Origin of the sequence: Nocardia sp. NPDC051981, assembly GCF_040680715.1 — a bacterium.
GTDB lineage: Bacteria > Actinomycetota > Actinomycetes > Mycobacteriales > Mycobacteriaceae > Nocardia.
Map to the genome: position 1 here is coordinate 399,945 of NZ_JBFAXK010000003.1, position 56,410 is coordinate 456,354.

Here is a 56,410-nt window from a genome sequence, read left to right on the forward strand (position 1 = left end):
CGATGCGCCGGCACACCGCGTGCGCCACCTCGGGCACCAGCCGGTTGCCGCGCGTCATCACCTTGGCCACCTTGGATTCGGTGAAGGTGACGCAGCCCTGGCCCTCGCCGGGCTCCCAGTACTTGCGTTCGCCGTTGGTGCTGAACTCCATGTCGCCCGCGAACTCCGGATAGGTGCGGCACTCGATATCGAGGATCGGCGCGGAGCTGTTCTTCACGAGCAGCCCGACCCCGCACCCGTCTCCGGGGACGGGGGCCTGCGCGAGCCCGCGGATATCGGGCTGGGTGAACACCGGGCCCGCGCAGTTCTGGGTGCATGCGATGAGCGCGGTGCGCGCGTCGGTCGTCTGCAGGATCATGCGGGCCATCCACATCATGTGGACGAAGGCCGCGCACCCGCCGTTGTGGATGTCGAACACCCAGCGCGGCTTCATATTCAGCCGGCGCGCCACCTCCGGCCCGGCGCCCAGCACCGGATTGTCGGGCAGCTGGGTGTGGGTGAGCAGGATGTCGACATTCGAGATCTCCTGTGCCCCATGGCGTTCGATCAGGGGTGCGACGGCTCGCTCCACCATGTCCACGGCGGTCTCGTCGCGGCCGATGTGATGGCGGCGCCTGGGGGCCCGGAACATGACGTTCCTGGCCATCCGGTCCGAGCGGGAGAACTGGGTGAAGTACTCGGTGCCGACCGGGTCACCGGGCAGGTAACCGGCGACATCGACCAGGCTGACGGGCGGCGCCGTCCGGAGGGCGGGGTCGGTGAAGTCCATGGCGCTCAGCTCACTTCTCTTCCGAGGGATTCAGCATCCAGTCGGGCTTGATGGGCAGCCCGTGCGAGGCGCGGTATTCCGCGATGGCCTTGAGGTTGTCGAGCTCCAATTGGTGCCCGGCGGAGAACATCTCCCAGAAATCGCCCACCCACACCTTGCGTTTGTCCGGCGCGGTGTCCTGGTAAGGGTTCCTGTCATAGAACGGGTGGTGGCAGTTCGTCCACAGCACCACCGAACCGGGCTTGTCGAACACCACCTGGGCGTCGACCACCCGCATCAGGTAGACCATCCACAGGTGGTCGCTCTGGTCCCAGGCGCAGTGATAGTCCACCGTCATGGCGTCCGGATTGGCGACGGTGCGGGTGTAGATCTTGGTGCTGTCGCCCAGCCGATCGTGCGACACCCACAGCCCGGGCTCCTCGGTCTCGGTGAATCCGCGCAGGCTGTAGGTCCATTCCTCCAGGCACCGGGTGTCGGCGAGGTACTCGTACAGCTCCCGCGGCGGGGCCGCGATGAACCCCTGGACCGGGCAGAAGTCGCCGAAGATCTGGTCGTGCGGATACACCGATCGCAGCATGTCCAGGATGATCGGGGTGGTGGCCTCGCGATCGGAATTCTCGATGCGCAGCAGGCCGGGCAGGACGGCTTCCGGAATGTCACTGAGGGCGGGCAGGGCGCTGGTGGTCACGGGTTACCTCCCGGGTGGCGTCAGGAACGGTGTGAACGGCGGTATTTCGTCGGGATCGCAGTCGATCGCGACGAACGACGGTCCCGGGCGGTCGGCGCAGTGCCGCAGTGCCGCGGCGAGCTCGGCCCGGTTCTCCGGTGCGTGGGTGCACAGATCCGGGAACATGGCGGCCATCCCCGCGCCCGGATACGCGGGACGAAACCTGTTGAAGCTGTAGCGATCCCCGTAGTACAGCTGCTCGCGCGTGACGCACATGGCGTGCGCGTTGTTGTTGAGGACGATGAAGGTGATCGGCAGCCGGTGTTCGACCGCGGTGTGAATCTCCATGCCGTGCATGAAGAACGCTCCGTCGCCCGCGATCACGTAGGTGCGCCGCTGCCCGCCGTCCGGGTGGCGGCGCCGGGCGAAGGCCGAGCCGATCCCGGCCCCGAAGGCATAGCCCATGCCGCCCATGCCGAGTGCCACCGTGAAGCGCCCGTGCCGCGGCAGCCGCAGGTGGTGCACCACGGCCGCACCGGTATTGCCGGCGTCGGCGAAGACGTCCGAACCGGCGGGCAGCGCGTCGTTGATGGTGTCCACCACCTCGCGATAGCGCAGCCCGGGACCGTCGGAGGGTGGCACGGGCAGCGGGGTCAGGGTGGGCTCGCCGGACGGGTGCGGGCGCAGCGGGGTGATCCGCGCCCCGGTTTCGCCGCCGCCGGAATCCAATTCGCCGATCAGCTCGGCGAGGGTCTCGGCCAGGTCGTCGCTGTGCGCGTGCCCGGCGGGCAGGAACGGCGGCAGCGCGCCGATGCTGGCCAGCGGCACCGCCGCGAGCGCGTCCTCCATCCCGGCCCGGGCGGTGACCGGCATGCGGGTCCCGATCAGCAGGCACAGCTCCGCGCCGCGCAGGGCGTCGAGCAGCTCGGGATTGCCCATGCTGCCCGCGACGCCGCAGCAGCCGGGGTCCGCGTGGTGGTAGACGTCCTTGGCGTCGGGCGCGACCCCGACGGCGGCGTCCACGGCGGCGGCGAGGGCGGCCAGCTCGCCGCGGGCGTCGTCGCGGGCCACCTGGTCCCCGGCGATGATCACGATCTTGCCGGCCGCCCGGGCGCCGCGCACGGTGTGCAGCACCCGCCACAGGTTCTCGATGTCGCGGCGGTAGGGGCGCGCGGGCGGCACGAAATCCGGGGCGACCAGGTCCGCCTGCTGAATGTCCTTGGGCAGCAACAGCACCGCGGGCCCGCCCCGGCGGGCAGCGGAGACCGCGCGGGCGAGGTGAGCGGGCAGGTCGGCGGGGGCCTCGACGCGGGCACAGTAGTGCGAGATCGGCGTGTAGAGCGCGACCGCGTCGAAGGCGCCGGCCTGCCCGCTCGTGTCCTGGAAGGCGCCCTTGCCCTCCAGGACGGTCGGGGGCTGCCCGATCAGCGCGAGCACCGGCACCCGGGAGGCGAACGATTCGGCCAGCCCGGCGACGAGGTTCACGGCGCCGCCGCCGGAGGTCGCGCACACGACACCGAGGCCGGAGGTCGAACGCGCGTACCCGTCGGCCATGGTGGCCGCACCGAACTCGTGCTTGGCCACCACGGCGGTGATCAGATCCCGACGATCGAAAGCCGCGTCGTAGAGGTCTTCGATGTTCGCGCCGTCGACGCCGAACAGGTGCCGTACCCCCAGCGCCGATACCGCCCTGACCAGCTGGTCAGCGACCCGTGTGCCGCTATGCATGGGCGCGTCCTTTCCGGCGGCAGCCACCGGTGCCCGAGTGCCTTCAACCGGGATACGGATGCGCGTCGTCAGCGGTTCAATCACCGCGTTTCGCGACAGGTCTTGCCGTGTATGTATACGTCTACGTATAGTTGGTGCATGCCGAACAAGACGATTTACGTATCCGATGATGACCTGAAGCTGTTTCAGCGAGCGCAGGAGCTGGTGGGGGGCAATCTGTCGGGCGCGATCGTGACGGCACTGCGGCGCTTCATCGAGCTCGAGGAGGGCCGGCAACAGGGCTACGACGAGGTGGTCCTGAAGGTGGGCAAGGACGGCACCCGGCAGGTTCGGTTCTCCGGCGCCCTGCTCACCCACTGGCACCAGATGGCCAACGAGCGCATCGAGGACATCCGGGTGTACCGCACCCGCAAAGGCGCGTATGCGGTGCACAGCCACTTCTCCAGCTGGTCGGAGTTTCCGACCGACACCAATTGGCGCCAGTGGCGTCGCTTCCTCGGTCTGGGCGAACAGGATTGGGGCGATTTCACCCTCGAGGTCTACGACACCATCCAGGATCTGGAGGGCAAGATTCCCGATCGCCTCTACGCCCGCGTCGTGGACGCCACCGAGCACTCGCAGGTCGAGGACCTCGATATCTGATCGAAAAACCCTGTAGCACAACTGAATAACCGACCCGGACAACTTTGATCGCAAGCCTCGGCGGTCACGGCCTGGATGACGTATGCATTCATGCCTATTTATTGATGAGAGGGGAGACATGTACAACGACCCTGCACCGGCAGCCATCGCGGTCACCGGCCTCTGCAAATCCTTCGGTGAGCACATCGTGCTCGACCGCATCGACTTCGCCGTCCCGGAGGGCAGCGTCTTCTCGCTGCTCGGCCCCAATGGCGCGGGCAAGACCACCACGGTCGAGATCCTGTCCACCCTGAAACGCGCCGATGGCGGCGCGATCAGTGTCGGCGGTTTCGATCCCGCCACCCAGCCCGACGGCGTGCGCTCGATCATCGGGGTCACCGGCCAGTTCTCGGCCGTGGACGAACTGCTCACCGGCCGCGAGAACCTCATACTCATGGGCGACCTGCACCACCTGCCGCGCACCGAAAGCCGCAGGCTGGCAGCGGAACTGCTGGAAATCTTCGATCTGGAGGAGGCCGCCGACAAGATCGCCTCGAGCTATTCCGGCGGCATGACCCGCCGCCTGGACCTGGCCATGACCCTGGTCGGCGATCCGCGCATCATCTTCCTCGACGAGCCCACCGTGGGCCTGGATCCGCGCAGCCGCCGCGGCATGTGGGACATCATCCGCGACCTCACCGCGCGGGGCGTCACCATCTTCCTCACCACCCAGTACCTGGAAGAGGCCGACCAGCTGGCCGACCGCATCGCCGTGCTGCACCAGGGGCAACTGGTCGCCCAGGGCACCGCCGATCAGCTCAAGCGCATGGTGCCCGGCGGCTACATCCGCCTGGACTTCGGCGACCGGGCCGAATTCGAATCCGCCGCACGGCTTTTCGGTGATGCCGCGCAGGTCAACGGTGACCTCACGCTGGCCATTCCGAGCGACGGCGCGGTGCGCTCGGTCCGCGAGGTGATCGACCGCCTCGACGCGGCCCGGGTGGAACCCGCGGGCCTGTCCGTGCACACCCCCGACCTCGACGACGTCTTCCTGGCCCTCACCGGCGGCCACGCTCCCGAGAAGGAGACCTCCAAATGAAGATTGCATCGCGTAGCGATTCCAACAGGGGCGGCGGTGGGGTGACGGGCGGGCCGACTCTGACCACGTCGTTCGCCGACTCGAAGACCATGCTGCGCCGGAACCTGGTGCACGCCAAGCGGTATCCGGGCATGACCTTCTCCCTGATCATCATGCCGGTGTTCCTGCTGCTGCTTTTCAACTACGTGTTCGGCGGTGCGCTGAAGTCGGCCACCGGCGGCCGGTACATCGACTACCTGACGCCCGGCATGATGCTCATCATCCCGGCGTACATGGTCGCTGGCGTCGCGGTCGGCATGGCCACCGATATGACCAAGGGCATCATCAATCGCTTTCGCACCATGCACTTCTCGCACGCCTCGGTGCTCACCGGGCAGGTGGTCGGCACCCTGATCCAGGGCATGCTGGGCGTGGTCGCCATGACGCTGATGGCCGTGGCCATCGGCTTCCGGCCGCATGCCGGCGTGGTGGAATGGCTGGCGGCCCTCGGACTCATCGGCCTGACCGTCTTCGCGCTGAACTGGCTCGGCGTCGGCTTCGGCCTGATCGCCCAGACCCCGGAGAGCGCGTCCAATATGCCCATGCCGATTCTGTTCCTGCCCTTCCTGGGCAGCGGCCTGGTGCCGACCGACACCATGCCGGCCGGGGTGAAGCAGTTCGCCGAGTATCAGCCCTTCACCCCGATCACCGAGACCCTGCGCGGGCTGCTCATGGGCGGGCCGATCGGGCACAACGGCATCCTGGCCATCGGCTGGTGCGTGGTGATCGGCGGGTTCGGATACTTCTGGTCCACCACGACTTTCCGGCGCAAGACCCGGTAGTCACGGTGCCGGACGGCGCGCTCCCCCGCGGGGCGCGCCGTTCGCGCATGGTCAGATGCCCGCTGCCAGCAGGATTTTCCCGGATCCGTTGCGAATCTCGACCGTCTTCAACTGTTCCGGCGACACCGAGGTGGTGCCGTCCGGAGTCAGCGTCTGGCCCGGCTTGACCGTCCACTCGGCGAGCTTGGACTGCACGCCGTCGTTGCGGGTCACCCACAGCGACAGCGTCCACACGTACTCCTCGTCCGAGGGCGGGTACTGGCACCACATGTCCACCCGGGTCTGGCCGTTGATCGACATCACCTTGAAGGTGGCCAGGATCGGGGTGTCGGTCTGCGGCTTCAGCGGACCCTGCGCCACCACCTGCTGCACGAAGGACGGGCCCTCGTGGTGGGCCACGGTAGCGGTCACCGGAATCGCGATGGTCACCGCGGCGGCCGCCGCCGCCACTGCTCCGCCGATCGCTTCCCATCGCCCCCGGCGCCGCCGTTTGGCGGTCCGCGCCGCCAGGGCCGGCAGCAACCGCTCGGGCGGCGGCGGCACGGTGGAGGGCGGATCGTCCTGCGCCGCAATCGACAACGCGGTCTCGGCATCCACCATGGCCAGCAGGCCGGGTAGACCGGCCAGTTTCGACACGGCCGCGCGGCAGGACTCACATCGGGTCAGATGCTCCTCGTACTCGCGGCGGTCGTCCCGGGCGAGAGCGCCGAGCACATACGCGCCGTCCCAGGTGGTGTAGCCATTGCACAGTTCACGGCCCTCGGTCATCTCGTCACCCCCATTTCCTGCAACACCAATCGCAATGCCCGCATGCCGTAGTGCATCCGGGACTTGACCGTGCCCTCCGGGATCTCCAGTTCCTCCGCGATCTGATGCGTGGACAGGCCCCGGTAGTAGGCACGGACGATTACGTCACGGTGATCGATGCTCAGCCGCGCCAGCGCATCCGCTACCAGCCACCCGTCCAGCGCCCGATCCGTCTTGTCCGGTTCGGGTACCTCCGGCGGGCGATCGGTGCGGAATTCGCGGCGGCTGCGCGCGCTGCGATGCTCGTCCACGGCCAGATTACGGGCGACCGTGAACAGCCAGGCCCGCGCCGAACTGGTGGACTGGTCCAGCACATTGGGCCGCTGCCAGGCGCGCAGCAGGGTCTCCTGCACGATGTCCTCGGCCCGGCCCGGATCTCCGACCAATCCGTAGGTGTACCGCCACAGCGCTGCCGCGTGCTCGTCGTACAGCGCGCGGAGCAGGGCCGCCTGGTCCTCCGGCATCGCGCTAACCCGCCTCTCCGCGCCTTTTGCCGACAGCCGGGTGTCGAACCGGTCGCGGACCGGACCGGTGGTATGGAGCTGGTCGAGTTCTGGGCGTACCCGATGAGTTACCCATATGTCACCAGTTCAGTTGTCACGTTCCGGAGGGCGTCTATACCCATACCGGATTCACGATCCTAGTTGCGTTCCAGTTCGATCGGGTGCGTGGCAAGCAGGGACAGCGGCAGTGGCTGGCGGCGCAGGACATGGGCCCAGAGGTCGACGCGGCCCGCCAGCGGGTCGGAGGGCAGGGCGGACAGGACGATCCAGTCGCCGCGATCCAGTTCGCCTTCCAGCTGCCCGAAGGTCCAGCCGGCGTAGCCCGCGAAGACCCGGATGCCCTCCACCAGACCCTCGATGCGGTCCGGATCGGAATCCAGGTCCACCAGGGCCACCCGGCCGTCCACCCGGCGCACGCCGGACAGCCCGGCGATGGACGCACCCACCTTGACGGTGGCCAGGCACAGCGCCGCATCGCGTTTCACCGGGCCCCCGATGTAGAGCGCACGCGGGCCGGCCGCCAGCTCCGCCCAGTTGGGGAGCACATCGTGCAGGGCGGTGTCACTGGGCTTGTTGAGGACCACGCCCCAGGTGCCGCCGTCATTGTGTTCGAGGATGTAGACCACAGACCGCCGGAACGACGGCTCGGTCAGATCGGTCGCGGACACCAGCAGGGTCCCTGGTCGAACCACCTGGTCCTCATGCCGGAATTCGCGTCGAGAACGGTCACCGTGTTCCTCTGCGCGTGCCACTCAGTCATCATCGCACTGAGACAGACCGATTGCGTTGCATAATTTGCCGCTTACTCATTTGTGCCGCTGTGAGCCGCGAAAAACATGTCCGGCATACCTTGCGGTTCGTAGCTAGGGTGGGCGCTATGGAACGCCCCGAAGTCGTCCTCGAGAACAGCGACGCGGTCTATGACTTCTATCGTGACCACCAGCAGAACCTGCTGAAGGCGCGGGCGGCCTACTGGCTGCTGGGTCGTCGCTATCATCCCCGGGTGACCTACGCGGCCGGGGCGCGGGACCGGCTGCGGGAGTTCGTCTCCCAGCGGCGACCGCTGCTCATCGCTGTGAACCACCTCTCCCAGCTGGATCCGTACACCGTCGCCGCCGCGGCCTGGCGCAGCGTGCTGCGGCCGGTCATCGGGCACACCCGGGTGCTGGCCAAGGACGAGCTGTTCACCGAGACCAAGCTGCGCGAGCGCATCGACATGATGGGCGGCATCCCGGTCTTCCGAGGCAAGGATCACGGCCTGCGCGCGGTGAACGCGGCCGGGCAGCGCATGATCGACATCTGCGCCGAGCGCATGGCGCGCGGTGACGGGGTGGCGGTGTTCCCGGAGGGCACCTGCAACGACGTGGACCCCAGCCAGGTGCAGACGGTCGGAACCGGCATCGGGCACATCGCCTTCCGGGCCAGGAAGCTCGGGGCGGAACCCGTGCTGGTGAGCCTGGGGCTGAGCTACGGCCCGCGGCTGGATCCCAGGGTGGAACCCACCAAGGAGGAGGCCCGCTCGGCCAGCTTCTATTTCGGCATGCCGGTGGCGGAGCTGCCCACCAAACCCGCCGAGATCACGCGGGTGGTGCGCGAAGAACTGCAGAACGCGCTGGACGGTGCAGTGAAGGCGTACTGACCGGCGGTGCCGTCGAGTAATACCGACCGGCGGTCACTGCTGGGGCAGGCCGAGCCTTTCCCGCGACCACTGCGGCACCAAAGCCAGGTACTCGGGCCGGGATTCGACGAAGTGGTGCACCATCGGGCACAGCGGCAGGATCCCGAACCCGTCGTCGCGGGTCTGGTCCAGCGCGCCCTGCACGATCTTGCGCCCGTACCCCAGGCCCTCGAACTGCGGGTAGACCTCGGTGTGCACGAAGGCCCGCTCGTTGGCGGTGTCCTGATAGGCCGCGACCCCGGCGAGGTATCCGTCGACGTACAACTCGAACCGATCCAGTGTGGCGTTCTTGCGGACCTCGACCGACTCACTCGACATGGGTGCGACGTTAGTTCTCTCGTGACGGCTATTCATCCCTTTGGCCGAACGGTGGCGTCCAGCGTGTCGCTTCCCACATCGGAGATCAAAATGTAGGGATGACGAACCCACCCCCGCGCCGGGTGCTGCTGGCCCCGGACAAGTTCAAGGGCTCCCTGAGCGCCACCCAGGTGGCGGACGCGCTGGCCGTGGGGATCACCCGCGCCGCCCCCGGCGCCGCGGTGCGCCGGACACCCGTCGCCGACGGCGGGGACGGAACGGTCGACGCCTTCGTGGCGGCGGGCTGGGAACGGGTGGAGGTCGAGAGTTACGGGCCGACGCTCGCGCCGGTGACCACCTCGTACGCGGTCCGGGGGCGGGTGGCCGTGGTGGAGCTGGCGGCGGTCAGCGGCCTCGCGAAACTCCCCGGCGGACAGCCCGATCCGCTGCACGCCAGTACCTACGGGGTGGGCGACGTGATCGGGGACGCGCTCGATCGGGGAGCGCGCGACATCGTGCTCGGGCTGGGCGGGAGCGCGTCGACCGACGGTGGGGCGGGCCTGCTGCAGGCGCTCGGACTGCGCATCCTCGACGCCGATGGGAACGAATTGCCCTGCGGCGGAGCGGCACTCGCGCGCGCGGTGCGGGTGGATCGCGACGATCTGCACCCCGGGCTGGCCGATGCGACGGTGACGCTGGCCAGCGATGTGGACAATCCGCTGCTCGGCGCGGACGGCGCGGCCGCGATCTACGCGCCGCAGAAGGGCGCGGATCCCGGGCAGGTCGCCACTCTCGAAGCGGCACTGAAGAATTGGGCCGCCGTGCTGGGCCCGGAATGGGCCGACGAACCGGGTGCGGGCGCGGCGGGCGGCACCGGTTTCGGGGCGCTGGCGGCGCTGGGCGCGCGGATGCGCTCGGGCATCGAGCTCGTTCTCGACCTGATCGATTTCCGGGCCCGGCTGGCGGACGCGGATCTGGTCGTCACCGGGGAAGGTTCGCTGGACACCCAGAGCCTGTCCGGCAAGGCTCCGATCGGGGTCTGTCGCGCGGCGCTGGCGGCGGGCGTCCCGGTGGTCGCGGTGGCGGGCCGGGTGCTGCTCACCGCGGAGCAGGTGCGAGAGGCCGGATTCGCCACCGCCTACGCGTTGTCCGAGCTGGAGCCCGATCCGGCCCGCAGCATGGCGAACGCCGCCGCCCTGCTGGAACGGATCGGAGAGCGGATCGCGGGGTCCTAGCCGGCCGGGGTGAGCGTGCGGCCGGGAATCCGGTTCCGATTGCGATCGCCCCACTCCTCCAGCGGCCGCAGCGCCGCGCTGAGTTCCCAGCCCAGCTCGGTGAGCGAATACTCCACGCGCGGAGGCACTTCCGGGTGGATCTCGCGGTGCACGATGCCGGTGGCCTCGAGCTGCCGCAGGTTCTCCGCGAGCACCTTCTCGCTGACACCGGTCAGCAGCCGCCGGATCTGCCCGAACCGCTGCGGTCCCTCGGCCAGCACCCACATCAGGTGCATCTTCCATTTGCCGCCGACCGCCTCGATGGCCACGGACATGCCGCACACCTCGTGATCCGCGTCACCGCCGGAACTCATCGCGCCCTCCTGACCAGATTTCGAACCTCGAGGTAAGCAACCCCACGCGCAGGTGCGGTCTTCCCGAGGCTACCGATCCCGGCCACCATCGATTCCGGCGCGCCACTCCCGAACAGCCGAAATCGAAGGGGATACACCATGTCTGATCTGCGTCGATCGGTCACCGTCATCGGTCTGGGCCCGATGGGGCGGGCCATGGTCGCAGCGTTTCTGAAGGCCGGAGTCGAGGTCACGGTCTGGAACCGCAGTCCGGAGAAGGCCGATGCCATGGTCGAGCTCGGGGCCCGGCGGGCCGCGACGGTCGCGGAGGCGCTCGATGCCAACGAGATGGCCGTGCTCAGCCTCACCCACTACGCCGCCATGTACGACGTGCTGGGTCCGGCCGCGGATCACCTGCGCGGCAAGGTGATCGCCAATCTCTCCTCGGATTCGCCCGAGCAGGCCCGCCGGGGAGCGGCGTGGTTGCGGCAGCGCGGCGCCGAATTCCTTTCCGGCGGCGTGATGTCGGCGGGCGACAATATCGAGCACCCGGCGTCCTACATCTTCTACAGCGGCCCGCGTGCGGTCTTCGACGCGCACGCCGAACTGCTGCGCCCGCTGAGCCCGCAGGAGTACCTGGGCCCGGATGACGGTCTGGCGCAGGTCTTCTACCAGGGCCTGCTCACCATCTTCCATCCCTGGCTGCTGGCCTTCGACCAGGCCACAGCCATGATCGCGCACTCCGGCCACGACATCGCGCAGTTCGTGCCGTTCGCGGTGCGCTCCAACGCCGCCTTCCCGTACTTCATGGAGCAGTTCTCGGTGGAGAACCAGAACGGCGGCTGGGCCGACGTGGCCGGACTGCGCATGATGGACGCGGGCGCGCAGCACATCATCGACGCCAGTGCGGAGGTCGGCGTCGACGCCACCCTCTCGCACACGGCGCAGGCGTTCTGGCGCCGGGCCGTCGCCGCCAGCGCGGCGGCGGGCCGGGCGGTGTCGACCTTCGAACTCATGGGCGCGGCCTCCGAGAACGCCTGAGCCGCAAGGGAATCAGGCGGTCTCGGAGCCGATGCGAGGGAAGGGCGCGGTGGAGAAGATGATCTCCACCGGCACCTCGAAGTACTGCGCGAGCCGCAGCGCCAGGTGCAGGCTCGGGCTGTATTCGCCGCGTTCCAGATAGCCGACGGTCTGATAGTGCACGCCCAGCGCCTCGGCCAGCTGCCGGCGCGAGATGCCGCGCTCGGCGCGCAGCATCGCGATCCGGTTGTAGATGACCTCGCTAGTAGGCACGCGCCATGGCCCTCTCGCGACGAGCCGCCACCGCGGCCCCGGATTCGCGACGGGCCATGCGGCGCAACACGATCGGCGCGATCAGGATGCCCCCCACCGCCCAGGCGCCCAGCACGGCCACAGTTTCCGGGTGCCGCCACGAGTGCGTCAGCTCCACCATGGCCGCGCCGTCGGGCAGCATGGCCGAACGCATGCCCAGGCCCATCCAGTAGATGGGGAACGCCTGGGCAATGGCCTGCAGCCAGCCCGGCAGGCCGGTGAGGGGATAGAAGATTCCGGAGATCGCCACCAGACCCATGATGGGGAACGAGATGAAGCCGATGCTGCGCGGGCTGTCGAACGCCGAGCCCACGATCGCGCCCAGCGGCAGACAGGCCAGCAGGCCGAGCGCCAGAATGCCGATCAGCGTGGCCCAGGCGCCGACGCTGTCCAGGCTCACCCCGCCGATGGTGAGCAGCCCGAACCCGAGGATCAGCGCCACCTGGACCACGGTGACGCCGGAGACCGCGACGATCTTGCCGATCAGGTAGCCCAGCATGCCGTTGGGGGTCGCCTTGGCGCGCAGCAGGGTTCCGTCCTCGCGATCCATGGCCAGGCCCTGGGCCACGCCGAACATGCCGGTGAACGCCACCAGCATGCCGAGCACGCTGGGCAGCGCCAGCGCGCCGAGGCCGACGCCGCTGTCCTGGAAGTCGCCGTGGCGCATGAAGAACACCGCGATCATGGTGGCCACGGGCCAGAAGAACTGCGAGAAGATGTCCATCCCATTGGTGAGGGTCTGGATCAGCTCGATGCGGCCGCGCCGGAAACCGGCCCGCACCGCGACGGTCGTCGGATTCATCGGACCTCCTCCAGGCTGCGCAGTTCGGTGTCGCCCTGGCCGGATTCGAAGCGCTGCACCAGGGTCATGTAGGTGTCCTCGAGCGAGGCGCGCCGTACCTCCAGCTCCTCGACGGACTCGCCGAACTGCTGGAACAGCCCGTAAACGAATTTGGTGGACTCGGTGGTGGTGTGTACGAAGCGCTGCCCGTCCCGGGTCCATTTCACCTCGGCCTCACCGGCGATGCGCCGGGAGAGCTGATCGGCCGACCCGTCGGCGATGATGCGCCCGCCGGCCAGGATGAGGATGCGGTCGGCCAGCTTCTCCGCCTCGTCCAGGTCGTGGGTGGTGAGCAGGATGGTGGTGTGGTCGTCGTCGGCGAGCCGGTGCACCAGGTCGTGGAATTCGCGGCGGGCCTGCGGATCGAAACCCGCGGTCGGCTCGTCCAGGAACAGCAGTTCCGGACGGCCGACAATGCCGATGGCCACGTCCAGGCGGCGGCGCTGGCCGCCGGAGAGGGTCATCACCTTGGCGTCCGCGTGCTCGGTGAGGCCCACCGCGGCGATGAGTTCGTCTGTGTTCCAAGGCCGTTGGATATCGGCCGTGGCGTAGGGCGCGTAGAACATGCCCAGGTAGTCCAGCAGTTCCCGCACCCGCCACTTGCCGTGATCGCGCCAGGACTGCAGCACCACGCCCAGCCGGGCCCGCCAGGCCTCGTCGCCGTGCGCCGGGTCCGCGCCGAGCACCTCGACCCGGCCCGCCGACCGCATGCGGAAGCCCTCCAGGATCTCGATGGTGGTGGTCTTGCCCGCGCCGTTCGGGCCGAGCAGCGTCAGCACCTCGCCGCGGTGGGCCTGGAAGCTGACGTCCTGCAGGACATCGCGGGTGCCGTAGCGCATCCGCAGGTTCTCGACGTCGAGTACGACGCCCTCACCGACCGACATGTCACCCCTCCGTAGTAGAAGCCGGATCAGATGTAGCATATCTACTACATTTTGCAGGGGACAAGCTATTTATCGTGCACGAAGAAGGGCCCGGCTCGCAGCGAGCCGGGCCCTCTTTCGCGACGCGACAACTGATTTCGTGAGATGCGGGTAACTCGCCGTGTACGTCCAGACTCGGTTCGGCTCCCAACCGCCGGCGCGCGCGCTCAACGGTGAACGGCTCTCGGCCGTGCGCTGACGTTACGGAGAGACGGGGGAGCGGCGGATCAAGAATTCGATCGCCGCGGCATAACCCTGGATGCCCATCCCCGCGATCACCGCGGTGGCGATGGGGGAGATGTAGGAGTGATGCCGGAACTCCTCGCGGGCATGCACATTGCTGATGTGCACCTCCACGATCGGCACCTCCGGAATCACCAGCGCGTCGCGCAGCGCCACCGAGGTGTGGGTGAACCCGCCCGGATTGATGACGATGCCCGCCTCGACCCCGCGCGCGGCGTGGATCCGGTCGATCAGCGCGCCTTCGTGATTGGACTGGAACGCCACGATCTCCCGGTCGAACCGCGCCGCGGTCTTGCGGCACAGTTCGACCACGTCGTCGAGGGTGTCGGCCCCGTACACCTCGGGCTGGCGGGTGCCGAGCATGTTCAGGTTCGGGCCGTTGAGCACCAGGATCGGACCGGAAGCAGCCATGCGCCCACTGTATTAGAGGCCGCTCGGTCCCTCCGTGCGCAGGTCGTCGACTTTGCGCATGGCCGTGCGCAATTCCGCGAGCCACTCCTCGGCGTGCTTGCCGGCCAGCTTGACCGTCCAGGCCAGCGCGTCGGAGCGGGAGCGGGCCACGCCGGCGTCGACGAGGGTGTCGAGGACCTTGCGCTCGGGCTGGCGCAACCGGGTCATGACCGGAACGGCCAGGTGGGTGAACATGATTCGCTCGCCGTCCACCAGCACGCCCCAGGCGACATTGCGGCCGTAGCGAGCCTGGGCCTCCTGGGCGATCTGCATGCGGGCGGGGCGGGTGGTCTCCCGGAAGCGGGCGATGATGCCCTCTCGGGTGGCCTGCGGGACGGCGGCCGGTGCCGCGTCCTCGGCGGGAGCGTCGTCGCCCCGGGCGGGTTCGGCTGGGGGAAGGGGGAGTTCGCCGAGGACGACGATTTCGTCGCGATCGATTTCGAGGGTTGCTGGACCGGCGAACCAGTCGGCTGGCAATCTTCCAGCGAACCAGGCGGGAGCGTCCGAGGCGTCGGGAAGGTCGGCCTGCTGCCAGCCGCCGGTGCGCCCGAAACCGTGTCCACGATGTCCGTGTCTCATGATGGTCACACTCACTTACTGCAGAGAGTTGTAATGCTGATTACAACGTTACGTCGTTTCAGTGAGAGTGGGTTCTGCTCTGGGAGAACGATCTTCGGCGGCTTCGCCAGGGCCGGCCCGCAACGCCGTCACCAGTGAGAACCGAACGGTCCGCCGAGTCTCGAATACGCCAGGGATGTAACCGACCGGTGATCATGTAAGTGGTCACTGCTGACCGATTTCGGCACTATGGTGGTGCTCGATGCAAGTGCGCCTGGTGGGATGGTGAAGCCGCGGGCGTTCGCCGCGCGGTACCGTGGACCTGTTGCTGATGTGGCCAGAGTGAAGAGTGGGCGATATGGATGTGTGGGGATCCCGCCGCTTCCGGGTACGGGGTGCGATCGCACTCGCGGGTGTGGCAGCCGTCGCGATCGCGATGGGGTCATGTGGTTTTCGGGAGCGGTCGACGGGTGCGGAGGCGGTGGTCGAACAGTTCACCACGCTGATCGACAAGAAGGACTATGACGGGGCATCGCGGCTGACCTCCTACCCGGCGGGCGCTTCGGCAACGCTGAAGCAAGTCTTCGAGGGACTCGATCCGGGCAAGCCCGACTACCACGTGACCCAGTTCACCGGACTGAACGGTACGACCGGACTCTTCTCCATGACCGGCGCCTGGAACTTCGGCGACAAGCGGGACTGGAAATACGACCTGCAGGGCACCGTGCGCAAACTCAGTGTGGGCTGGCGTATCTCGTGGGATCCGGCCATGGTCATGCCGCAGCTCGACGCCAAGCGCAGCGCCAAGCTGGTGCGCACCTTCGCCACTCCCTCACCGCGGGTGAACGACATCGTCGGCCAGCCGCTCATGACCGAGCAGACCATCAATGTGGTCCAGCTGGATCCGGCCAAGATCATCGATCCGGTCGCCTCCACCAACGCGCTGGCCGCCGCCATCGCGCCGGTCGCGCCGCTCATCGACGGACCGTCGCTGATGCAGCAGCTTGCGGCCTCCCAGGGCAAACCTTTCACCGCGGTCAACCTGCGCGACGGCGACTTCGCCATCCTCGAGCCGCGCATGGCCCCGATCCCGGGTGTGGTGCTGCTGAAGCAGCCCAAGCTCATCTCCGCGGACCGCCGGGTCTGGTCGCCCATGCTCGACGCGCTCACCAAGGTGTGGCTGGACGATCGCGACGCACACTCCGGCTGGGGCGTGCAATTGTTCGAGCCCGACGGCAGTTTCGTCACCCAGCTGGCCGGCGAACAGGGCCCGCCCGGACCCGACATTCCGGCGACCATGGACCAGCGCCTGCAGCGCGCCGCCGAGGACGCCGCGGTGAGCACCGGCTCGCCCACCTCCATCGTGGCCATCCAGCCCTCCAGCGGGGCCCTGGTCGCGGTGGCGCAGAACAGTCAGGCCAGCGAGCACGGCAATATCGCCTTCACCGGGCAGTACCCGGTCGGCGGCATGATCGAGCTGTTCAAGAACGTCGCCGCGGTGACCAAACACAAAGCGCCGCAGGATGTCTCGGTCGGCGACGCGGCGGATGCGGCCAGCCTGCTCGGCATCGGCATCGACTTCAAGGTGCCCGGTCTCGACGAGACCACCGGCCGGCTGCCCACCGGCAAGAACGCCGCCGAGAACGTGGGCCGCGGCAATGCCGCCGACTCGCTGCTGGCCAGCCCGTGGGGCATGGCCATCGCGGCGGCAGCCATCGCCAAGGGCCAGGTGCCCAAGCCGATGATCACCATCGGCCAGCCCGCCACCACCGAGGCCGACCTGGCCGCACTGCCCGGTGAAGCCACCGACCGACTACGCGGCATGCTGCACGACGGGGTCGGCGCGCCGGAGATGGCCAGCCTCAACAGGTATCGCGATGTGCAGGCCTACGGGGCCACCACCGGCAACAACGCCTGGCTCATCGCCACCATGGGAGACCTGGCCTTCGCCATCCACATCGACGATCCGGACAGCGGGGATCTCACCGCGCGGGTGGCGGCGCGCCTGCTGCAGTCGCTGGCCTCGCCCGACTAGTGAGAGTGCGCTATCCGCAACGTCAACGCGAGCGCAGCACCTGCACGGCGGCGCGCCAGCCGATCAGGAACAGGGCCAGGAAGGTCGCGGCCACCAGGAAGAAGCTGACCGCGAGGCCCTGACCGGATGCGGCACGCAGCAGCATGCCGCCGACCAGGGTGCTCAGCCACACGATCACGCCGGTCGGCCACACCGCGCGGCCGTCGAACTGTCGTACCGCGCTCGTCCCTTCCCGGCCCGCCGCCACCGCCAGCGCGATCACCCAGCCCAGCAGCAACCCCGTGCCGAACGGCCAGACGGTGCGCAGCAGACCCGCGCCGATCGCCTCGTCGTGACTGCGCCGCCCGATCGCGCAGAACACGACCACGAGGGCGACATCGACGACGAGGGGCACGAGTTTCTTCACGCGGCACAGGGTATCGGGCGTTCCGGGAGCGCCTGTGCAGGGACACTCCACCCTGGCCGGTCACGCCGGAGGGGTGGGTCAGGCCGACGCCGCGTCCGGATCGGCCGGCGGATTGGGCCGGCGCCGGTCGGTGACCAGCGAATTGCCGCGCTCCTCGAATTCCTTCTCGAGCTCGGCGTCGTCGGCCTGCGGCTTGCGGTACAGGAAGAGGAAGACGATCCAGCCGACGATCGCCACCAGGATGAAGCTGATCAACCGGTAGAGGAACGCCGCCGCCACGGCCTGCGCGGCCGGCAGCCCGGCCGCCGCGGTCAGCGAATAGATGAGGGTGGCGTCCACATAGACGATGCCGCCCGGCGCCAAAGGGATGGTGCCCACGGCCTTTCCGGCCGCGAAGGCCAGCATGAGCCCGGCCCAGTGTGGATCCGCGCCAACCGCGTAGCAGGCGAAACCCAGGCAGGCCACATCGGCGAACCGGTGCACGAGCGCCCAGACCGCCACCCACGCGCCATCTCGTTTGCCCAGATCCACCGACTCCAGCTGGGTCAGAATCTCGGCCACCTTCTCCATGCCGGCGTCGGCGGGCTTGCGCCGAATCCGATTGACCAGGTGCAGGATTCGCTGCGCCAGCGCCTGCACCCCGCCGGGGTGACGGGAGACGTGGTTGAAGGCCCAGATCAGCAGGGCGACGGTGCCCAGCGTCAGGATCACCTTGCCGGGGCCGACCCGATCCCCGGACAGCACCGCGCCGAACAGGCCCAGCAGTGTCAGCCCGGCCGCCGCGATCACGCCCGACATCACCAGCTGCCAGGACGCCACGATCGGGCTGGCGCCCCAGCGCCGGGTCTGCCGGTAGGTGAAGGCCGCCGAGAACACCTGGCCCGCGGGCAGCGTCAGCGACATGCCGGTCGAGCCGTACACCACCGACACCGATTTCCGCTGGCTCACCTCGACGCCGCCGGCGTGCAGCAGCTGTTTCTGGATGCGGCCGAAGCCACTCATGGAAAACGCCGCCATGACGATGCACGCGGCGACCCATCCCCAGTGGATTTCGGTGAGGTTCTTCCAGGATTCGTGCAGGCGCGGATATAGATATATGCCTTCGGAAATCAGCAACGCCGCCAGCGCGGCGCCGAGAACCCATTTGGCCCACCAGAACCTGCCACGGTGCGAGTCATCCGCGGGCGGCGCAGGATCGCCGGCCAGCTCACCATGGGCCGTCACGCCGTCAGCCTAACGAACTCGCCGCCGCCTCGTCTGCTTCGGCCGGGTCGGTGCTTTCCCGCGGCCAGGCCAGCCGGGTTTTCCGGCGGCGCCCGCGCAGTTGCACCTCTTCTCCGGTCTGCCAATGCCGCTGCTCGTTCTCATCGGCGAAAAACAGTGCGCTCGACGAGGTCAGGACGCGTTCCGGGCGGTCTTTGGCGAGTTCGGTCAGGCGCGACGCCTCGTTCACCGGATCACCGATCACGGTGTATTCGAAACGATTTGCGCCACCGATATTCCCGGCCACCGCCAGCCCCGCGGAGACGCCGATTCCGATATCCAGCCCGGCCACCTCGCGCAGGGCTTCGCGCAGCTCACGGGCCGCGGCGAGGGCCGCGGTCGGTGCGTCGGGGCGGTCCAGCGGGGCGCCGAAGATGGCCAGTGCGGCGTCGCCCATGAATTTGTTGATGAGCCCGTGGTTGCGATCGATGACATCCACCACCACGCGGAAGAACTCGTTGAGCAGACTGACCACTTCGGTCGGCGGGCGTTCCGCGGCGGTCGCGGTCGAACCGACCATATCCACGAACAACACCGCCACGAATCGGGTTTCACCACCGAGTTCGGTGCCGTACTCGAGCGCCCGGCGCGCCACGTCCTCACCGACATGCTGACCGAACAATTCCTGCAGTTCCCGGCGTTTGGCGGCCTCACCCATCATGCGGTTGAAGCCAACCTGCAGCAGCCCGATTTCCGAACCATCGAAAACTTCCACCTGCACATCCCGCGCACCCTCCTGCACGCGGTCGATGGCCTGGCTGAGCTGGCGAATCGGATCGGAAATGGAAGAGCCGGTGAGCATGGAAAGCGCCAGCGCCTGCATGATCACCACACCGCACAACAGCAGAATCGACACCGCCAGCGACTGCGCGGAAAACTGGACGCGAGAAGAAATCTGGGTGACGCACAGCAGCACGATGGCAATCGTCGGCGCGAAGGTGCCCATGCCCCAGGTCATGGCCATCCGGGTGCCGACGCCCGCGGTCAGGGTGTGGTCGAAGGCCCCCGTGGTCAGCGCCTCGGCCGCGACCGGCCGCAGGATTCGCTCGCCCAGCATGTAGGTGAAGCCGAAAACGATGGTGGCGGCCATACATTCGGTCACGATCACCGCCGCGGCCAGCTCGGGGGTCCGCACGATGATGACCGAGGCCAGCACGCCACCGCCGACCAGCCACAGCACCAGATGCACGATGGCCTGCCGCAGCGGGGCGTGCAGCGCCGCCATCTGCTCCTGCCGCGACGGCGGCCCGCCGCGCATCTGCCACCGCATGACCGGCCGCAGCATGAGCGCCGACGCGGTCACGCTCAGGAGCCCGCCGATCACGAAGACCAGTCCCGGGATCAGCAGCCCGGTCTGCCGGGTCGCGCTGGTCCCGCCCTCCGGAACCGGCAGCCCGTACTGGATGAAGGCCCACACCAGGACAGCGCCGAAGGCGTTGGCCGCCAGCATCGAAGCCAAGTACAGCGGCCAGCGGGTATGCATGGTCTGTTTGACCGCTTCCAGGGGCGCTGACACGATGACCAATCTAGCGTTTAGATCGCCCGTACATGCCCGCGGAGGTTTCGGCCGTTAGGCTCGGCCTCGTGAGCGAGGTGCAGGCAGGGTCCGGCAGATCGAGCGAATCCGGCGGGGTGCGCCGACGCGACGTGGAGGCAGTGCATCCCACCGTGCGGCAGACCGCCGAGTGGTGCTGGCGGTTGCTGATCATCTTCGCGGCGGTGCTCGCGGTGGCCTATCTGGCGCGGCGGCTCTCGACGGTCACCATTCCGATTTCCATCGCACTGCTGGGCGCGGCCCTGATGGCGCCGCTGGTCAATTGGATGCAGCGGTTCGGGGTGCCGCGGGCGGTCGGGGTGTTCGTGGCGCTGGTCGGGGCGCTCGGTCTGCTCGCCGGAATCATGACCTTCGTCGTCGAGCAGTTCGTCTCGGGTGTGCCGCAGCTGACGGACGAGTTCAAGACCTCCGTGCACCAGGTGCAGGACTGGCTGATCAATGGTCCGCTGCATCTGAGCAACGACCAGATCCGCAATGCGGGCGACACCATCGTCAAAACCGTCGAGTCGAACAAGGACGCGCTGACCAGCGGGGCGCTCACCACCGCCACGGTCATCGGTGAATTCTTCACCGGCACGTTCCTGACCCTGTTCATCCTCATCTTCTTCCTCTACGGCGGCGACCAGATCTGGGAGTTCGTGACCCGGATCGTCCCGACCCGGCACCGGGCGAAGGTGCGTCAGGCCGGGCGGCTGGGCTTCGGCACGCTGACCGGCTTCGTGCGGGCCACCGTCATGGTGGCGGCGGTGGACGCCATCGGTATCGGCGCGGGCCTGGCCATTCTCAATGTGCCGCTGGCGCTTCCGCTGGCCTCGCTGGTCTTCATCGGTGCGTTCATCCCGATCGTGGGTTCGTTCATCGCCGGTTCGGTGGCGGTCTTCATCGCGCTCATGACCAAGGGCATCGTCACCGCGCTCATCGTGCTGGGCATCACGGTGGCGGTCATGCAGCTGGAAGGCCATGTGCTGCAACCGCTGCTGATGGGCCGCGCGGTCCGTATCCATCCGCTGGCCGTGGTGCTCGCCATCGCGGCGGGCGTGGTGCTGGCGGGTCTCGCGGGCGGTCTGCTCGCGGTGCCGTTCGTGGCGGTGCTCAATACCGCCCTGCGCTCGCTGCTGGCCGACTCGCCCGACGAGCTCTACCAGGAGCTGCACACCGGCGACCCGAGCAAACCCATGTTCAGCGCCGAACCCGATACTCCCGACCCGGACCGCTACAAGGTGCCGGTACCCGTGGCGGAGGACGACCACGAGACGCCTCCGAAGCCCACGGGCGGCAGTGGGGACGCCGGGGACTGACGGTGGCCCGGGGGGTGGTGGAGCCCGATCCCGCCTGGGCGGCCACCGCGCCACTGTGGCGGGCGGTGCAGGCGTTCCGGCTGGTCACCCTGCTGTACGCGGTGGGCCAGCAGATCGCCTCGGTGTCCTACTACAGCAATCAGGGGTTGAGCTGGGCGCTGATCGCCGTGATGGCGGTGTGGTCGGGTATCTCGGCGGTGCTGTTGTCACAGTGGCGGATCCGGCACGAGCCGCGGGTGCGCACGGCCGTGGTGGTCGGCGACCATCTCGCGGTCATCGCCCTGATCTTCGCGACCCGGCTGGTCGCGCCCTACGACTGGTATCACCACCATCAGACCCTGCCCACCACGCTCTGGGCCGCCAATGCCGTTGTCTCCGCGGCGATTCTGTGGGGACCGTTCGGCGGCATCTGCTCGGGTCTGCTCATCTCCGCCGCCGTCATCACCGCACGGGCACAGTGGGACTTCGACGTGTGGCGCGATGCGACGCTGCCCGTCCTGATCTCGGTGGGCCTCGCGCTGGGCCTGGCCTCCGATACCGCCCGCCGCGCGCACGCGCAGCTGCAGCGCGCCGTCCGGCTCACCGCCGCCGCCCAGGAACGCGAACGCCTGGCCCGCGAGGTGCACGACGGAGTCCTGCAGGTACTCAGCTACATCAAGCGCCGCGGCAATGAAATCGGCGGCCCGACAGCCGAACTGGCGCAGCGCGCGGGCGAGCAGGAGGTGGCGCTGCGGGTGCTCATCTCCGAACAGGGCGATCGCACCGACGCCGGGGACGCGGAGAAGGATCTGCGGCCGCTGCTCACCGCCCAGGCCACTCCGTCCGTATTCGTCTCCACCCCTGGTCATCCGGTGCCGCTGGGCCACTGGGCGGCGCACGAGGTCGCCGCCGCCGTGGCCGCCGCCCTCGCCAATGTGGTCCAGCACGCCGGTCCGGGCGCGAAAGCGTATGTGCTGGTGGAGGATACCGGCGACGAGCTCATCGTGAGCGTGCGCGACGACGGCCCCGGCATTCCGCCCGGCCGGCTCGCCGAGGCCGAAGGGCAAGGGCGCATGGGTGTTTCACGGTCCATCGTCGGGCGCATCGCCGCCCTCGGCGGCACCGCGCAGCTGCTGTTCGAGGCGGCGCCCACGGCCGGTGAGGGCGCGGAATGGGAGTTCCGCGTACCCCTGGAACCGCGACACTGAGAGCCCTCGAACGGCCACAATGAGATCGGAGGCGGACATGACCGAATCGGATGCCGGAATCACGGTGATGGTGGTGGACGACCACCCGATCTGGCGGGACGGGGTCGCCCGTGACCTGGCCGAGGCCGGATTCGACGTGGTCGCCACCGCCGACGGCGTGCGCGCCGCCGGGGCCCGCGCGAGCGCCGTGCAACCGGCGGTCGTGCTCATGGACATGCAGCTCCCCGACGGCAACGGCGCCGACGCCACCGCCGAGGTGCTGCGGGTCTCCCCGCGTACCCGGGTGCTGGTGCTGTCGGCCTCCGCCGAACGCGACGACGTGCTCGACGCCATCAAGGCCGGCGCCACCGGGTACCTGGTCAAGAGCGCCTCGGCGACCGAGCTGCTGGACGCCGTCCGCGCCACCGCGGCGGGACAGGCCGTCTTCACCCCGGGTCTGGCCGGTCTGGTGCTGGGCGAGTTCCGCCGGATCGCCGGCACCCCTGCCGAACGCGACGAACCGCACCGGCCCGCCCTCACCGATCGCGAGACCGAGGTGCTGCGCATGGTGGCGAAGGGCTTGTCCGCCAAGCAGATCGCCACCCGGCTCGGGCTCAGTCACCGCACCGTGGAGAACCACGTGCAGTCCACGCTGCGCAAACTGCAGCTCGGCAATCGCGTCGAGCTGACCCGCTACGCCATCGAGCAGGGCCTCGAGTAGGGGGACGGTTCAGGGATTGCCCTGATGCGGTGGCGACCCCGCGCTGGCTAGCCTCGAAGCATGGGAGGTCCTGAAGCGGTTTCCGCGATCGTGACCGGCAACGCCGTGATCGGCGACCGGGATCTGCGGGTATCCGATGTCGAACGCGAACATGTCGGCCGGCTGCTGCAGCGCGCGGTCGGGCTGGGCATGCTGTCGCTGGGGGAATTCACCGAGCGCATGGACACCGCGCTCGCGGCCAAGACCCGCGGCGAACTCAATGCGGTGCTGATCGATCTGCCGGGCGTCCGGCTGGTCGGGCAGCCCGCCCCCGCCGGGCAGCATTTCGTGCAGCCGCCACCCCGGTACGCGACCGCGCACCGGATGCCACCGGCCGTGCCCTCCAATGTGATTCGCGCGCGACTGTCGAGCGTGGAGCGCAAGGGCGTCTGGCACGTGCCGCCGGCGCTGGCGATCAACAGCATGCTGGGCAGTGTGCGCCTGGACTTCACCCAGGCCGTCATGTCGACCCAGGTGGTGGAGATCCACGTGAACGACACCTGCAGTTCGATCGAGCTGATCGTGCCGGCCGAGGCCACCGTGGACCTCAATGCCATCGACCTGATCGGCTCCAGCGCCAACACCAAGGTGCGCACCGGCCCGCCCATCGGGCCGCTGCACCTGGTCGTGCACGGCACGCTGCGATTCAGCTCCGTCACCGCCAAGCACCCGTTCGGTACCAACTGGAAGCGGTTCCTCAACGGTGCGTGACCGCCGGGCCCGAGGCCGCAGTGCCGCGGAATCGAGCGCGGCGGCGGACGGATCCGGGCGGTAGGGTCACGCACATGGTGGAAGGCGTCGCGACCCCGGAGGCCGTGTATCGATCCGGCGGCGGCGAGCCGCTGCTCCTGCTGCACGGTGTCCTGCTCACCTGGCAGTCCTGGGGCGCGGTGCTCGACGAGCTGGCCACCGGCCACACCGTGCTCGCCCCCACCCTCCCCGGCCACTGGGGCGGACCCGAGGCCGCCCGGCCCGCCACCGTGGCCGCCCTGGCCGACCACTGTGAGCGCCTGCTCGACGAATCAGGTTGGGACACCGCGCATATCGCGGGCAATTCGCTCGGCGGCTGGATCGCACTGGAACTCGCCGCCCGCGGCCGCGCCCGATCCTGCACCGCCATCGCCCCCGCGGGCCTGTGGCGCACGCCCGCCGCCGCCGATTCGCTGCTGCGCAAGTTCCGGGCCTTCGGCCCGCTCATCGGCCTGGGACCCGACCGCCGGCCGAGCATGCCCTCGCTGCTGCGCAGCCTGCTGCTCCCACTGCTCGCCGATCGTCCCGCCCTGGTGCCGAATCCGCTGGCCAAGGCGATGACCGCGGCCATCACCGAATGCGCCATCGTCGACGACCTGGCCGAAGATCCGGATCTGCCAACGGGTTTCACCCGGCTGAGCGAACTGGACATACCCACCAGCATCCTGCTGCCCGACCGCGACCGCGTGCTCCCGCCCCACGTCTACGCCCCGCTGACCCCCACCCGAATCATCGATGTGCGCACCCTGCCCGATCTCGGCCACGTCCCCATGCTCGAGGCCCCGGATCTGATCACCGCCGAGATCCGCGCCACCATCGCCCGCGCCGCGACGCCCGCCCACCCCGCATGACCGGCTCGGCGGGTCGCCAGCCACCGCCGAACCGGGTAGCAATCGCCCGCCGCCCGGGTGCCGCGACTCGTTTCTTTTTCTGTTGTAGTTCGGCGTATTCGATTGGCATTCAGGGCTCAGCGAGCACCTGAGCCTCCTCGCCCTCCGTACCCCAGCCGCGATTGCACCCGGTGCTTTCGCCGGCCTTCGCCGACATGGACTCTGGCGCTCGTCTCGCGTGGCCGCTGAAAAAGAAAGGCCCGCCCGAGAATTCGGCCGGGCCTTCAAGATGTCCGGGTATCAGTCGTGGTTCTGTCGGCGGAGCAGTTCGTTGACGCTCACCGTGCGTCCGTCGCCGCCCCGATGCTTGGCGTCCTCGTCCGGATTCTCGGCGGGCGGGCGACGCCGCGAGGAGCGCAGATCCGACATCCACTGCTCGATGCTGCTGCGGCCGGGGCCGTCCTGCGGCGCATCCTGCGCGGCATGGTGCGTCGGATGCTGGTCCTCGGCAGCGGTTTCCGCGAGCTGTTCGGTGGGCTCGCTCTGCTCCGGCTCCGGCGGGTGCGGCTGGTACAGCTGCGCCCGGGTCGCCGGATGCGGCGGGATCCTCGGCGGCGGCAGCACCCGCTCCGAACCGACCACCGGCGCGGGCGGCTGCGAATCCGCGGGCGCGGCAGGCGCTCCCGGCTGCGAGACCGACGGCATCGGGTTCACGGGGGCGACCGGCGGGGCCACGGCCTCGGGCGCACGCTGCGGCAGCCCGCCACCGGCATTCGCGGATCCCCGTGCGGGAGAGGCGAAGTCGCCGATGGGGAGCGGGGCCATCGGGCCGCGGGCAGCGCCCGGCCCGGTGGGGTTGGCGCCCAGACCGGTGCGGCCGGAACCGAGATCGGTGGTCGGCGCATCCTCCGAGGCCGTGCTGACGCGCCGGGGGGCGAGCGGCGGAGTGACCTCAGCCGGTGCGGCGGTACCGATTTCGCTGACCGGTGCGGGCGGCTCGGGGGCGGGCTCACCGATGCCGACGGGCTTGGCGAAGGCCGGGGCCGCGGTGGTCGACGGGGTGACGCCGTGGCCGGGGCGCATGGCGGCGGACGGGAATCCGGGCGCGCGCTTGGTCTCCGGGGCCGGGGCAGCCGCGGAGCTGTCGGCGGGCCGCGCGGGCTCGGGGGGCTGCGGGGACTCGGTGCGCTGGGCGGGCTCCGCGGGCTGGACGGGCTCGGCGGGCTGGGCCCGCTCGACCTTGTCGATGCGCTGGGTCGGGGCCTCGCTGTCCACATCGACGGTGCGGGCCGGGCGCGGCTTGCGCGACCGCGCCGGGGCGGCGGTGCCGTCGGACAGAATCGGGATCTGCATGGTGACCGGGTCGGTGATCGGGGTGGTCTTCACCAGGTCGACCACCTCGCCGCCGCCGGGCCGCTCATCGTCGAGGATGGGCTCGCCCAGGCCGATCTTCTGCTGGATCTTCTTCATCCACTTGGGCGCCCACCAGCAGTCGTCACCGAGCAGCTTCATGGTGGCCGGCACCAGCAGCATGCGCAGCACGGTCGCGTCGATGAACAGCGCCGCCACCATGCCGTAGGCGATGTACTGCATCATCACCAGGTCGGAGAACGCGAACGCGCCCGTGACCACCAGCAGGATGAGTGCGGCCGCGGTGATCAGACGGCCCGTCTGGGCCGTACCTGCGCGCACCGCCTCGGTCGTACTCGCACCCTGGGCGCGGGCTTCGACCATGCGGGACAACAGAAATACCTCGTAGTCCACGGAGAGGCCGTAGATGACCGAGATGATCAGCACCAGAACTGGCGACATGATCGGCTGTGGTGTGAAGTTCAGCAGACCCGAACCGTGGCCGTCGATGAAGATCCAGGTCAGGATGCCCAGCGTTGACCCCAGCCCGAGCGCGCTCATGAGCGCGGCCTTGAGTGGCAGCACCAGTGAGCCGAACGTGAGGAACATCAGCAGGCCGGTCACGAAGACCACGAGAACGATCATCAGCGGCATGCGATCGACCAGCGTGTCGATGCTGTCCTGCATCATGACCGGCGTGCCGGTGATCATCACCTCGGCGCTGTCCGGGACATCTATCGACCGCAGATCGTCGATGGTTTCCTTGATGTCCGCGCCCTTTTCCACCGGTCGTGAGGTGCTCCATACATTGGAGCCGTTCGGCGGAGTCTGCGGAAGTGAGAATGTGGTCTTCGGCTGGAGCCCTCGGGCCTGGTTGGCCTCGTTGAGGATCGTGCCGATGTCCTTCGGATTGTTCGTGATGATGACCAGCTGGACCGGGTCGGCCTTGCGCAGCGGGAAGGTCTCGTCGAAGTGCTGCTGCGCCAGGCGAGTCGGATTGTCCGGCGGCAGATAAGTTTCGCTGATCCCGCCGAACGCCAGATTCTTCACCGGGATGATGAGCAGCAGCAGGCCGACTGTAAGCGGAATCGCCACCTTGAGCGGGTGCTTCATCACCCACGCGGTGAGCCGGCCCCAGTAGCCGTTCTCGACCTCGTCTGCGGTCTTGTTCTTGCGGAACCACTTGAGGCCCAATGCGTCCACGCGCGGACCCAAAATGCTGAGCAGCGCGGGCAGGATGGTGAGCGCCGACATCGCGGCCAGCCCCACCGCCGCAATGGTGCCGTAGGCAACCGATTTCAGGAAGCCCTGTGGAAACAGCAACATGCCCGCGGCCGCACCGATGATCATGGTTGCCGAGAACGTGACGGTGCGGCCCGCGGTCATGATGCTTCGCCGGACTGCGGCCTTGGTGTCGTAGCCCTCCGCCACTTCCTCGCGGAAGCGGCTGACGATGAAGAGGCCGTAGTCGATGGCCAGACCGAGGCCGATCATCGTAACGACGCCGCCCACAAAGGAATTCACCTCGGTGAATTTGGTCAGCGCCATGATCACGCCATTGGCGGCGATGATGGTCAGACCACCGATGATGAGCGGCAGCGCGGCGGCGACCACACCACCGAAGATGAAGAACAGCAGGATCGCGACCACCGGAAGAGCGATGATCTCCATGCGCCGCTGGTCGCTTGCCATCGTGTCCTGCAGCGTGCCCGCGACCGGCTGCAGACCGGCGACCTCGACCTTGACGTCCGGAATGTAGAAGGCGTCCTTCACCTTCCGGTAGTTCCGCACCATGTCGGTGTCGTTGTCGCCCTTGATGGCGATGGAGGCGAAGGCGTGCTTGCGGTCCTGGCTGGCGGCCTGGGCCAGCTGCTGACCGGTGCTGGTCTTCCACGGCGAGCCGTTGACCTGACTGATCTCCGGGTACTTCACCGGCAGGTTGTTCAGGTTGTCGATGATCTTCTGATTCCACGCGGGATCATCGACGGTGCTGCCGTCCGGCGCGGTGTACAGCACCACCACGTCGCTGGTGTGATCGCGCCCGTACACCTGGTCCTTCAGGACGGCGGCCTGAGAGGACTGGGAGGTCGGGTCGAACCATCCGCTGGAGCTGAGATGGTCCTCCAGCCCGAATCCGAAGGCTCCGAGCGAGAGCATTGCGGCCACGACGACACCCAGAACGGTGTAGCGCAGCTTGTAGACCAGGTCGCCCCAGCGGGTGAACACTAAGCGACTCCTTGAGCGGGGCGGGAGGTGAGCAGGGCCGACAGCGGCCGGAACGGCTGCAGCCACGCACCCTCGTCGGGCAGCGAGTCGAGGCTGACCCGGGGCAGCGGTTCACGGAACACGCCCGGGATGTCCTCGAGGTCGATGAACTCGAGAATATCCGACGTGACCGCCCAACTCGCGTGCTCGCGGAAACCCAGCACCTGAACAGGCACGCCGGAGCCGGCGATCTCCTCGAGCGGGGCGCGGAACGCCTGCCCGTCGGCGGAGGCCACCATGATCCCGGCCAGACCCGCGCCACGGCGGCGTAGTTCGATGTGGGAGAGCATGTCGCTGTCCACATCGGAGTCTTCGTCGATCTTGGGTTTGGCGAAGACGGCATAGCCGACATTGCGCAGCGCCTCGACCCAGGGGCGCACCACATCGGCGGTGCCGGGCGCGATATTTGTGAAGACCGTGGCCTCGGGTTCGACCCGGGTGGTGCTGCCCACCGACAGTTCCGCGGTGCGGGCCAGCAGCCAGCGGCCCAGCGCGTCGAAGCGCGGGCGGTAGGCGGCGGTCGGGCGTCCGCCGAGGATGGCGCCCAGGCCCATGTCGAGGTTCGGCGCATCCCAGACCAATAGGACGCGGCGCACATCGGTGGCGGTGCCGCCCAGGGCGACCCCGGCATTGCCGTGGAGCCCTGTGGTGCCCGATAGTTCGGTCGAATCGGTGCCGTGCATTATTCCGGCAACTTCCGACACACCGTGGGCCATCTCACTGACGCTCATGATTCGATCTTCCCCCAGATGAACTCGGTGATGGCGCTACCCGCGCGGAGTCCTTTGCTTTCGAACTTGGTAATCGGGCGTTCGAAACCAATCGGTGCTTTGTCGCGGTAGGCCTCGGGATCCCCTCCGGTCGGCTCGTTCATGCCGATGAGCTGGGGTTCCGCATTTCCGTACAGGCCGATCCACTCGGCGTAGTCCGCATGGTCGGTCGCCACATGCAACACGCCGCCCGGAATCAGCCGACTTGCGATGAGTGCGAAGGTCTCCGGCTGCAATAGCCGCCGCTTGTGGTGGCGCGCCTTCGGCCACGGGTCCGGGAAGAACACGCGCACCCCGGTCAGCGATTCGGGAGCAATCATATTTTCCAGGACATCCACGGCATCGCCGCGCAGCAGCCGGAGGTTGTCGATGCCCTCGCGCTCGACGCGCTGCACCAGCTGGGCCAGACCCGGCTTGTAGACCTCGATGCCGATCAGGTTGAACTGCGGCTCGGCCTGCGCCATGGCCGCGGTGGCGGTGCCGGTGCCACAGCCGATCTCGATGATCAGCGGCGCCGAGCGCCCGAACCAGGCGTCGGCATCCAGCTTTTCGTCGGAGACGTCCTTGCCGATCACCGGCCACACCCGATCCCAGGCGTCCTGGCGCGCGGGCGATACCGCGCCGCGGCGGGCGCGGAAGCTGGTGACCCGGGGGTAGAGGCGGTTGCCCGCGGGCCGATCCGGCCGGCCGCCGGCGGCTTCCGAGTGATCGGCGTCACCGTTGGGCTGGGCGGGCCGCGGCCCGGGAACTGGCTCGGCAGTGTGGTTCGCGGCGTCGTTCACGGCGTCCATTGTCCAGTACCGGGTAGTTCGCGCAGCAATCGACCACGGTTGCGGCGACCGCGCTCACTCAGGCTGCCAGGCCCGAGACCTCGCCGGACGCCGGTGCGGCGGCCGGGCGCAGCGGCAGTCCGAGGGTGACTCGCATTGCGGTAGTTGCCATTTCCACCATGCCGCGCCAATGTGCCGGCGACAGCGCGACCGACCAGACGGTCTTGGTTGTGGGTTCGGTAAGAGTCTTCCCGGCCAGCCGATCGGCCAGCCAGTCCAGGCTCATCGGGGTCGCCAGCGGCAGCAGTGAGAAATGCTCGCTGAGGCGATCGCGGACGTACCAGACCGCCGCGCCGCCCGCCCGGTACCGCTCGACCTGACCGTCGATGCCCGCGGCGTCGATGACCTGGTCGTGTACCGGCTGCACCACCAGCACCGGGCACGCGGGCGCGCGATTGCCCAGGCGCAGCTCGTCGAACATGTCCTCGAGATCCGGCAGGATCTCCGCCAGCGGACGCCGCAGATAGTCGTCCATGCGGCGGCCCACCAGCAGCGGCAGCACCGCGATCGGGCCCAGGGCGCGGGCACGGTCGAGCAGGCGACGGCCCTCGGGGGTGAAGTCGCGGCGAACCACCTCGGCCAGCGCCGGGTAGACCTGCTGCAGCGCGGCGATCACGATCGCCGGAAAGCCCGCGAACAGGCCGCCGTTCAGGTTCAGGAACACGTGCCGGGGATCACCGACCGGCGCGCCCAGCACCGCCCCGACGATATTCAGCTCGGGCGCGTACTCGGGGGCCATCTCCACCAGCCACGAACTGGCCATGCCGCCACCGGAATAGCCCCACACGGCCACCCTGGTGTCCGCGCGCAGACCCAGCGGCGCGAAACGCAGTGCGGCGCGGACACCGTCGAGACCGCGGTATCCGGGCTCGCGCGCCACGCCGAAATTCCCTTGCGGCCCTTCATGATCGGCGATGCTGACCGCCCACCCACGCCGCAGCGCGTTCGCGACCAGCAGCCATTCGAGCTGGGTGATGGAGCCGGGAGACAGGGCGCCGCGCCGCAGCGCGTAGGACGGGGCGCAGCGGTCGGTCACGGCGTCCATGGCGGTCTGGAACGCCAGCAGCGGGCGCTCCGCATCCGGTTCGGCGCCCGCGGGCAGCAGCACGGTGGTGACCGCGACCTCGGTCCGGCCGTGCAGATCCTGGCTGCGGTACAGCAGCTGCCAGGCCGTCACGTGTTGCGGCACCAGGCCGAACAGCGCGATGTCGACCGGGCGGCTGCGCAGAATCGTGCCCGCCGCGTGGCGGGCTAAACCGCGCGGCGGATGGAAGAAGGGGTCCCGGCCCGGCGGCAGCGGGCGGCTGCTCGGTCGCCCGGCCGCTGCCGGCCGTAGTGTCCCTTTCGGGCCCGGTGTTCCGGATGATTCGATGACGTCCGCATTGACGGTCATCGCCACCTCCCCTCGTCGCGCCCGGCCGTGGACCGAGAGGGATCGCCGCAGCCGTGCATCGGCCCTGATGCCGACCGAATCGCCAGAGTAGGGCAATCGCTGGTGTCTGTGAAGAGCGGTTGCGCCGAATTGTGCGGGCGCACAGAAGGACCCGGACCGGTCTGCTTCCTCACCGCCTGATCTGCGTGTTTGTGATCCGAAATGCCTACGGGCCCAGGGGCTTCCGGCTAGGCTGCCCGCGTGCCGATCGGGCGATCTCCGCGCATCCAGGTGACGGGCCGGGCCCGTGCGGGCAAAACCACCCTGCGACATGCACTGTCGCTGCTCACCGCTGAAGAAACCCGACCGGTCGACCAGCCCGGGCAACCGGACCCCGCACTCGACGCCGATCTCGTCCTCTATGTTCTCCCCGGCCTGGCCGGCCACGCCGACCGCCGCCTGCTCGCCACCGTCCACCCGGACCGCGCCCTTGTGGTACTCAACAAGGCCGATGCCATCGGCGCCCGCTGGCCCGACGCCGCCGCGGCGGCCGCCGAGCTCACCGCCGAACTCGGTCTGCCCGTCTTCCCGGTGGTCGCGACCCTCGCCGCACGCACCCGCTCGGGCACCCTCATCGACGCCGACCTCCGGACTCTCCACCGCCATCGCGACCGCCCCGACCCACCCCTCACCCTCTCGCACGACCTCTTCACCGCTCCCGGCCTCGCCCCCGACCTGGAATCCCGCCGAGCCCTGCTGGACCGCTGGGACCTCTTCGGCGTCTCCTGCGCCCTGGCAGCCCTGCGCCGCCACCCCACGCTGGCCCCGCAGCTGCTGCTGCAAATCCTGCACTGCGCCAGCGGAATAGAGCCAGTCCACTACGAACTCCACCGCCGCTACGAGGCCGTCGCCGCCGCGCTCGCCGATTGATTCGCCCGGGGCCAAGCCGAATACGCCGCCGGATACGAATCAGCGGTGTTGATCCCCGAACCCCGCCCCGCTGACTCGCCGCCGCTGCCCGGGCTCGAACTGCCGCCGTTGCAGCGGCCGGCTCCGATCGATGCGGACGGGTCCGTCCGGGGCGGTGCACCCGTCGCCGAACCGCCCGCATCGCCGGCCGAGCTGCCCGCGGCGGTGGAAGCCGTTGTCATGCGCTGGAATCCGCACGGTCTGGCCCTGCTGCGGGCGATTGTCCCGGAGCCGCGCGCCGGAGTCACCGCGATCGCGCTCCTCAGCGGCGACGAGTCGCACGCGGCGGCATTGCGGGTCGAGTTGGCTCGGTTCCAGCCGCGTATCGACCTCATCGTCGTCACAGCGGCCGGAGCCGACACCGAGGACGCCGATCCATCGGCCGCGACCGGCGCGGGACCCGGGGCGCGCCCGTGTCCGGTGGCGCTCGTCGTGCTCGACGCCGGGGCGCTGATCGGCGGCGAAATGCTGGCGCGGGTGCGGGCGCTGCGGGCGGACGGGACGCGGATCGTGTTCGCGCTGGACGGGATTCACGCGCATCGGCAGTGGCGGGAGGTGCGGAAGCTGGATGTCGAGCTGCTGGCCAAGGCCGGTGGCGAGAGCGGGGCGGAGATCGTGCCGGTGTCGGCGCGGATGGCGGCGGTGGCGCGGGCGGCGGGGGATCCGGCGCTACTGGACCGGTCGGGGGCGGGGCTGTTGCATGCCCGGCTGGTGGCGGCGGCCGGGGCGGGAGCGGTGGGGGATCAGGTGGCGATCGTGCGGGAGCGGGTGGTGGCCGAGACGCGGCGTCGGGTTCGGGCGCAGCTCGGGAAGCTGCGGGACGGTGGGGATGTGGCGGGGCTGCGGGAGGAGCGGGCGCGGCTGCTGGCGGTGAGTGACGGCGGGCGGGGCTCGGCCATGACGATCGTGCGGAATCGGCTGCAGTTGGCGCGAGTGGATCTGTTGCACGAGGTCGGAGTCAGAATCCGGGCGCTGCACGGGGAGCAGCGGGCCGAAATCGAACGCCTGCCGCGCAGCGCACACGCCGAATTTCCGCGGCATGTGAGCGATTCTGTGGAAAAACTCACACTGGAGATGGATCGCTCGATTCGCTCCCGGATCGGCGAATTGTGCCGTCAGGTCGAAGAATCCGTCGCGGAGGAATGGCATATATCTTTTCCGGCACCCGCGGAACGGGTGTCGAGGGCGGTTCCGACGCCGGGCCCGCGGCTGCGAGGTGCGGAGGACCACCTGGTGATCGCGCTCGGCGCCTCGGCCGGCTTCGGACTGGGCCGGCTGGTGGTGGCCCCGCTGGCCCTGCTCCAGGCCTTCGACTTCGCGATCGTGCCGGTCAGTCTGCTCCTCGGTGCCGCTGCCGCGGGCTGGGTGGTGCGCGCCCGCCGGCACCTCGCCGATGGCGCTCACCTGCGGCAATGGGTGGCGGACACGCTGGTCGACACCCGTGCGCAGCTGGAACAGCGGGTCGCCACGGCCCTGGTCGACGCCGAGGAACGGCTCACCGACGAGGTGCTCGGCAGTGCCACCGCGCGCATGGTGGAAACCGATCTGCGGGTCGGTGAATTGGAGGCGCAATTGCGGCAGGCGGCGCAGCGGCGCCCCGCTTTACTACTGGCATGCGAACGTGACCTGGCCGCACTTGAATTCTCTCAACGGCTGGTCGGAGGTTTCGACCCGGTACCGAGTGGACAACCCGATTCCGTACACCCCGATATATGGCGTTAACCTCTATGGCAGGAACCAGGGCATCCGTTGCGTTCTTGTACGCGCGTCCAGCCGGTACGGGCAAGCGTCGAGACCAGCGGGAGCCCTGCCGCAATTGGTGGCACTCGGTGTCGCGAGCCGTGGTCCTCGGCTCGATGACCTCGGGGCCGCCCATCTCAGGAGAGTTTTCATGACCTCAGCGACCATTCCTGGTCTTCACGATGGCACCGCGCCCACCGAGCACAAGGAACTGCTTGCCTGGGTACAGGAGGTCGCAGAACTCACCCAGCCCGACCGCGTGGTCTGGTCGGACGGTTCCGACGAGGAGTGGGATGCCCTCACCACCAAGCTGGTCGAGGCGGGCACCTTCAAGAAGCTGAACGAGAGCAAGAAGCCCAACTCGTTCCTCGCCCTCTCCGACCCCTCCGACGTCGCCCGCGTCGAGTCCCGCACCTACATCTGCTCGAAGACCGAGGCCGACGCCGGTCCGACCAACAACTGGGTCGACCCGACCGAGATGCGCGCCACCATGACCGAGCTGTACCGCGGCTCCATGAAGGGCCGCACCATGTACGTGGTGCCGTTCTGCATGGGCCCGCTGGGCGCCGAGGACCCGAAGCTGGGCGTCGAGATCACCGACTCCGAGTACGTCGTGGTGTCGATGCGCGTGATGACCCGCGCCGGCAAGGCCGCCCTGGAGAAGCTCGGCGCCGACCGGCCGTTCGTGAAGGCGCTGCACTCGCTGGGCGCGCCGCTGGCCGAGGGCCAGGCCGACGTGCCGTGGCCGTGCAACGACACCAAGTACATCACCCACTTCCCCGAGGACCGCGAAATCTGGTCCTACGGTTCGGGTTACGGCGGCAACGCGCTGCTGGGCAAGAAGTGCTACTCGCTGCGCATCGCCTCGGCCATGGCGCACGACGAGGGCTGGCTGGCCGAGCACATGCTCATCCTCAAGCTGATCTCGCCGGAGAACAAGGCGTACTACGTGGCCGCCGCGTTCCCGTCGGCCTGCGGTAAGACCAACCTCGCCATGATCCAGCCGACCATTCCGGGCTGGCGCGCCGAGACCCTCGGCGACGACATCGCGTGGATGCGCTTCGGCAAGGACGGGCGACTCTATGCCGTCAACCCGGAGTTCGGCTTCTTCGGCGTCGCGCCCGGCACCAACCATTCCTCCAACCCCAACGCGATGGCCACCATCGACGCGGGCAATACCGTCTACACCAACGTCGCGCTGACCGACGACGGCGACGTGTGGTGGGAGGGCCTGGAGGGCCAGCCCGATCACCTGATCGACTGGAAGGGCAACGACTGGTACGAGCGCGAGTCGGAAACCCTGGCCGCGCACCCGAACTCGCGCTACTGCACCCCGATGTCGCAGTGCCCGACGCTGGCCCCCGAGTGGGACGACCCGCAGGGCGTGCCGATCTCGGCCATCCTCTTCGGCGGCCGCCGCAAGACCACCGTCCCGCTGGTGACCGAGTCCTTCGACTGGCAGCACGGCGTGTTCATGGGCGCCACCCTGTCCTCGGAGCAGACCGCCGCCGCCGAGGGCAAGGTCGGCACCGTGCGCCGCGACCCGATGGCCATGATCCCGTTCATGGGCTACCACGTGGGTGACTACATCGGCCACTGGATCAACCTCGGCAAGAACGCCGACGCCCAGAAGCTGCCGAAGATCTTCTACGTCAACTGGTTCCGCCGCGGCGAGGACGGCCGCTTCCTGTGGCCCGGCTTCGGCGAGAACTCCCGCGTGCTGGAGTGGATCGTCAACCGCATCGAGGGCACCGCGGAGGCCGAGGCCACCCCGATCGGCAATGTCCCCACCGCCGCCAACCTCGACCTCGAGGGCTTGGACGTCAACACCGCCGACGTCGACGAGGCGCTCGCGGTGAACGTCGAGGAGTGGAAGCGGGAGATCCCGCTGATCGAGGAGTGGTTCGAGTTCATCGGCGACAAGCTGCCCTCCGGCATCCGCGACGAGTTCGAGGCCCTGAAGCAGCGTCTCGCCTGAAGGCATGACGAAAACGGCTCGCCCGCACTGTGAGTGCGGGCGAGCCGTTTCGCCTCTGCGGGTGGGTCAGGAGCCCATGGGCATCAGTAGCGACTTCTGCTCGCAGAAGGCGTCGAGGCCCTCGGGGCCGTTCTCGCGGCCGATGCCGGAGGTCTTGTAGCCGCCGAAGGGGGCGCAGGGGTCGAAGGCGTACCAGTTGATGGCGTAGGTGCCGGTGCGGACCTTGGCCGCGATGGCGGCGCCGTGCTCGATGTCGGTGGTCCAGACCGAGCCGGCGAGGCCGTAGTCGCTGTCGTTGGCGATGGCGACGGCCTCCTCCTCGGTGTCGTAGGGGAGGACCGAGAGGACCGGGCCGAAGATCTCCTCGCGGGCGATGGTCATGGCATTGGTGACGTCGGCGAAGACGGTGGGGCGGACGTACCAGCCGGGGAGGTCGGCGGGGCGGTCGCCGCCCAGGATCAGGCGCGCGCCCTCGTCCTGGCCCTTGGCGATGTAGCCCTCGACGCGCTCGCGCTGCTTCTCCGAGATGAGCGGGCCCAGTTGGGCATTGGGGTCGTCGGGCAGGCCGACCGGGAGCAGGCCCACGGAAGCGGTGAGGGCGTCGAGGATTTCGTCGTAGCGGCCGCGCGGGGCGAGGATGCGGGTCTGGGCCACGCAGGCCTGGCCGCTGTTCATCAGGCCCGCGAAGGCGAGCTTGGGCATGTCGGCAATGTCCATGTCGGGCAACAGGATCGCGGCGGACTTGCCGCCCAGTTCCAGCGAGCAGCGCTTGAGCTGGCTGCCCGCGATGGCGGCGATCTTGCGGCCGACCGCGGTACTGCCGGTGAAGGTGACCTTGTCCACGCCCGGGTGGGAGACCAGGTATTCGGCGGCGTCGGCCTCGGCGGGCAGCACCGACAGCACGCCCTCGGGCAGGCCGGCCTCGGCGAAGATGTCGGCGAGCAGGTTGGCGGCCAGCGGGGTGAGCGGCGCGGGCTTGAGGACGACGCTGCAGCCGGCCAGCAGGGCGGGCGCGAGCTTGTTGACGGCCAGGAAGAGCGGGACATTCCAGGCGATCACGGCGGCGACCACACCGACCGGTTCGCGGGAGACCCGGGTGGTGCCGAACAGGCCGGTGCGAGATTCGGTCCAGGGGAAGGACTTTCCCAGTCCGGCGTAGAAGTCGAGGGTGGCGCGGGCGGGGACGTAGTTGAGGGTGCCCGCGGCCATGGCGGGCGCGCCCATCTCGGCGGAGAGGGCGGCGGTGAGGTCGCCGGCCTTCTGATCGAGCAGGGCGACGACGCGGGTCAGCAGGGCGGCGCGCTCCTCCGGCGGGGTGGCCGGCCAGGGTCCGCTGTCGAAGGCCCGGCGGGCCGCGGCGACCGCGGCGTCGACGTCGGCGCGGGTGACGACGGGCACGCTGCCGACGGTTTCCAGGGTTGCGGGCGAGACGACGGGCAGGGTGTCGGCGCCGGCCGGGGCGGTCCAGCGGCCACCGATGAACAGACTCTGGTACTCCATGAGAACACGTTACAATTTTGCGCTCGGCGCTGTCCTCGGCATGTGGGGCAAATGTCCCGCTGACCGGGATCTTCTTTGAAATGGGACTCCTCGGTTTCTAAGCCGCCCACTTACCGGCGCGGCGAAACCTGATTCGGATTCGGGGTTGCCCGGTGGTGGCCTATGCTCGGCTCAGTACGCCTTTCTCCACCAATTCGGTCGGTTGCTATCTATTAGCTCTTCGAAAGGTAGATCCCCGCATGTCCGATGTGCGCCTCGACGACTTCCTGCTCGGTGAGCTGTCCGATGTCGACTCACCGGGTGTCAGCACTGCCATGCAGCGGGCTGCGGGTCAGTTGCAGCGGGTGCTGCCGCCGGGGTGGCACGTCGAGGTGGTGGAGGCGACCTATCCGACGGTCCGGAAGGGACGACCGGTCCTGCGACTCCAGTTGCCCGAGGACTGATCCGCTCTGGTTGTGCAGGGGTGCAAGCCATTCCGCATCCTTGTGGCAAACTGGTAGCAGTCCGCAATATCGAATTCCGACCTGTTGGTTCGCTTTTCGCCGAACGCACTATTGCATTCGGCAGCCGCAGCGAGCATGCTTTATAGCTACCGTGGATAGCTCGCTCGATTCATGAACCGTTACCGCACAGGGGAGTCCGAGTCATGGCGGTGCAAGTGGTCGGCAGATCGCTGATGACCAGTGATCTCACGCCGCATCAGGCGAAAAGCGTCGGCGCAGGCGGTTGGGTGGTGTCCTTCCTGCCGGGCCGGACCCTGACCACCGAGCAAGCCGCCGCCGCACTACAGGCGGCCGAAGCGGTTGCCACCGTGAACGCCCTCGCCGGTCAGGTCGGGCTGACCGCCTTGGAGACGGTCGGGTTGGCTACCCAGGAGTCACCGTGGGGCGAACCCGAACCCTGCACCGGCCTACGCCGGATCTGGCGGCGACGATTCTCCATAAGCTGACCGCGGCCGCTTGGTCGCCACCACCACCAGGTTGCTGACCAGCAGCTCCCGCAGTACCGGGACGTGCACCATCCACCAGGCCCAGCGCGGGTGGTAGCGCGGGAACACCGCGAGAATCCTGATGTCGTCCGGAGTTTCGCGGGCCCACCGCACGCCCTCGGCAGCCCGCACCGCGAACAGCGAATGCCCGAAACGGTTCTTCGGCTCCCGCCCGTGCTGGCGCCGATACCGCCGCGCCGCGTACTCCCCGCCCAGGTAATGCCACGGCCCGGTCTCGTGGCCGCCGAACGGCCCGTGCCACACCGTGTACGAAAAGACCATGAGGCCACCGGGTTTGGTGACCCGCAGCATCTCCGCGGCCATCGCCCACGGCTGCGGCACATGCTCGGCCACATTCGAGGAGATGCAGACCTCCACCACGTCATCGCGGAACGGCAGCGCCATCCCCGACCCGCGCACCGAGCCCGCGACCCGCAGACCAGCCGCGTGCATCTCCGACGGATCCGGCTCCACCGGCAGATAGCGGGCCCCCGCCCGGCCGAACTCTTCCGCGAAATAGCCCGGACCGCCGCCCACATCCAGCACGATCGTCCCGCGCAGCGACTTCCCGGTCAGATCCCGGTAGAAGTCCGACACCAGATCTGCGGTATCGGCCGCCACCCCGCCGTAGAACACGGCCGGATCGGTCTGCTCGAACCGGAAACTGCTCAGCAGCCGTAGCGACCGGCGCAGCGTCGCCCGGCGGGCAAATCGCGGGCGGCGCGGTCTGGTCTGATCGGCTCGAAGCACGGCGGCAAGTTTCGCACAGCCGCGCACCGGCCCGGACACCCGCTCGCAACCTCGCACCCCGGCATCGATTCGCGGCACGCGCAGGTCGGATGACCGCTGCTGGCCCGGAACGGGCGGGCGGGCTATATGGTGGAGCCCACTGTCTGCCTGTCCCCGACCGACCCTGACCCCCTGGAGATCCGCCCGTGCGTGAAGTGCTGCTGCTGTGCTGGCGCGACACCGGGCATCCACAGGGTGGCGGGAGTGAGCGGTACCTGGAGCAGGTCGGGGCACAGCTGGCCGCGCGCGGTGTCAAGGTCACGCTGCGGACCGCGGGCTATCCGGGTGCGGCAAGGCGGGAGTCGATCGACGGCATCGAGATCAGCCGGGGCGGTGGGCGGTTCACGGTGTATCCGCGGGCGCTGGCGGCCATCGCGCTGGGCCGGCTCGGGATCGGCCCGCTCAAGGGGTTGCGGCCCGACGCGGTCATCGACACCCAGAACGGCATCCCCTTCTTCGCCCGGGCCGCAACGGCCGCGCCGACCGTGGTACTCGTGCATCACGGGCACCGCGAGCAGTGGCCGGTGGCCGGGCGGCTGGTCGGGCGGATCGGCTGGTGGATCGAATCGCGGCTGTCGCCGCGTGTGCACCGCGGCAATCAGTACCTGACGGTTTCGCTGCCGTCGGCCGAGGAGCTGACCGCGCTCGGGGTGGCCGGGACGCGGATCGCGGTGGTGCGCAATGGCGCCGAACCGATCCCCCCGCGGGTACCGGCCGGTGACGACGCCACCCGCACCGCGCACCCCAGCATCGTGGTGCTCTCGCGGCTGGTGCCGCACAAGCAGATCGAGGACGCCATGGCCGTGGTGGCCGGGCTGCGCGGGCGGATCCCGGGCCTGCACCTCGACGTGGTCGGCGACGGCTGGTGGGCCCCCAATCTGCGCGTCCATGCGCACGAGCTCGGGATCGCCGACGCGGTCACCTTCCACGGCCACGTCGACGAGGACGAGAAGCATCGGCTGCTGGGCCGCGCCTGGGTGCATGTGCTGCCCTCCCGCAAGGAGGGCTGGGGGCTGGCGGTCATCGAGGCGGCCCAGCACGGGGTGCCCACTGTCGGGTACCGCAGTTCACGCGGGCTTACCGACTCCATCGTGGACGGCGTGACCGGGCTGCTGGTCGACGATCCGGCCCAGCTCGTCGAGGCCGTGGGTGAGCTGCTCGGCGATCCGGAGTCCCGGATGGTGCTGGGGGAGAAGGCGCGGGCGCGGGCGCGGGAATTCTCCTGGGAACAGACCGGGAACGGCGTCTACGAGGTGCTGTCCGCGGTGACGCGCGGCGAGCGAGTGAGCGGATTGATCGCGCCCGCGCGAGTGTGATTCGCGGGCATCGCAATTCGGCAAAGCTGCGACGTGGTTCTCCTACGGTTCATAGCATCGAGGCATGTGGATCATTCTCGTCATTGCGTTAGTCAGCATTGTCGTGATCGGGGTGGGATTCGCGCTCGGCTTCCCGCGGGACTGACCGCCGCGTAGCGGAATGGATTGCGGCGGTGAGGAATCCGCTGGCCAGTAGCGCGGCCCACAGCAGATGCGCGGCGCCCGACAGGCGGCGGTGCGCGGCCGACGCGTCGTGAGCGGCGATATCGCCGGGTACCCGGTACAGCTGCACATCCGGGTCGGCGTAGACCGGATTCAACTGCGCCAGAGTAGTTTTCGATTCACCCATCGGCCCGGGCGTACCGCCCTCGACCAGCACCCAGCCGACCCCAAGCTCGGCCAGCCGGTTCGCGGAACCGCCCTGCAACAATAGGTTCTCCACCTTCCGGGCCCGCTCGCCCTCGCCGGACACCACGCCGCCGCGCACGGGAAGTTCACCGGTTTGCAGCACATCTCGCTTCAGCATGCGCGGAGCCGGATCCAGGACCGGCGCACTGCCCGAATACCGGAACTTCCGGAACATCCCGCCCGGCAGCACCGCGACATCACCCGGCGCGTCGACCGCGCCGGCCACCCGCTGCCATCCGGCCGGATAGTGCACCGGCCGCAGCGCGCCCCCGACTCCCCACGCCAGATCCGGCAGCGTGAGTAATACGATCGCGAGGAAAAGCACTGCCGCCCCGCCGGTTCGCGCCCGCGGCGACGCGGCGCTCACACCATCCACGACCACGGTGGGAATCCAGCGCCCCACCACCCGGCATCCGGCGGCCGCGCACAGGGCATACGCGGGAACGGCCAGCGCCACGAACTTCTGGGTATCCCGCAGCAGCCCGGCCCCCGGCACCCTCGTCACCAGAAACTCACCCGCCGACAACCCCCACCCGGTCGCCCCCAGCGCGGGCAGCACGATCGCCGCCACCGCCAGCCAGACCAGCCGCCGCCGCGCCACCCGCGCCTCGTCGTGCATCGGGTCCTGGGAAGATTCACCATCCGGCACGCTGCCCGGTTCGGCCGGGTCGTCCGGCCGTACGTCGGTGCGATCCAGGTTGTGGGCCGCCGCGCCTGAACGGGATTTGGAGTCCGTGCCCGCGTCGAGGACCGCGCGTACGCCGGTTGCCACGAGAGCGAGCAGGAGCACGGTTGCGACCAGCGCGAAGAAGGTTGTGCGCGACCCGGGTGCGGCGGTGCTGTTCCAGATGCCGCCCAGACCGGCGAGGCTGCCGAGGGTGCCGAGCCACGGTTCCGCGCGGGCTGCGAAGGCGGCGATGCCCGCCGGATCCGAGGGTTCCGCGCCCGCACCCGACAGTGCCGTCGCTGTCAGCCACGGGGCCGCCGACAGGATCCACAGTGCCGCCGTGACAGGCAGATTTCGTTTGCCGACCAGCAGTAGTGCCACCAGCCCCGCGAGCAGCGATCCGGTCGGAGTGAGCCCCGCCGCGGCGAGACACCCTGCCAGCCCGGCCCACGTACCGAGCCTGTCCGCCCGAGCGGCGGTCGCACCCCGCGCTCGTAAGCGAGTGGCGAGCAGGGCGATCCAGGGCAGCGCCGCATAGCCGGTGAGGAGGCTCCAATGGCCCTGTAGAAGGCGCTCGGCCACATAGGGATTCCAGATGGCGACGGTCGCCGCCACCAGCTGCGGGCCCAGCGATACGCGGAGCAGGTCGCGGGCCAGGGAGGCCGCACCCCAGCCGACCAGCCACAGGGCAGTCAGCAGCATCGCTTTGACGAGGAGGCCGCCGTCCACCACCGTCGATCCGACGGCGATCAGCGCGTCCTGTGGCACGGCGCGCGGGGCGGCATCGCCGAGCCCCAGTGCGGAATCGGTGAGATATGACCGCGGTGTACTGACCGCGTCCCGCAGCAGCAGGTATCCGGACCCGAGCAGTGGCCCCAGCACGATCAGCGCGAGCACCAGGCTGTACCCAGCGGGTACCAGCCTGACCCAACCCCGCTCCCGACCCTGCGAACTCACACCGGGCACCCTACGTTCCGTTCGGCCCGAGTTCGGGGACCCGCGTTGGGTTCTCGGTCTCGTCGCGCGCGCCGCGCAGGGCCAGACCGGTGATCGCCAGCGTCGTGAGGGCAGCCGTCGCCGTGGCGATGACGATCAGCGACAGCACCGAGTGCGCGCAGGACAGCATGACCGCGATCCCCACGCCGAGCCCGACCCAGGTGATAGCGGCCGGTGCCGTCCGGTCGGCGGCGATCGCCGACAGCAGGGCGGCCTGCAGGACGGCCAGCAGCGCGCCCTCGAGCGCGAACAGCCACAGCAGTCCCTCGATCGGTGCGTAGTCGCGCCCCGCGAACAACGGGGCCAGGGGTGCGGCCACCGCCGCCCCGAGGACCGTGACGGCCCCGATACCCACCAGCACCGCCAGCGCCGACCGCACGGCGCGTACGGAGTGCTGCGGCTGCGCCATCTTCGGATACAGCACCACGCCGACCGCCTGCGGCAGCCAGAACGCGATCTTCGCGGCAATGGCCCCCAGCGCGTAGCGCCCGGCGTCGTTCTCGTCCAGGATGATTCGCGACACCAGCAGATCCGCCGCCGACAAAGCGGTCAAGGCCGCTTGCACCTGCACGGCCCGGAACACCGCCGCCACGCCGAGGCTCGAGGCCGCCGTCCGGCGCGGTGCCGCGGATCCGGAATCTGCTCCCGGGATCGGGGCTGCGGCCGGAACTTCCTCGGTGACAGCGGGACTCGACCAAGTCGGCGAGCCGGGGGTGTTGCCGTCGCTGTCGTTCGGCCGGATCGCGTCGGCCTCGCGGGCGTGGCCGGTCAGCGCGCGATCGGCGATCCGGCGGGCCACGATCGCCGCCAGGGTGGCACCACCGGCGCCGGCCCACAGCGCGGGCGCCGAACCGAAACCGCAGGCCAGCACGATCAGGGCGGGCGTCACCCGGACGATCGCCGCTCCGCCCAGTACGGTGGCCAGCTCTCGGAACCGGCTGCGCCCCTGCAGAATTCCCTGCTCGCCCGCGAGCAGCACCAGGGCCGGCGCGGAAAACAGCGCACCCGCCGATGCCGCCACGCCGACCTTCAGCACCGCGCCGACCACCGGAACCAGCACCAGCGCCACCACCGCGACCAGGCCCGCGCAGCGCGCGGTCAACTCTCGCGCGGCGCGCACCGGTGCAGCTCGCACCACCTCCCGCGCGACCACGTTCTGCAGCGCGAGCGCGGGCACCGCGCACAGCATCTGCACCGCCAGCAGGCTCGCGAACGAGCTGTATCCCGACACCCCCAGCCATCGGCTGGCGAGCAGCTGCAGCAGGTATCCCGCCACATTCGCGGTCATCGCCCCCGCCGTCACCAAGGTCAGGTCCTTGACCACGGGCAGACGGCGTACAACGGGCACGCCCGCAATGCTCCCATCCGTCTCGGCCACCCCGCCCGCGCACCCCTGCGCCGCGCTCCCGACCCGGTGCCGCCGGCACCGGCGAGCGCGGGACTCTCAGCAGCGCCTCGGGCGGAAACGGAAGCGGCCCAGCACCTTCGCAGGTGCTGGGCCGCGGTGAACCGGGAGCCGCTAGGGCTTCTTGTTCATGTCGATCTGCTGGGTCGGGGCGTCGAAGTTGCCGGGACCGCCGGACGGGGCCGGGGCGACGCGGCGGACCGGGGCGCGCCCGTTGCCGTTCTTGCCGAGGAAGCCGAGCAGCAGGCCGACGATCAGGAACACCAGGCCGAGGACGCCGAGGATGATCGGCAGGATGCGGCCGTACAGCGACAGCTTGTCCATGTTGTCCTTGGCCACCGAGATCTGCGACTCGATGGTGTTCTCGTCGAACACCAGGGTCGCCTTCAGGGCGGTCACCTCGGGCTTGTCACCGCTGCGGGCGTAGAACAGGTGGATCTGCTCCTGGCCCTTGATGACGGTGCCGGTCTGCGGCTCGATCCACAGGTCGCGGGTGTTGGTGTAGAAGCGCGCCATGGTGACGTCGCCGTCGCCCTCCACGCCCCACTTCTCGGCGGGCAGGGTCAGCTTGTTGGTCGGCGAGTTGGCGACGGTGGAGAGATCGGTGACCGGCACGGCCATCTGGAAGTGGTAGACCTTCAGATTGTTGATCTCGGTCTCTTCGACATAGTTGATGTCGTAGGTCTTGCGCACGTTCAGATCGAAGTACGGGTAGGTCTTCTTGTCGGTGCCGATCGGGAAGCGGTACTGGAGGCCGGTGTGCTGCACCGGGTCCATCACGCTCTCGCCCTTCTTGTCGACCGTCACGGCGATCGCACCGTTGGGGCCGCCGTCCACCGACTCCACCGGCTCACCGGTCTTGCGGTCCACGGTGACGCGGTCGATGGTCGCGGTCAGCAGGCCGGTGTCGCCCTGCTTGTCGGTGCGGCGCAGGGTCTGACCGGCCTGGATGGTCATTTTCGAAGCGTCCGACGGGTCTTCGACGGTGAGGAAGCGCTGCGAGACGAGCGGGACGTTCTGGTCCACCTTCGCCGAGCCCGTTCCCGAGGTCAGCGACTTGGAGTCCAGCACCTCACTGGGGGCGCCGTTCTGCGGATTGGTCGCGACGGTCGTGATCTCCAGGTCCAGCGGGGTCTTCGCCAGCCGACTGACCGTATAGGTGGGGACCATGATCGCGGCGACGAGCAGCATCGCACCGAGCCCCACGAGTACGCAGGCCACCGTCCTTCTGGTACCGGCACTGAGTGCCATGCAGGTTCTCCTCGTCGTCGAACACGTGTTTCCTCCAGTACTGCGGTCGCCGCGCAGCACTCGTGAGCCCAGACACTAACAGTCCGAGCGGTCCCAGAGTGTGGCCGAGGCCGGAAAACTCCCCGAAATAGCCGCCCGGTGAAGTCGTGCGGAGGCGGCCGGGCGCTCGGGCGAACGGCGACAGGGCAGACTGGGGCGCGATGACGACCACCCTGAATCCCGAGACGAACCCGATCCCGGCCGAGCCGCCCGCGGCCCGTCTGGGTCGCTTCGTTCCGGCGCTCGAGGGCATGCGTGCGCTGGCGGCGCTGGGGGTGGTGCTCACCCACGTGGCCTTCCAGACCGGCGCCACCGGACAGCCGGTGCTGGGCCGGGTATGGGAGCGATTCGACATGGCGGTCGCGGTGTTCTTCGCGCTGTCGGGATTCCTGCTGTGGCGCCCGCACGCCGTTGCGGCCAGGGGACAGGGCCGCGCCCCGAGCGCCGGACGATATCTGCTGCATCGCGCGGCCCGCATCCTGCCCGCCTACTGGGTGGTCGTGGGCGTGGTGCTGATCCTGCTGCCCAGCGCGGCACATACCGCGGGGTTGCGCGTGTGGCTGTCGAATCTCGGTCTGCTGCAGGTGTTCGTGCCCTTCACCCTGACCGACGGTCTCACCCAGATGTGGAGCCTCTCGGTGGAAGTCGCCTTCTACCTTGTGCTTCCGCTGCTGGCGTTCGCCCTGGTCTGGTTGCGCGGGCAGCGGGCGCGGCTGCGGGTGCCGGTGGTGCTGGGGCTGGGATTGCTGTGCCTGGGCTGGAACTTCCTGCCGGTGCCCACGCCCGAGGGCATTCACGCCGACAACTGGCTGCCGGGCTATCTGCCCTGGTTCACGGCGGGCATGCTGCTGGCCGAACTCGCCGACCTGCCCGCCCCGCGCTGGCGGCGGGTGGCCGGGAACCAGTGGCTGATGTGGCCGCTCGCGTTCGTGGCCATGCTGCTGGCGGCCACCGATCTGGCGGGTCCGGCGGGTCTCGTGCACGGGCAGCCGTGGCAGTACGTCATGAAGATGGCGCTCGGCGCGGTCATCGGGTTCGGCCTGCTGGCACCGCTGGTGCTGCGTCCCGATCGGCGGCACCGGGTGCTGGAGGGGCGGGTCGCCGCGACGCTCGGACGCTGGTCGTACGGCATCTTCATCTGGCATCTGGCCGTGCTGTCGATCATCTTCCCGGTATTCGGCATCGTGCCTTTCCACGGGCATTTCGTGGTGGTCTACCTGTTGACCGTGGCGTTCACGCTGCCGCTGGCGGCCGCCAGCTACGCCCTCGTCGAGGAACCCGTCCGGCAGTGGACGCGCCGCCGCTTCGGTTGAGCGGCAGCACGATTCAGCGGCGGGGCGGCACGCTGATTCAGCGGCGTGGCGGCAGGGCAGCGATCCCCACCGCGATCACCGCGACCAGCGCCGGGAACTGCACCCACAGCGAACCGCCGGCATAGCCCTCGAGCGAACGCCAGGGCCCGGTCGACAGCGCGGCCGCGGAGATGGCGGTACCGCCGGCCGCGATCGCCACCAGCGCCCGCGGCAGCACCTGCGGCCGGAGATGGTCGGCCATCAGGCCGAAAAGGGTGAGCACGAGGGCGACCGGTCCGGCGATGAGACCGGCCCCCGCGGCCAGTCCCAGCCCGGCGACGGTGCGACTGCGCCAGGTGCGCGGCCGCGGCCCATCGTCGCGGACGAGCGAGCGCGCACCCCGGAACGCCAGCACGATCAGCGGAATCAGCAACAGCAGGCCGCCGAAGATGGCCAGGCGGTACCAGCGATCGGTGGGGAATGCGACGGTGATCGGGCCCTCGGTTCCGGCCGGCACCAGCCACGCCTGCTGCCAGCCGTTGATCACCACGGGCCGCAGCGTGTGGCCGTCGGCGGATTTGGCCTGCCATCCGACATTGGTGCTCAGCGGCAGCACCAGCACCTGCGTGCCGGTGCTGCCGTTCGGATCGGCCACCGGAGCGAGCGCCGGGGTGCGGTTCAGGCGCAGTTCGTCGACGGTGAACAGTTCGGTCGGCGCGACCGCGACATCGACACGGCCGGACGGGAAGTCGAAGCCGCTCTCGCTCGTCGCATCGTCGGCGCTGTTCGCGTCGGCCGCGCACACGGTGGCGGGCAGCGGTGCGCCGGAACGCAATTCGGCGGCGGTGCCGGTCACCGTGGTGTGCAGGGTGCGGCCCGCGGCGGCGATGGTGGGCCCGTGCGCGCAGTCGATGGTGAGGAGCCGGTCGGGATCGGCGGGGGCGGGGTAGTCGGGGCCCAGCACGTTCACCTCGGCCAGGCCGGGCGGCTGCTCCTGCGCGAAACCCAGTGCGGTGCGGTCGAGTACGCCGTCCCAGGTCTGGATGCTGACCTCGATGCGATCGGTGACGTAGGGGTGCAGATCCACCCGGCTGGTCGCGCCGGAATCCGGATCCACGGTGCGCACCTGCGGGCCGTCGCCGAGATTCACCGAGACGGAGGTGGGGTGCGCGGGCAGATCGCCGCGCGACGGCGTCACCTCCAGGCCGGTCACCAGGGCCGGGGCCGGAAGTTCGATGGTGAGTGTGGGTTTGGGGCCCGCCGGATTGCGGACGGTGGTCTCGGGCGCGGTCCAGCTGGTGCGCGGGTCCCCGTCGGTGGCCGCGAGGGCGGAGCCGCGCGGGTCGCCGACATCGGCGCGGCCGCGGGCGATGGGCCGGTCCTGATCGGTGAGCAGCGCCTCCAGCGCCGGACCGGGACGGGTGTGCACGATCAGGTCCGGGGACGCGGTCACCGGCTGCGGCACCCGCAGGGTGCGTTCGAACAGGCCCGGCTCCTCGGCGGCCAGGGCCAGGCCCTTGCTGCACCGGACGCGGTCGGGGGAGTCGAAACAGGCGCTGCGGCCGGGGAATTCCTGTCCCAGGTCCCAGCCGCGCACCTGCGCGCCGGCGGGGGCGGGCGGCAGTACCGTGCGGTGCCGGATGTCCACGGTCACCGGGTTCTCGCGGTCGGCGTAGTCGTCCAGGCTCAGTTCGCTGATCCCGAATTGGCCGCCGGCGTTGCCGTCCTCGGTGTGCACGGCGGTGATCTTGATCCAGTCGGTGCGGCCCGGCGGCAGCGAGATCGCCACCGGCGTACCGGGTTCGGTGATGCGGGCCGCCACCGTGCCCTTGGCGGTCTCCACCTCCACCCACTTCACCGGGCTGCCGATGGCGGCCGCGCTGGTGGTCAGCCGCAGCACCGCGGAACTGATCGGCTTGTCCAGATCCAGCCGGAGCCATTGCCCGACAGCGTGTTCGGCGCCATTGCTGATCCACGCGGTGGCCGGATCGCCGTCCACCACGGCCGCGGTCGAGCTGCCGGGCGCGGCACCGCCCAGCTGGGTGGCGTCACCGGCGGAACTGGAGGCGGTGATGGTCGCTCCGGACCATTCGCCCGCCACCGGCTGGGTGCCGGGCACCGCATAGTCCGGCACCAGATTGTGGGTGCGGCGGGCGTCGCCCGGGGCCCGCAGCGCCGAGTTGTGGTTGTCGACGCGGCCGAAGTCGGTCTCCCGGTCCATCGGTGTGTCGGTGATGGTGACCCCGTCCACCGGTAGTCCGGCGGTGGCGGCGTCGGCGGCCAGCACGGCCGGCCCGGCGGGCGCCGCGGGATTGCGGCGCAGCCGTTCCACCACCTCGGGGCCGCCCTGGATCACCGGGACGCTGTCCAGCGGGACGGTGAACGCCCCCGGGAACGACGTCGGCGCGCCGACACCGCTGCGTACCTGGGCGGGGGTGCCGGGCACGGTCGACCCGACGCGATAGATCTCGATCGCCGGGTATTCCGGGCGCAGATCGCCGTCCGCGACCAGGCCCTCCACCCTGGCGGTCCCGATCGGATTCCCGAACTGGGCGACCTTCGTCAATCCGGGCGAGCCGTCGAGCGCGCGGTGGGCCAGCATCGGCCGGGTGGAGCGCGAGGTCTCCGGGTCGAGGTCGTTGCGCAGCACCAGGATTCCGATGCCCTGCCCGGCCAGTGTCGCCGCCAGCCCCGCCGACGGCCGTCCGTCGGCAATGAGCCGCTGCACCGAATCCATGGCGCGGATCGCGCCGGGCGGGTTGAGCGGCACCGAATCCCGCACCGCCCACGGGGTGCTCGCCAGCGCCTGCAGGGGCTCGTCGCGGGTCAGACCCCACACCTGGCTGCCGAACGGCGCGCCCGGCACCACCAGCGCCCGGGTGTCGGAGGCATTGTGCGCCAGCCAATCCGCGGTCTGCTGCCAGTACGCCGGGACCCGGTCGTAGCTGCCGCGCGGGGCGAGCTTGCCGGTCCAGGCCAGCGAGGTCGACAGCGTCAGCGCCGTCAGGACGAGCGCGGCGACCGCCACCATGCGGTCGCGCTCGGGATGCGCGAAGGCCCTGCGCCACACCGGCAGCGGCACCGAAGCGGGCAGCGGCACCCGGCTCAGCAGATGCGCGAGTCCCAGCACCAGCGGCAGCCGGATGAGCGGCTCCAGCTTGTGCACATTGCGCAGCGGCGCGCCGCCGGAGTCCAGGAAGATCCGCACCTGTTCCGCGAACGGCCCGCCCAGCTCACCCGCGTAACCCGCGCAGATGCCGACCAGTCCGGCGATCAGGATCAGGGCGAGCCGACCGCGATTCGGCATGGACCGCATGGCCAGACCGGCCATGCCCGCCGCGGCCAGCAGGCCGGTGGCCAGCACCGCCGCCGGCTGGGTCACCAGTACCGCGCCCGCGATGCGCTCCGGTGAGACGAACGGGGTCCAGCTGTCGGTGCCGCGCAGCACCTCGCCCAGCGAGGCCCACTGCGTCGTCACGCCGGAGGATTCGATGTAGTCCAGGAACGGCGGGCTCACCTTGCCCAGCAACAGCAGTGGCACCACCCACCAGAAGGTGCCCAGCACCAGCAGCGGAATCCAGGCGCGGGTGAAGCGCCACCACACTCGATTCGGCCGGTAGGACAACCACCACAGCGCCGCGGGCAGGAACGCCGCGGCCGTGGCCACCGCGTTCACCGAACCCATCAGCGCGAGGGCGAGGGCGCTGCCCGCGGGAGTCGTCATGCCGCGCCGCGCGGGGCGCCGCATCGCCACGCCCAGGGCGGCGGGCGCCAGCAGCACCCAGGGCGCCAGCATCATCGGCAGCGTCTCCGAGGAGATCGAGCCGAGCGTCGTGAGCACGCGCGGCGAGAACGCGAACGCGACCGCCGCGATCACCCGCGAGCCCCGGCTGCCGATGCCAAGGGTCTCGCAGAGCCGGATGATGCCCCAGAATCCCGCGAGCAGCAGCAGCGCCCACCAGATGCGCTGGGTCACCCAGCCGGGCAGGCCGAGCAGATGCCCGAGCGAGAAGAACGCGCCGTGCGGGAAGAAGTAGCCGTAGGCCTGGTTCTGTACCTGCCCCATCGGGGCCTGGCTGCTCCACAGATGGGAGGCGCGGGCGAGGAAGCCCAGCGGATTCTGCGCCAGATCGTATTTCGTATCGGCGACGGTCTGCCCGGGCACCTGCAGGAAGGTCAGCAGGAAGGCGGCGATGACACTGCCGAGCAGCCAGCGGCGGCCCAGCGGGGCCGTGCCGGCAGAGTCCTGAAGTGTCGTCGGAGACCGGTCCTCGCCCGGACCGGTCACATCGGACTGTGCGTCTTCGGGTTGGCCTGGTTCGGAGGTCGTCCGGTCAGCGTGAGCCGTACTCAACGTTGTTCAATAGCGACGAGCCCGCCTCGCCGCTGCGATCGATCTCGGGCCGCTTGTCCTGCGAAGCCGCCATTGTGATGACCAGGACCGCCGCCAGCCCGACCAGGGCTCCACCGACAGCACTCGCTGCACCAGGAACGGCAAACTTCATCGCGGTACTCCCAACATCGGACGCATGCGTAACCGGGCCAACCTAGCAGGTTTCGCCCCTCGGACTCCCCACAACCCCGAGCCTTCGGCGGGCATGTTGTCGTAGGCCATGGTGACGACTGATTTCGTGACGGCCGGGGTGACTCGCCTGGGACCTCCGGAAGGGTTCGGCTCCCCACCGTCGGCACGCGTGCTCAACGCTTCGGCTCCCAGCCGTGCGCAGAAGTCTCGGGGAGGCGGGTGAGCGCGCCGAGGAAGGTGCGGAGCTTGGCGGTCGTTTCGTGGAGTTCGGTGTGCGGGTCGGAGGCGGCCACGATGCCGCCGCCGCCGAAGGCGCGCAGGGAGCAGGCGTCGGCGGCGAGTTCCGCGCAGCGGATGGCGACGAACCAGTCGCCATTGCCGGCCGCGTCGCACCAGCCGACCGCGCCGCCGTAGAAGCCGCGGTCGCCCTCGAGGTCGGCGATGGCGTCCAGGGCCAGGGCGGTCGGAGTGCCGCAGACCGCGGGGGTGGGGTGCAGCAGGACCGCGAGGTCCAGGGCGGTGGTGGCCGGATCGCGCAGCACGCCGCGAATGGGGGTGGCCAGGTGCCAGACCTCGGGCGTGGACAGCAGTTCGGGCCCGTCGGGGATGGTCAGCTCGGCGCAGACGGGTGTCAGCAGTTCGCGGATCCAGTCGATGACGAAGGCGTGCTCGTCGCGATTCTTGGCACTGGCCAGCAAATCCCGGGCTTGGGCCGCGTCCGCCTCCGGATCGGCGAGCCGGGGCAGGGTGCCGGCCAGCGGGTGCAGGGCGACCGCGCGGCCGTGCCGGGAGATCAGCACCTCGGGCGTCGCGCCCAGCAGCGTGTCGCCGGGACGTCCCGCCGCCGACAGGTCGACGGCGTAGACGGCGGCCCGCGGATGCCGGGTCACCAGGTGCGCGGCGATCACCTCGGGCTCCAGCGGGGCCTGTGCCTCGGCCAGCAGCGACCGGGCCGCCACCACCTTGCGCAGCGGCTGCCCCGGATCGCCCAGCTGCTCCACGAGTCTCGTGACGCGCGCGACATGCTCTGCGGCACTGGGGATTTCGGAGACGATCCGAACCTCGGGCAGGTCCGGCAGAGCGGCCGGACGCCACGGTCCGGCGGTGTGCGCGGCCTGCTCGGGCGTCACCAGGGCGGCGGGTCGGCGTGGATCGAACGGCAGCGCGCCCACGATCAGCCCGGCTGCCCCGGACCGCAGCGCCCCGCTCGCGGCGGCCGCCGAATCGAAGGCGGCACGGGTGCCAGAGGTGCGTACGACACCGTCCGGCGTCGCGAGCAGAAATCCGTCCATGATGGTTTGACGATAGACCCGGGGCCGGACGGCCCGGACCGGGGAGCGACGCATCTCTCACCCGGCCGGCGGGCAGGTACGGGTATTCCGGTGCGGCCCAGCATCTTTCCCGCAATGACCCGCTCCGGCCGGGGGCGCGTGGACCCCGGCCGTCCGGGGTTTCCCGGCGTCAGGCCCGTTTTTCGGCGGGTTCGCGGCCCGGCGGCACCATGAGCACCGGGCGATGGCAGTGCTTGAGCACGGCGTCGGCGACGCTCGAATGCATGAGGGCCCGGATGCCGGTGGCCCCGCGGGTGCCCGCCACGATGATGTCCACGTTCAGCTCGTCGGCGGTCTCGACGATGGCGTTCCAGATGGTGGTGGTGCACTCGGCGGTGCGCGCCTCGGCGTTCAGGCCCGCCAGCTTGGCCAGCCGCACGCCTTCGGCATTGATATTCCGGGCGTCCACCAGCGCGATGTCCTCTATTTCGTCGTCGGTCATCCACTCCGGCTGCATCACCCCGGACAGTCCCGACAATCGCGCGGCCTGGCGCACCATCGGCTCCCACGCCGTCAGCACCACGGCTCTGTCGGCGGCCAGGAACCGTCCCGCGTATTCGACGGCCCGCCGGGCATTCTCGGAGCCGTCGTAGGCAATCAGCATCAAATCGCAGGGCATGACGAACCTCCTGGTAGGAACGCCTGGCTGTACCCCCGAGGCTACCCCGGAAACAGACCGTTCAGTGGACTTGGCAACTTTCGTCGCGTCCCAAGTTCTCCACAGTTCGCTCACGATTCACCCAAACCGGTGGTGCGATGCGGGGGACGGGTTTTCACTGAAAACGTCGGCTTTCGCCGACGATCGACATCGCCGTCGTTGGAGCAGGGCCCGGACGAGGGGTGGATTGTGCGGTTGGACGAGCTGACGACCCCGCAGGAGTGGGCGCGTGTGTACCGCTCCCTGTTCGGTCTGCCCCACGTGCATGTGACCACACCGGGCTTCGTGGTCCTACCGCTGATCGACACCATCGCGGCGCTGAACACCCCGGAACCGTTGGGGGCCTTGATCCTTGACGAACTGGTCAGTCGCGGTCTGGCCGGCCCGGTGCTGGTGCGCGACAAGCCGCCGCGCCGCACCTTCCTGGCGGTCTTCGACGGCTACCCGTCCGACGAATGCCTCGAGCTGCTCGAGCGCAACAGCGTCGACATCGGCCCGCATCGCAGTAATGTCATCCTGCCCACCGGATTCGGCCGTCACACCCATGAGGGCCGCTGGTGGGCGCGCGCGCCGCAGCGCGAGGAATCCCTGCCCCTGCTCTCCGAGGTGGTCGCGGCCACCCAGGCGGTGTTGTGACCATAGAGTCGGCCTTCTTCGGCCACCATGAGGCCGATCCACGCGCCCTGCTGTACTACGAGTGGTGTCAGCGCGCCGAATCCGGTTACGCGGTAGACGATTTCGCGGAGGAAGTGCGCGATCTCACGCACACCGAGCAGACGATTCCCGGGGCCTGCTGGCGGCTGCTGGATCGGGTCGAGCGGGCTCCGCGACTGCCGGACTGGCCCTACACCGAATGGGTGGACGCGCCATGGCACGCGAATCAGGCTGGCATCGAAGAGGATTCGATTCCAGCATTGCGCGAGCCGGAGCTGCTGGACCGCATCCACGGCGGCTGGCTCGGCCGCTGTATCGGCTGCACGCTGGGCAAACCCCTGGAGAACGGCTTCGTCTGGACGCCCGCACGCATTCGCGGGTATCTGGAGGCGAGCGGGGCCTATCCGCTGCGCGACTACGTCCCCGTCGCCGACCCGCTGCCGCCCGAGGCCGATGACCGAAGATCCTGGCACACGGCCACTCTCGGCCGGATCGACGGCTGCCCCCGCGACGACGACGTCGACTACCCGATTCTCGGTCTGCATCTGCTGGAGCAGCACGGGAGGTCGTTCACCCCCGATGACGTCGCGGCCCTCTGGCTCGAGCGCCTGCCGTTCCTGCAGACCTACACCGCCGAACGCGTCACCTACCGCAACCTCATCGACGGTTTCGCCCCGCCCGACACCGCCACCCACCGCAACCCCTACCGCGAGTGGATCGGCGCGCTCATCCGCGCCGACATCCACGGCTACACCCACCCCGGACAACCCCGCCGCGCGGCCGCCGCGGCGGCTCGCGACGCCTCGATCTCCCACGTGGGCAATGGTTTATGGGCCGCCATGTGGTCGGGTGCGCTGATCGCCGCCGCCTTCACCGCCCCCGGCTCCGCCGCGGCGCTGGCCGTCGCGCACGCCGTCATCCCCGCCCGCTCCCGCCTGGCACTGGCCCTGGCCGAGGTCACCGACGACCATCGCGGCGGCATGTCCTGGGACCGGGCCGTGACCGCCATCCACACCCGCCACTCCCACTACAACTGGGTGCACGCCATCGGCAACGCCTGCCTCATCGCCGCCGGATTGCTCTGGGGAGAAGGCGATTTCACCCGTACCATCGCCCTCACCGTCCAGGGTGGCTGGGATACCGACTCCAACGGCGCGACCGCCGGCTCGGTGGCGGGCATCCTCACCGGGGCCGCCGCCATCCCCGCCCACTGGACCGCGCCGTTCCATGACACCGTCCACAGCCGCGTCGCCGGCTACGACAGAACCCGCATCTCCGACCTGGCCCGCCGCACGCTGAAGCTGGTGCGCTGACGCCGAATCGGGTCGTGGCGGTGGTCCCCGACAGCGGCGAGGACGGTGCCCGGCCGTCGTCCCGGCCGGGCACCGCCCTCTAACACAGAAACGGGGGTTGGGGGCAATGCCCCCATCCTCCAAGGGTTTTCAGGGGCGTAGCCCCTGGCGAGCTACCGCTCGACGATGGCGACGACGCCCTGGCCGCCCGCGGCGCAGATGGAGACCAGCGCGCGGCCGCCACCCTTCTCGGCCAGCTGCTTGGCGGTCTGGGCGATGATGCGGCCGCCGGTGGCCGCGAACGGGTGACCCGCGGCGAGCGAGGAGCCGTTCACGTTCAGCTTGGCGCGGTCGATCTTGCCGAGCGCGCCGTCCAGGCCCAGGCGCTCCTTGCAGTACTGGTCCGACTCCCAGGCCTGCAGGGTGGCGAGCACCACGGAGGCGAAGGCCTCGTGGATCTCGTAGTAGTCGAAGTCCTGCAGGGTCAGGCCGTTGCGGGCCAGCATGCGCGGCACCGCGTAGGTGGGGGCCATCAGCAGGCCGTCAGGGCCGTGGATGTAGTCCACCGCGGCGACCTCGGAGTCCACCAGGTAGGCCAGCGGCGACAGGTTGCGCGAGGCCGCCCACTCCTCGGAGCCCAGCAGCACCGCGGACGCGCCGTCGGTGAGCGGGGTGGAGTTGCCGGCGGTCATGGTGGCGTCGCCCAGCTTGGTGCCGAAGACCGGCTTCAGGGTGGCCAGCTTCTCGATGGTGGAGCCCGGGCGCAGGTTGTCGTCGCGGGTCAGGCCCAGGAACGGGGTGACGAGGTCGTCCATGAAGCCGCGGTCGTAGGCGGCGGCCATGTTCTTGTGCGACAGGTAGGCCAGCTCGTCCTGCGCCTCGCGGGAGATGCCGAATTCCTTGGCGGTGATGGCGGCGTGCTCACCCATGGACAGCCCGGTGCGCGGCTCGGCATTGCGCGGGATCTCGATGCCGACCATCGAGGGCCGCAGCCGGCCGACGAGCTTCACGTAGTCGGAGTTCTTCTTGGCGCGGTTGGCGTCGAGCATCCACTCGCG

At 69.6% G+C, this 56,410-nt stretch carries 51 protein-coding genes (2 of these 51 only partly in view); 21 read left to right on the top strand and 30 right to left on the bottom strand.

The window, feature by feature from the left end; all coding sequences use genetic code 11:
- The 3 genes in view from AB0L60_RS08910 to AB0L60_RS08920 are tightly spaced (at most 10 nt apart) and all read right to left on the bottom strand, a layout consistent with a single transcriptional unit that may run on beyond the window.
- Positions 1-769, bottom strand: partial view of a 3-oxoacyl-[acyl-carrier-protein] synthase III C-terminal domain-containing protein gene (locus AB0L60_RS08910; protein ID WP_364609482.1) — the 5' portion only. It extends 275 nt beyond the left edge of the window; 769 of the gene's 1,044 nt are visible here — the first part of the coding sequence; the start codon lies at positions 767-769; its stop codon lies beyond the left edge, outside the window.
- A gap of 10 nt (positions 770-779) precedes the next feature.
- Positions 780-1,457, bottom strand: coding sequence for an SRPBCC family protein (locus AB0L60_RS08915; protein ID WP_364609485.1), 678 nt, complete (start codon positions 1,455-1,457; stop codon positions 780-782).
- A gap of 3 nt (positions 1,458-1,460) precedes the next feature.
- Entirely contained in the window at positions 1,461-3,164 is a 1,704-nt protein-coding gene (locus AB0L60_RS08920) for a thiamine pyrophosphate-binding protein (RefSeq protein ID WP_364609488.1), read from the bottom strand.
- A gap of 138 nt (positions 3,165-3,302) precedes the next feature.
- On the opposite strand from AB0L60_RS08920, the gene AB0L60_RS08925 reads away from it, so the two are divergent.
- The 3 genes from AB0L60_RS08925 to AB0L60_RS08935 all read left to right on the top strand — a co-directional run bounded on the left by AB0L60_RS08925 (position 3,303) and on the right by AB0L60_RS08935 (position 5,705).
- Positions 3,303-3,806, top strand: coding sequence for an EXLDI protein (locus AB0L60_RS08925; protein ID WP_364609491.1), 504 nt, complete (start codon positions 3,303-3,305; stop codon positions 3,804-3,806).
- A 118-nt stretch (positions 3,807-3,924) separates the two neighbouring features.
- On the top strand, positions 3,925-4,884 hold the full coding sequence (locus AB0L60_RS08930) for an ATP-binding cassette domain-containing protein (RefSeq protein WP_364609494.1): 960 nt from the start codon (positions 3,925-3,927) through the stop codon (positions 4,882-4,884).
- The gene (locus AB0L60_RS08935) at positions 4,881-5,705 is read left to right on the top strand and encodes an ABC transporter permease (protein WP_364609497.1); all 825 of its coding nucleotides are present in this window, start codon (positions 4,881-4,883) and stop codon (positions 5,703-5,705) included. The genes AB0L60_RS08930 and AB0L60_RS08935 overlap by 4 nt, the downstream gene beginning before the upstream one ends.
- A gap of 51 nt (positions 5,706-5,756) precedes the next feature.
- Here AB0L60_RS08935 and AB0L60_RS08940 read toward each other — a convergent pair whose 3' ends face one another.
- The 3 genes from AB0L60_RS08940 to AB0L60_RS08950 all read right to left on the bottom strand — a co-directional run bounded on the left by AB0L60_RS08940 (position 5,757) and on the right by AB0L60_RS08950 (position 7,767).
- Positions 5,757-6,473, bottom strand: a complete 717-nt coding sequence (locus AB0L60_RS08940; protein ID WP_364609500.1) for a zf-HC2 domain-containing protein — start codon at positions 6,471-6,473, stop codon at positions 5,757-5,759.
- A complete protein-coding gene (locus tag AB0L60_RS08945; RefSeq protein WP_364609503.1) occupies positions 6,470-6,976 on the bottom strand; it encodes a sigma-70 family RNA polymerase sigma factor in 507 nt (168 codons plus the stop codon). The genes AB0L60_RS08940 and AB0L60_RS08945 overlap by 4 nt, the downstream gene beginning before the upstream one ends.
- Positions 6,977-7,152: 176 nt before the next feature.
- Positions 7,153-7,767, bottom strand: a complete 615-nt coding sequence (locus AB0L60_RS08950) for a YqgE/AlgH family protein (RefSeq protein WP_364609506.1) — start codon at positions 7,765-7,767, stop codon at positions 7,153-7,155.
- A gap of 125 nt (positions 7,768-7,892) precedes the next feature.
- Here AB0L60_RS08950 and AB0L60_RS08955 point away from each other — a divergent pair, with 125 nt between their 5' ends.
- A complete protein-coding gene (locus tag AB0L60_RS08955; RefSeq protein ID WP_364609509.1) occupies positions 7,893-8,654 on the top strand; it encodes a lysophospholipid acyltransferase family protein in 762 nt (253 codons plus the stop codon).
- A gap of 33 nt (positions 8,655-8,687) precedes the next feature.
- On the opposite strand, the gene AB0L60_RS08960 is transcribed toward AB0L60_RS08955, so the two are convergent.
- Positions 8,688-9,011: a GNAT family N-acetyltransferase gene (locus tag AB0L60_RS08960; protein WP_364609512.1), complete on the bottom strand. Its 324-nt coding sequence runs from the start codon at positions 9,009-9,011 to the stop codon at positions 8,688-8,690.
- A gap of 98 nt (positions 9,012-9,109) precedes the next feature.
- Between AB0L60_RS08960 and AB0L60_RS08965 the strand changes: the two genes are divergently transcribed.
- The gene (locus AB0L60_RS08965) at positions 9,110-10,225 is read left to right on the top strand and encodes a glycerate kinase (RefSeq protein WP_364609515.1); all 1,116 of its coding nucleotides are present in this window, start codon (positions 9,110-9,112) and stop codon (positions 10,223-10,225) included.
- Here the strand turns inward: AB0L60_RS08965 and AB0L60_RS08970 are convergent.
- Complete coding sequence (locus AB0L60_RS08970; protein ID WP_364609518.1) at positions 10,222-10,578, bottom strand: helix-turn-helix domain-containing protein; 357 nt, start codon at positions 10,576-10,578, stop codon at positions 10,222-10,224. The genes AB0L60_RS08965 and AB0L60_RS08970 overlap by 4 nt on opposite strands.
- A gap of 138 nt (positions 10,579-10,716) precedes the next feature.
- Here AB0L60_RS08970 and AB0L60_RS08975 point away from each other — a divergent pair, with 138 nt between their 5' ends.
- Complete coding sequence (locus AB0L60_RS08975; RefSeq protein ID WP_364609521.1) at positions 10,717-11,598, top strand: NAD(P)-binding domain-containing protein; 882 nt, start codon at positions 10,717-10,719, stop codon at positions 11,596-11,598.
- Positions 11,599-11,610: 12 nt separating this feature from the next.
- Here AB0L60_RS08975 and AB0L60_RS08980 read toward each other — a convergent pair whose 3' ends face one another.
- The 5 genes from AB0L60_RS08980 to AB0L60_RS09000 form a co-directional block, all read right to left on the bottom strand.
- The gene (locus AB0L60_RS08980) at positions 11,611-11,814 is read right to left on the bottom strand and encodes a helix-turn-helix transcriptional regulator (RefSeq protein WP_354841343.1); all 204 of its coding nucleotides are present in this window, start codon (positions 11,812-11,814) and stop codon (positions 11,611-11,613) included.
- A 25-nt stretch (positions 11,815-11,839) separates the two neighbouring features.
- Entirely contained in the window at positions 11,840-12,691 is an 852-nt protein-coding gene (locus AB0L60_RS08985) for an ABC transporter permease (protein ID WP_364609524.1), read from the bottom strand.
- On the bottom strand, positions 12,688-13,614 hold the full coding sequence (locus AB0L60_RS08990) for an ABC transporter ATP-binding protein (RefSeq protein ID WP_364609527.1): 927 nt from the start codon (positions 13,612-13,614) through the stop codon (positions 12,688-12,690). The genes AB0L60_RS08985 and AB0L60_RS08990 overlap by 4 nt, the downstream gene beginning before the upstream one ends.
- A gap of 240 nt (positions 13,615-13,854) precedes the next feature.
- Positions 13,855-14,307, bottom strand: coding sequence for a type II 3-dehydroquinate dehydratase (gene aroQ, locus AB0L60_RS08995; RefSeq protein WP_364609530.1), 453 nt, complete (start codon positions 14,305-14,307; stop codon positions 13,855-13,857).
- 12 nt (positions 14,308-14,319) lie between these two features.
- Positions 14,320-14,925, bottom strand: a complete 606-nt coding sequence (locus tag AB0L60_RS09000; RefSeq protein WP_364609533.1) for a hypothetical protein — start codon at positions 14,923-14,925, stop codon at positions 14,320-14,322.
- Between the two features lie 337 nt (positions 14,926-15,262).
- Here AB0L60_RS09000 and AB0L60_RS09005 point away from each other — a divergent pair, with 337 nt between their 5' ends.
- On the top strand, positions 15,263-16,939 hold the full coding sequence (locus AB0L60_RS09005; RefSeq protein ID WP_364609536.1) for an NTF2-like N-terminal transpeptidase domain-containing protein: 1,677 nt from the start codon (positions 15,263-15,265) through the stop codon (positions 16,937-16,939).
- Positions 16,940-16,961: 22 nt separating this feature from the next.
- Here the strand turns inward: AB0L60_RS09005 and AB0L60_RS09010 are convergent, their stop codons facing one another.
- The 3 genes from AB0L60_RS09010 to AB0L60_RS09020 all read right to left on the bottom strand — a co-directional run bounded on the left by AB0L60_RS09010 (position 16,962) and on the right by AB0L60_RS09020 (position 20,091).
- The gene (locus tag AB0L60_RS09010; RefSeq protein ID WP_364609539.1) at positions 16,962-17,345 is read right to left on the bottom strand and encodes a DUF3054 domain-containing protein; all 384 of its coding nucleotides are present in this window, start codon (positions 17,343-17,345) and stop codon (positions 16,962-16,964) included.
- 78 nt (positions 17,346-17,423) lie between these two features.
- The gene (locus AB0L60_RS09015) at positions 17,424-18,569 is read right to left on the bottom strand and encodes a YbhN family protein (protein ID WP_364609542.1); all 1,146 of its coding nucleotides are present in this window, start codon (positions 18,567-18,569) and stop codon (positions 17,424-17,426) included.
- A 4-nt stretch (positions 18,570-18,573) separates the two neighbouring features.
- Positions 18,574-20,091 (bottom strand): adenylate/guanylate cyclase domain-containing protein, encoded by a 1,518-nt coding sequence (locus AB0L60_RS09020; RefSeq protein WP_364609771.1) that lies wholly within the window; start codon positions 20,089-20,091, stop codon positions 18,574-18,576.
- Positions 20,092-20,201: 110 nt separating this feature from the next.
- Here AB0L60_RS09020 and AB0L60_RS09025 point away from each other — a divergent pair, with 110 nt between their 5' ends.
- The 5 genes from AB0L60_RS09025 to AB0L60_RS09045 all read left to right on the top strand — a co-directional run bounded on the left by AB0L60_RS09025 (position 20,202) and on the right by AB0L60_RS09045 (position 24,988).
- Positions 20,202-21,461 (top strand): AI-2E family transporter, encoded by a 1,260-nt coding sequence (locus tag AB0L60_RS09025; RefSeq protein ID WP_364609774.1) that lies wholly within the window; start codon positions 20,202-20,204, stop codon positions 21,459-21,461.
- Positions 21,462-21,475: 14 nt separating this feature from the next.
- Positions 21,476-22,648, top strand: coding sequence for a DUF5931 domain-containing protein (locus tag AB0L60_RS09030; RefSeq protein WP_364609545.1), 1,173 nt, complete (start codon positions 21,476-21,478; stop codon positions 22,646-22,648).
- 37 nt (positions 22,649-22,685) lie between these two features.
- Positions 22,686-23,348: a response regulator transcription factor gene (locus tag AB0L60_RS09035; RefSeq protein WP_364609548.1), complete on the top strand. Its 663-nt coding sequence runs from the start codon at positions 22,686-22,688 to the stop codon at positions 23,346-23,348.
- Between the two features lie 108 nt (positions 23,349-23,456).
- The gene (locus AB0L60_RS09040; protein ID WP_364609777.1) at positions 23,457-24,098 is read left to right on the top strand and encodes a DUF1707 domain-containing protein; all 642 of its coding nucleotides are present in this window, start codon (positions 23,457-23,459) and stop codon (positions 24,096-24,098) included.
- Between the two features lie 74 nt (positions 24,099-24,172).
- Positions 24,173-24,988, top strand: coding sequence for an alpha/beta fold hydrolase (locus tag AB0L60_RS09045; protein ID WP_364609551.1), 816 nt, complete (start codon positions 24,173-24,175; stop codon positions 24,986-24,988).
- Between the two features lie 279 nt (positions 24,989-25,267).
- On the opposite strand, the gene AB0L60_RS09050 is transcribed toward AB0L60_RS09045, so the two are convergent.
- Genes AB0L60_RS09050 through AB0L60_RS09065 form a run of 4 tightly spaced genes read right to left on the bottom strand, consistent with a single transcriptional unit; the run spans position 25,268 to position 31,575 of the window.
- On the bottom strand, positions 25,268-28,609 hold the full coding sequence (locus AB0L60_RS09050) for an MMPL family transporter (RefSeq protein ID WP_364609554.1): 3,342 nt from the start codon (positions 28,607-28,609) through the stop codon (positions 25,268-25,270).
- Positions 28,543-29,313 (bottom strand): NYN domain-containing protein, encoded by a 771-nt coding sequence (locus AB0L60_RS09055; protein ID WP_364609557.1) that lies wholly within the window; start codon positions 29,311-29,313, stop codon positions 28,543-28,545. Before AB0L60_RS09055 ends, AB0L60_RS09050 begins: the two co-directional genes overlap by 67 nt.
- On the bottom strand, positions 29,310-30,143 hold the full coding sequence (gene trmB / locus AB0L60_RS09060; RefSeq protein WP_364609560.1) for a tRNA (guanosine(46)-N7)-methyltransferase TrmB: 834 nt from the start codon (positions 30,141-30,143) through the stop codon (positions 29,310-29,312). The genes AB0L60_RS09055 and trmB overlap by 4 nt, the downstream gene beginning before the upstream one ends.
- A gap of 58 nt (positions 30,144-30,201) precedes the next feature.
- Positions 30,202-31,575: a lipase family protein gene (locus AB0L60_RS09065; protein ID WP_364609563.1), complete on the bottom strand. Its 1,374-nt coding sequence runs from the start codon at positions 31,573-31,575 to the stop codon at positions 30,202-30,204.
- 240 nt (positions 31,576-31,815) lie between these two features.
- Here AB0L60_RS09065 and AB0L60_RS09070 point away from each other — a divergent pair, with 240 nt between their 5' ends.
- The 3 genes from AB0L60_RS09070 to AB0L60_RS09080 all read left to right on the top strand — a co-directional run bounded on the left by AB0L60_RS09070 (position 31,816) and on the right by AB0L60_RS09080 (position 36,241).
- Complete coding sequence (locus AB0L60_RS09070; RefSeq protein ID WP_364609566.1) at positions 31,816-32,484, top strand: hypothetical protein; 669 nt, start codon at positions 31,816-31,818, stop codon at positions 32,482-32,484.
- A gap of 45 nt (positions 32,485-32,529) precedes the next feature.
- On the top strand, positions 32,530-34,245 hold the full coding sequence (locus tag AB0L60_RS09075; RefSeq protein WP_364609569.1) for a hypothetical protein: 1,716 nt from the start codon (positions 32,530-32,532) through the stop codon (positions 34,243-34,245).
- A 169-nt stretch (positions 34,246-34,414) separates the two neighbouring features.
- On the top strand, positions 34,415-36,241 hold the full coding sequence (locus AB0L60_RS09080) for a phosphoenolpyruvate carboxykinase (GTP) (RefSeq protein WP_364609572.1): 1,827 nt from the start codon (positions 34,415-34,417) through the stop codon (positions 36,239-36,241).
- A gap of 66 nt (positions 36,242-36,307) precedes the next feature.
- On the opposite strand, the gene AB0L60_RS09085 is transcribed toward AB0L60_RS09080, so the two are convergent.
- Positions 36,308-37,741, bottom strand: coding sequence for an aldehyde dehydrogenase (locus AB0L60_RS09085; protein WP_364609575.1), 1,434 nt, complete (start codon positions 37,739-37,741; stop codon positions 36,308-36,310).
- A gap of 239 nt (positions 37,742-37,980) precedes the next feature.
- Here AB0L60_RS09085 and AB0L60_RS09090 point away from each other — a divergent pair, with 239 nt between their 5' ends.
- A complete protein-coding gene (locus tag AB0L60_RS09090; RefSeq protein WP_364609578.1) occupies positions 37,981-38,184 on the top strand; it encodes a hypothetical protein in 204 nt (67 codons plus the stop codon).
- A 203-nt stretch (positions 38,185-38,387) separates the two neighbouring features.
- A complete protein-coding gene (locus tag AB0L60_RS09095) occupies positions 38,388-38,690 on the top strand; it encodes a hypothetical protein (RefSeq protein ID WP_364609581.1) in 303 nt (100 codons plus the stop codon).
- Here AB0L60_RS09095 and AB0L60_RS09100 read toward each other — a convergent pair.
- Positions 38,652-39,479: a class I SAM-dependent methyltransferase gene (locus tag AB0L60_RS09100; protein ID WP_364609584.1), complete on the bottom strand. Its 828-nt coding sequence runs from the start codon at positions 39,477-39,479 to the stop codon at positions 38,652-38,654. The genes AB0L60_RS09095 and AB0L60_RS09100 overlap by 39 nt on opposite strands.
- A gap of 185 nt (positions 39,480-39,664) precedes the next feature.
- Here AB0L60_RS09100 and AB0L60_RS09105 point away from each other — a divergent pair, with 185 nt between their 5' ends.
- Complete coding sequence (locus AB0L60_RS09105) at positions 39,665-40,834, top strand: glycosyltransferase family 4 protein (protein ID WP_364609587.1); 1,170 nt, start codon at positions 39,665-39,667, stop codon at positions 40,832-40,834.
- Positions 40,835-40,922: 88 nt separating this feature from the next.
- On the opposite strand, the gene AB0L60_RS09110 is transcribed toward AB0L60_RS09105, so the two are convergent.
- From AB0L60_RS09110 to AB0L60_RS09120, 3 genes are all read right to left on the bottom strand, one after another.
- A complete protein-coding gene (locus AB0L60_RS09110; RefSeq protein WP_364609780.1) occupies positions 40,923-42,791 on the bottom strand; it encodes a hypothetical protein in 1,869 nt (622 codons plus the stop codon).
- A gap of 85 nt (positions 42,792-42,876) precedes the next feature.
- Positions 42,877-44,193: a polysaccharide biosynthesis protein gene (locus AB0L60_RS09115; protein ID WP_364609783.1), complete on the bottom strand. Its 1,317-nt coding sequence runs from the start codon at positions 44,191-44,193 to the stop codon at positions 42,877-42,879.
- Positions 44,194-44,424: 231 nt separating this feature from the next.
- The gene (locus AB0L60_RS09120; RefSeq protein ID WP_364609590.1) at positions 44,425-45,561 is read right to left on the bottom strand and encodes a DUF3068 domain-containing protein; all 1,137 of its coding nucleotides are present in this window, start codon (positions 45,559-45,561) and stop codon (positions 44,425-44,427) included.
- Positions 45,562-45,761: 200 nt separating this feature from the next.
- On the opposite strand from AB0L60_RS09120, the gene AB0L60_RS09125 reads away from it, so the two are divergent.
- On the top strand, positions 45,762-46,913 hold the full coding sequence (locus tag AB0L60_RS09125) for an acyltransferase (RefSeq protein ID WP_364609593.1): 1,152 nt from the start codon (positions 45,762-45,764) through the stop codon (positions 46,911-46,913).
- 37 nt (positions 46,914-46,950) lie between these two features.
- On the opposite strand, the gene AB0L60_RS09130 is transcribed toward AB0L60_RS09125, so the two are convergent.
- From AB0L60_RS09130 to AB0L60_RS09145, 4 genes are all read right to left on the bottom strand, one after another.
- Positions 46,951-51,180 carry an alpha-(1->3)-arabinofuranosyltransferase gene (locus AB0L60_RS09130; protein ID WP_364609596.1) on the bottom strand — a complete coding sequence of 1,410 codons (4,230 nt, stop codon included), beginning with the start codon at positions 51,178-51,180 and terminating at the stop codon, positions 46,951-46,953.
- A gap of 46 nt (positions 51,181-51,226) precedes the next feature.
- Complete coding sequence (locus AB0L60_RS09135) at positions 51,227-51,397, bottom strand: DUF2613 domain-containing protein (protein ID WP_354841234.1); 171 nt, start codon at positions 51,395-51,397, stop codon at positions 51,227-51,229.
- Between the two features lie 193 nt (positions 51,398-51,590).
- Positions 51,591-52,709, bottom strand: a complete 1,119-nt coding sequence (locus AB0L60_RS09140; RefSeq protein WP_364609600.1) for an isochorismate synthase — start codon at positions 52,707-52,709, stop codon at positions 51,591-51,593.
- Between the two features lie 169 nt (positions 52,710-52,878).
- A complete protein-coding gene (locus AB0L60_RS09145; RefSeq protein WP_364609603.1) occupies positions 52,879-53,367 on the bottom strand; it encodes a universal stress protein in 489 nt (162 codons plus the stop codon).
- Positions 53,368-53,601: 234 nt separating this feature from the next.
- Between AB0L60_RS09145 and AB0L60_RS09150 the strand changes: the two genes are divergently transcribed.
- Entirely contained in the window at positions 53,602-54,042 is a 441-nt protein-coding gene (locus AB0L60_RS09150) for a hypothetical protein (protein WP_364609606.1), read from the top strand.
- Positions 54,039-55,373: an ADP-ribosylglycohydrolase family protein gene (locus AB0L60_RS09155; RefSeq protein ID WP_364609609.1), complete on the top strand. Its 1,335-nt coding sequence runs from the start codon at positions 54,039-54,041 to the stop codon at positions 55,371-55,373. Before AB0L60_RS09150 ends, AB0L60_RS09155 begins: the two co-directional genes overlap by 4 nt.
- Before the next feature lie 152 nt (positions 55,374-55,525).
- Here the strand turns inward: AB0L60_RS09155 and AB0L60_RS09160 are convergent, their stop codons facing one another.
- Positions 55,526-56,410 carry the 3' portion of an acetyl-CoA C-acetyltransferase gene (locus AB0L60_RS09160; protein WP_364609612.1) on the bottom strand. Its footprint extends 438 nt past the window's final position, so only the last 885 of its 1,323 coding nucleotides appear in the window; its start codon lies off the right edge, out of view — the gene reads right to left on this strand; it ends in the stop codon at positions 55,526-55,528.

Bases quoted from the DNA above. Each gene is read 5' to 3' on its own strand.
- AB0L60_RS08920 (WP_364609488.1), bottom strand. From the start codon at position 3,164: ATGCATAGCGGCACACGGGTCGCTGACCAGCTGGTCAGGGCGGTATCG.
- AB0L60_RS08925 (WP_364609491.1), top strand. From the start codon at position 3,303: ATGCCGAACAAGACGATTTACGTATCCGATGATGACCTGAAGCTGTTT.
- AB0L60_RS08930 (WP_364609494.1), top strand. From the start codon at position 3,925: ATGTACAACGACCCTGCACCGGCAGCCATCGCGGTCACCGGCCTCTGC.
- AB0L60_RS08935 (WP_364609497.1), top strand. From the start codon at position 4,881: ATGAAGATTGCATCGCGTAGCGATTCCAACAGGGGCGGCGGTGGGGTG.
- AB0L60_RS08940 (WP_364609500.1), bottom strand. From the start codon at position 6,473: ATGACCGAGGGCCGTGAACTGTGCAATGGCTACACCACCTGGGACGGC.
- AB0L60_RS08945 (WP_364609503.1), bottom strand. From the start codon at position 6,976: ATGCCGGAGGACCAGGCGGCCCTGCTCCGCGCGCTGTACGACGAGCAC.
- AB0L60_RS08955 (WP_364609509.1), top strand. From the start codon at position 7,893: ATGGAACGCCCCGAAGTCGTCCTCGAGAACAGCGACGCGGTCTATGAC.
- AB0L60_RS08960 (WP_364609512.1), bottom strand. From the start codon at position 9,011: ATGTCGAGTGAGTCGGTCGAGGTCCGCAAGAACGCCACACTGGATCGG.
- AB0L60_RS08965 (WP_364609515.1), top strand. From the start codon at position 9,110: ATGACGAACCCACCCCCGCGCCGGGTGCTGCTGGCCCCGGACAAGTTC.
- AB0L60_RS08970 (WP_364609518.1), bottom strand. From the start codon at position 10,578: ATGAGTTCCGGCGGTGACGCGGATCACGAGGTGTGCGGCATGTCCGTG.
- AB0L60_RS08975 (WP_364609521.1), top strand. From the start codon at position 10,717: ATGTCTGATCTGCGTCGATCGGTCACCGTCATCGGTCTGGGCCCGATG.
- AB0L60_RS08980 (WP_354841343.1), bottom strand. From the start codon at position 11,814: ATGCTGCGCGCCGAGCGCGGCATCTCGCGCCGGCAGCTGGCCGAGGCG.
- AB0L60_RS08985 (WP_364609524.1), bottom strand. From the start codon at position 12,691: ATGAATCCGACGACCGTCGCGGTGCGGGCCGGTTTCCGGCGCGGCCGC.
- AB0L60_RS08990 (WP_364609527.1), bottom strand. From the start codon at position 13,614: ATGTCGGTCGGTGAGGGCGTCGTACTCGACGTCGAGAACCTGCGGATG.
- aroQ (WP_364609530.1), bottom strand. From the start codon at position 14,307: ATGGCTGCTTCCGGTCCGATCCTGGTGCTCAACGGCCCGAACCTGAAC.
- AB0L60_RS09000 (WP_364609533.1), bottom strand. From the start codon at position 14,925: ATGAGACACGGACATCGTGGACACGGTTTCGGGCGCACCGGCGGCTGG.
- AB0L60_RS09005 (WP_364609536.1), top strand. From the start codon at position 15,263: ATGGATGTGTGGGGATCCCGCCGCTTCCGGGTACGGGGTGCGATCGCA.
- AB0L60_RS09020 (WP_364609771.1), bottom strand. From the start codon at position 20,091: ATGCATACCCGCTGGCCGCTGTACTTGGCTTCGATGCTGGCGGCCAAC.
- AB0L60_RS09035 (WP_364609548.1), top strand. From the start codon at position 22,686: ATGACCGAATCGGATGCCGGAATCACGGTGATGGTGGTGGACGACCAC.
- AB0L60_RS09045 (WP_364609551.1), top strand. From the start codon at position 24,173: ATGGTGGAAGGCGTCGCGACCCCGGAGGCCGTGTATCGATCCGGCGGC.
- AB0L60_RS09055 (WP_364609557.1), bottom strand. From the start codon at position 29,313: ATGAGCGTCAGTGAGATGGCCCACGGTGTGTCGGAAGTTGCCGGAATA.
- trmB (WP_364609560.1), bottom strand. From the start codon at position 30,143: ATGGACGCCGTGAACGACGCCGCGAACCACACTGCCGAGCCAGTTCCC.
- AB0L60_RS09065 (WP_364609563.1), bottom strand. From the start codon at position 31,575: ATGACCGTCAATGCGGACGTCATCGAATCATCCGGAACACCGGGCCCG.
- AB0L60_RS09080 (WP_364609572.1), top strand. From the start codon at position 34,415: ATGACCTCAGCGACCATTCCTGGTCTTCACGATGGCACCGCGCCCACC.
- AB0L60_RS09085 (WP_364609575.1), bottom strand. From the start codon at position 37,741: ATGGAGTACCAGAGTCTGTTCATCGGTGGCCGCTGGACCGCCCCGGCC.
- AB0L60_RS09090 (WP_364609578.1), top strand. From the start codon at position 37,981: ATGTCCGATGTGCGCCTCGACGACTTCCTGCTCGGTGAGCTGTCCGAT.
- AB0L60_RS09095 (WP_364609581.1), top strand. From the start codon at position 38,388: ATGGCGGTGCAAGTGGTCGGCAGATCGCTGATGACCAGTGATCTCACG.
- AB0L60_RS09115 (WP_364609783.1), bottom strand. From the start codon at position 44,193: ATGACCGCGAATGTGGCGGGATACCTGCTGCAGCTGCTCGCCAGCCGA.
- AB0L60_RS09120 (WP_364609590.1), bottom strand. From the start codon at position 45,561: ATGGCACTCAGTGCCGGTACCAGAAGGACGGTGGCCTGCGTACTCGTG.
- AB0L60_RS09125 (WP_364609593.1), top strand. From the start codon at position 45,762: ATGACGACCACCCTGAATCCCGAGACGAACCCGATCCCGGCCGAGCCG.
- AB0L60_RS09135 (WP_354841234.1), bottom strand. From the start codon at position 51,397: ATGAAGTTTGCCGTTCCTGGTGCAGCGAGTGCTGTCGGTGGAGCCCTG.
- AB0L60_RS09140 (WP_364609600.1), bottom strand. From the start codon at position 52,709: ATGGACGGATTTCTGCTCGCGACGCCGGACGGTGTCGTACGCACCTCT.
- AB0L60_RS09145 (WP_364609603.1), bottom strand. From the start codon at position 53,367: ATGCCCTGCGATTTGATGCTGATTGCCTACGACGGCTCCGAGAATGCC.